51 protein-coding genes, 1 other RNA gene and 3 pseudogenes (2 of these 55 only partly in view) are annotated in these 57,671 nt (G+C 23.5%); 43 read left to right on the top strand and 12 right to left on the bottom strand.

Annotation, left to right across the window (positions count from 1 at the left end; all coding sequences use genetic code 11):
* From Q2306_RS02065 to Q2306_RS02080, 4 genes and pseudogenes are all read right to left on the bottom strand, one after another.
* Window positions 1-8: pseudogene (locus tag Q2306_RS02065) on the bottom strand (hypothetical protein); its annotated part reaches 103 nt to the left of the window's first position; the annotation flags it as partial.
* Window positions 5-592, bottom strand: coding sequence for a hypothetical protein (locus tag Q2306_RS02070; RefSeq protein ID WP_323847643.1), 588 nt, complete (start codon window positions 590-592; stop codon window positions 5-7). The gene Q2306_RS02070 and the pseudogene Q2306_RS02065, both read right to left, overlap by 4 nt.
* 607 nt (window positions 593-1,199) lie before the next feature.
* Window positions 1,200-1,358, bottom strand: a complete 159-nt coding sequence (locus tag Q2306_RS02075) for a hypothetical protein (protein WP_323847644.1) — start codon at window positions 1,356-1,358, stop codon at window positions 1,200-1,202.
* Window positions 1,359-1,729: 371 nt separating this feature from the next.
* Window positions 1,730-2,306: pseudogene (locus Q2306_RS02080) on the bottom strand (sigma factor).
* 474 nt (window positions 2,307-2,780) lie between these two features.
* Between Q2306_RS02080 and Q2306_RS02085 the strand changes: the two are divergent.
* Complete coding sequence (locus tag Q2306_RS02085; protein ID WP_323847645.1) at window positions 2,781-3,263, top strand: hypothetical protein; 483 nt, start codon at window positions 2,781-2,783, stop codon at window positions 3,261-3,263.
* Window positions 3,264-5,059: 1,796 nt separating this feature from the next.
* Here the strand turns inward: Q2306_RS02085 and Q2306_RS02090 are convergent.
* Genes Q2306_RS02090 through rplU form a run of 5 tightly spaced genes read right to left on the bottom strand, consistent with a single transcriptional unit; the run spans window position 5,060 to window position 7,934 of the window.
* Entirely contained in the window at window positions 5,060-5,674 is a 615-nt protein-coding gene (locus Q2306_RS02090) for a hypothetical protein (RefSeq protein WP_323847646.1), read from the bottom strand.
* A 4-nt stretch (window positions 5,675-5,678) separates the two neighbouring features.
* Complete coding sequence (gene obgE / locus Q2306_RS02095) at window positions 5,679-6,944, bottom strand: GTPase ObgE (RefSeq protein ID WP_323847647.1); 1,266 nt, start codon at window positions 6,942-6,944, stop codon at window positions 5,679-5,681.
* Window positions 6,945-6,970: 26 nt separating this feature from the next.
* Window positions 6,971-7,264 (bottom strand): 50S ribosomal protein L27, encoded by a 294-nt coding sequence (gene rpmA / locus Q2306_RS02100; protein WP_323847648.1) that lies wholly within the window; start codon window positions 7,262-7,264, stop codon window positions 6,971-6,973.
* 35 nt (window positions 7,265-7,299) lie between these two features.
* Window positions 7,300-7,611: a ribosomal-processing cysteine protease Prp gene (locus tag Q2306_RS02105; protein WP_323847649.1), complete on the bottom strand. Its 312-nt coding sequence runs from the start codon at window positions 7,609-7,611 to the stop codon at window positions 7,300-7,302.
* A gap of 5 nt (window positions 7,612-7,616) precedes the next feature.
* Entirely contained in the window at window positions 7,617-7,934 is a 318-nt protein-coding gene (gene rplU, locus Q2306_RS02110) for a 50S ribosomal protein L21 (protein WP_323847650.1), read from the bottom strand.
* Between the two features lie 2,678 nt (window positions 7,935-10,612).
* Here rplU and Q2306_RS02115 point away from each other — a divergent pair.
* A complete protein-coding gene (locus Q2306_RS02115) occupies window positions 10,613-10,777 on the top strand; it encodes a hypothetical protein (RefSeq protein ID WP_323847651.1) in 165 nt (54 codons plus the stop codon).
* A 505-nt stretch (window positions 10,778-11,282) separates the two neighbouring features.
* Here the strand turns inward: Q2306_RS02115 and Q2306_RS02120 are convergent.
* Window positions 11,283-12,164, bottom strand: coding sequence for a hypothetical protein (locus Q2306_RS02120; protein ID WP_323847652.1), 882 nt, complete (start codon window positions 12,162-12,164; stop codon window positions 11,283-11,285).
* Window positions 12,165-12,570: 406 nt separating this feature from the next.
* Here Q2306_RS02120 and Q2306_RS02125 point away from each other — a divergent pair, with 406 nt between their 5' ends.
* The 9 genes from Q2306_RS02125 (at window position 12,571) to Q2306_RS02165 (ending at window position 19,173) form a co-directional block, all read left to right on the top strand.
* Entirely contained in the window at window positions 12,571-13,362 is a 792-nt protein-coding gene (locus tag Q2306_RS02125) for a Bax inhibitor-1/YccA family protein (RefSeq protein ID WP_323847653.1), read from the top strand.
* 102 nt (window positions 13,363-13,464) lie between these two features.
* Window positions 13,465-13,719, top strand: a complete 255-nt coding sequence (gene rpsP / locus Q2306_RS02130; protein WP_323847654.1) for a 30S ribosomal protein S16 — start codon at window positions 13,465-13,467, stop codon at window positions 13,717-13,719.
* A 3-nt stretch (window positions 13,720-13,722) separates the two neighbouring features.
* Complete coding sequence (gene trmD / locus Q2306_RS02135) at window positions 13,723-14,454, top strand: tRNA (guanosine(37)-N1)-methyltransferase TrmD (protein WP_323847655.1); 732 nt, start codon at window positions 13,723-13,725, stop codon at window positions 14,452-14,454.
* A 24-nt stretch (window positions 14,455-14,478) separates the two neighbouring features.
* Window positions 14,479-14,832 (top strand): 50S ribosomal protein L19, encoded by a 354-nt coding sequence (rplS, locus tag Q2306_RS02140; protein WP_323847656.1) that lies wholly within the window; start codon window positions 14,479-14,481, stop codon window positions 14,830-14,832.
* A gap of 62 nt (window positions 14,833-14,894) precedes the next feature.
* The gene (gene tyrS, locus Q2306_RS02145) at window positions 14,895-16,151 is read left to right on the top strand and encodes a tyrosine--tRNA ligase (protein WP_323847657.1); all 1,257 of its coding nucleotides are present in this window, start codon (window positions 14,895-14,897) and stop codon (window positions 16,149-16,151) included.
* Between the two features lie 53 nt (window positions 16,152-16,204).
* Entirely contained in the window at window positions 16,205-16,639 is a 435-nt protein-coding gene (gene sufU / locus Q2306_RS02150; protein ID WP_323847658.1) for a Fe-S cluster assembly sulfur transfer protein SufU, read from the top strand.
* A gap of 52 nt (window positions 16,640-16,691) precedes the next feature.
* Window positions 16,692-17,396: an ATP-binding cassette domain-containing protein gene (locus Q2306_RS02155; RefSeq protein ID WP_323847659.1), complete on the top strand. Its 705-nt coding sequence runs from the start codon at window positions 16,692-16,694 to the stop codon at window positions 17,394-17,396.
* Window positions 17,397-17,445: 49 nt separating this feature from the next.
* Window positions 17,446-18,447 carry a MetQ/NlpA family ABC transporter substrate-binding protein gene (locus tag Q2306_RS02160; protein ID WP_323847660.1) on the top strand — a complete coding sequence of 334 codons (1,002 nt, stop codon included), beginning with the start codon at window positions 17,446-17,448 and terminating at the stop codon, window positions 18,445-18,447.
* A gap of 3 nt (window positions 18,448-18,450) precedes the next feature.
* Window positions 18,451-19,173, top strand: coding sequence for an ABC transporter permease subunit (locus Q2306_RS02165; RefSeq protein WP_323847661.1), 723 nt, complete (start codon window positions 18,451-18,453; stop codon window positions 19,171-19,173).
* Between the two features lie 821 nt (window positions 19,174-19,994).
* Here Q2306_RS02165 and Q2306_RS02170 read toward each other — a convergent pair.
* Window positions 19,995-21,290: a hypothetical protein gene (locus Q2306_RS02170; protein ID WP_323847662.1), complete on the bottom strand. Its 1,296-nt coding sequence runs from the start codon at window positions 21,288-21,290 to the stop codon at window positions 19,995-19,997.
* 557 nt (window positions 21,291-21,847) lie between these two features.
* On the opposite strand from Q2306_RS02170, the gene Q2306_RS02175 reads away from it, so the two are divergent.
* The 32 genes and pseudogenes from Q2306_RS02175 to Q2306_RS02330 all read left to right on the top strand — a co-directional run bounded on the left by Q2306_RS02175 (window position 21,848) and on the right by Q2306_RS02330 (window position 56,626).
* The gene (locus tag Q2306_RS02175) at window positions 21,848-22,441 is read left to right on the top strand and encodes a Wadjet anti-phage system protein JetA family protein (protein WP_323847663.1); all 594 of its coding nucleotides are present in this window, start codon (window positions 21,848-21,850) and stop codon (window positions 22,439-22,441) included.
* 897 nt (window positions 22,442-23,338) lie between these two features.
* Entirely contained in the window at window positions 23,339-24,169 is an 831-nt protein-coding gene (locus Q2306_RS02180; protein ID WP_323847952.1) for a Wadjet anti-phage system protein JetA family protein, read from the top strand.
* Window positions 24,170-24,403: 234 nt separating this feature from the next.
* Window positions 24,404-25,201, top strand: coding sequence for a hypothetical protein (locus Q2306_RS02185; RefSeq protein ID WP_323847664.1), 798 nt, complete (start codon window positions 24,404-24,406; stop codon window positions 25,199-25,201).
* A gap of 2,344 nt (window positions 25,202-27,545) precedes the next feature.
* Complete coding sequence (ruvA, locus tag Q2306_RS02190) at window positions 27,546-28,103, top strand: Holliday junction branch migration protein RuvA (protein ID WP_323847665.1); 558 nt, start codon at window positions 27,546-27,548, stop codon at window positions 28,101-28,103.
* Window positions 28,104-28,169: 66 nt separating this feature from the next.
* The gene (ruvB, locus tag Q2306_RS02195) at window positions 28,170-29,138 is read left to right on the top strand and encodes a Holliday junction branch migration DNA helicase RuvB (RefSeq protein ID WP_323847666.1); all 969 of its coding nucleotides are present in this window, start codon (window positions 28,170-28,172) and stop codon (window positions 29,136-29,138) included.
* Window positions 29,139-29,310: 172 nt separating this feature from the next.
* Window positions 29,311-29,681: a transfer-messenger RNA gene (gene ssrA / locus Q2306_RS02200) on the top strand.
* 192 nt (window positions 29,682-29,873) lie between these two features.
* Entirely contained in the window at window positions 29,874-30,632 is a 759-nt protein-coding gene (locus tag Q2306_RS02205; protein WP_323847667.1) for a hypothetical protein, read from the top strand.
* 222 nt (window positions 30,633-30,854) lie between these two features.
* Window positions 30,855-32,414 carry an ATP-binding cassette domain-containing protein gene (locus Q2306_RS02210; RefSeq protein ID WP_323847668.1) on the top strand — a complete coding sequence of 520 codons (1,560 nt, stop codon included), beginning with the start codon at window positions 30,855-30,857 and terminating at the stop codon, window positions 32,412-32,414.
* 419 nt (window positions 32,415-32,833) lie between these two features.
* Window positions 32,834-34,459: an excinuclease ABC subunit UvrC gene (gene uvrC / locus Q2306_RS02215; protein WP_323847669.1), complete on the top strand. Its 1,626-nt coding sequence runs from the start codon at window positions 32,834-32,836 to the stop codon at window positions 34,457-34,459.
* Window positions 34,460-34,595: 136 nt separating this feature from the next.
* Window positions 34,596-37,388: an excinuclease ABC subunit UvrA gene (uvrA, locus tag Q2306_RS02220; RefSeq protein ID WP_323847670.1), complete on the top strand. Its 2,793-nt coding sequence runs from the start codon at window positions 34,596-34,598 to the stop codon at window positions 37,386-37,388.
* A 21-nt stretch (window positions 37,389-37,409) separates the two neighbouring features.
* Window positions 37,410-39,383, top strand: coding sequence for an excinuclease ABC subunit UvrB (uvrB, locus tag Q2306_RS02225; protein WP_323847671.1), 1,974 nt, complete (start codon window positions 37,410-37,412; stop codon window positions 39,381-39,383).
* Window positions 39,384-39,497: 114 nt separating this feature from the next.
* Window positions 39,498-40,379: a DegV family protein gene (locus tag Q2306_RS02230; protein ID WP_323847672.1), complete on the top strand. Its 882-nt coding sequence runs from the start codon at window positions 39,498-39,500 to the stop codon at window positions 40,377-40,379.
* A 32-nt stretch (window positions 40,380-40,411) separates the two neighbouring features.
* Entirely contained in the window at window positions 40,412-41,290 is an 879-nt protein-coding gene (locus Q2306_RS02235; protein WP_323847673.1) for a CCA tRNA nucleotidyltransferase, read from the top strand.
* Window positions 41,291-41,336: 46 nt separating this feature from the next.
* Window positions 41,337-42,275 carry an HD domain-containing protein gene (locus Q2306_RS02240; RefSeq protein ID WP_323847674.1) on the top strand — a complete coding sequence of 313 codons (939 nt, stop codon included), beginning with the start codon at window positions 41,337-41,339 and terminating at the stop codon, window positions 42,273-42,275.
* A gap of 61 nt (window positions 42,276-42,336) precedes the next feature.
* On the top strand, window positions 42,337-42,672 hold the full coding sequence (trxA, locus tag Q2306_RS02245) for a thioredoxin (protein ID WP_323847953.1): 336 nt from the start codon (window positions 42,337-42,339) through the stop codon (window positions 42,670-42,672).
* A 15-nt stretch (window positions 42,673-42,687) separates the two neighbouring features.
* Window positions 42,688-42,903: pseudogene (locus Q2306_RS02250) on the top strand (pseudouridine synthase); the annotation flags it as partial.
* A 139-nt stretch (window positions 42,904-43,042) separates the two neighbouring features.
* The gene (locus tag Q2306_RS02255; RefSeq protein ID WP_323847675.1) at window positions 43,043-43,642 is read left to right on the top strand and encodes a sigma-70 family RNA polymerase sigma factor; all 600 of its coding nucleotides are present in this window, start codon (window positions 43,043-43,045) and stop codon (window positions 43,640-43,642) included.
* Window positions 43,643-43,916: 274 nt separating this feature from the next.
* A complete protein-coding gene (locus tag Q2306_RS02260) occupies window positions 43,917-44,255 on the top strand; it encodes a single-stranded DNA-binding protein (protein ID WP_323847676.1) in 339 nt (112 codons plus the stop codon).
* A gap of 279 nt (window positions 44,256-44,534) precedes the next feature.
* Window positions 44,535-44,825 carry an HU family DNA-binding protein gene (locus Q2306_RS02265; protein ID WP_323847677.1) on the top strand — a complete coding sequence of 97 codons (291 nt, stop codon included), beginning with the start codon at window positions 44,535-44,537 and terminating at the stop codon, window positions 44,823-44,825.
* A 35-nt stretch (window positions 44,826-44,860) separates the two neighbouring features.
* A complete protein-coding gene (locus Q2306_RS02270) occupies window positions 44,861-45,136 on the top strand; it encodes a hypothetical protein (RefSeq protein WP_323847678.1) in 276 nt (91 codons plus the stop codon).
* On the top strand, window positions 45,136-45,738 hold the full coding sequence (locus tag Q2306_RS02275; RefSeq protein WP_323847679.1) for a hypothetical protein: 603 nt from the start codon (window positions 45,136-45,138) through the stop codon (window positions 45,736-45,738). Before Q2306_RS02270 ends, Q2306_RS02275 begins: the two co-directional genes overlap by 1 nt.
* A gap of 59 nt (window positions 45,739-45,797) precedes the next feature.
* Window positions 45,798-47,102 carry an AAA family ATPase gene (locus Q2306_RS02280; RefSeq protein ID WP_323847680.1) on the top strand — a complete coding sequence of 435 codons (1,305 nt, stop codon included), beginning with the start codon at window positions 45,798-45,800 and terminating at the stop codon, window positions 47,100-47,102.
* 2 nt (window positions 47,103-47,104) lie between these two features.
* Complete coding sequence (locus tag Q2306_RS02285) at window positions 47,105-47,959, top strand: DNA double-strand break repair rad50 ATPase (RefSeq protein WP_323847681.1); 855 nt, start codon at window positions 47,105-47,107, stop codon at window positions 47,957-47,959.
* A 21-nt stretch (window positions 47,960-47,980) separates the two neighbouring features.
* Complete coding sequence (locus Q2306_RS02290) at window positions 47,981-48,385, top strand: SVM family protein (protein ID WP_323847682.1); 405 nt, start codon at window positions 47,981-47,983, stop codon at window positions 48,383-48,385.
* 190 nt (window positions 48,386-48,575) lie between these two features.
* Window positions 48,576-49,139 carry an SVM family protein gene (locus tag Q2306_RS02295; protein WP_323847683.1) on the top strand — a complete coding sequence of 188 codons (564 nt, stop codon included), beginning with the start codon at window positions 48,576-48,578 and terminating at the stop codon, window positions 49,137-49,139.
* A 170-nt stretch (window positions 49,140-49,309) separates the two neighbouring features.
* On the top strand, window positions 49,310-50,857 hold the full coding sequence (locus Q2306_RS02300; RefSeq protein ID WP_323847684.1) for a hypothetical protein: 1,548 nt from the start codon (window positions 49,310-49,312) through the stop codon (window positions 50,855-50,857).
* 492 nt (window positions 50,858-51,349) lie between these two features.
* Window positions 51,350-51,982, top strand: coding sequence for a YqaJ viral recombinase family protein (locus tag Q2306_RS02305; RefSeq protein ID WP_323847685.1), 633 nt, complete (start codon window positions 51,350-51,352; stop codon window positions 51,980-51,982).
* Between the two features lie 66 nt (window positions 51,983-52,048).
* Window positions 52,049-52,654 carry a dTMP kinase gene (tmk, locus tag Q2306_RS02310; protein WP_323847686.1) on the top strand — a complete coding sequence of 202 codons (606 nt, stop codon included), beginning with the start codon at window positions 52,049-52,051 and terminating at the stop codon, window positions 52,652-52,654.
* Window positions 52,655-52,849: 195 nt separating this feature from the next.
* Window positions 52,850-53,455: a hypothetical protein gene (locus Q2306_RS02315; RefSeq protein ID WP_323847687.1), complete on the top strand. Its 606-nt coding sequence runs from the start codon at window positions 52,850-52,852 to the stop codon at window positions 53,453-53,455.
* An 18-nt stretch (window positions 53,456-53,473) separates the two neighbouring features.
* The gene (locus tag Q2306_RS02320) at window positions 53,474-54,964 is read left to right on the top strand and encodes a DnaB-like helicase C-terminal domain-containing protein (protein WP_323847688.1); all 1,491 of its coding nucleotides are present in this window, start codon (window positions 53,474-53,476) and stop codon (window positions 54,962-54,964) included.
* 23 nt (window positions 54,965-54,987) lie between these two features.
* Window positions 54,988-56,313, top strand: coding sequence for a toprim domain-containing protein (locus Q2306_RS02325; RefSeq protein WP_323847689.1), 1,326 nt, complete (start codon window positions 54,988-54,990; stop codon window positions 56,311-56,313).
* 19 nt (window positions 56,314-56,332) lie between these two features.
* Window positions 56,333-56,626 carry a hypothetical protein gene (locus tag Q2306_RS02330; protein WP_323847690.1) on the top strand — a complete coding sequence of 98 codons (294 nt, stop codon included), beginning with the start codon at window positions 56,333-56,335 and terminating at the stop codon, window positions 56,624-56,626.
* Between the two features lie 435 nt (window positions 56,627-57,061).
* Here the strand turns inward: Q2306_RS02330 and Q2306_RS02335 are convergent, their stop codons facing one another.
* Window positions 57,062-57,671, bottom strand: the 3' portion of a protein-coding gene (locus Q2306_RS02335) for a DUF2963 domain-containing protein (protein WP_323847691.1). The gene runs 1,055 nt beyond the window's last position; 610 of the gene's 1,665 nt are visible here — the last part of the coding sequence; the start codon falls outside the window, past its right edge; the stop codon is at window positions 57,062-57,064.

Below are 57,671 nucleotides of genomic sequence, written 5' to 3' on the forward strand. Positions count from 1 at the left end.
ATTTTTATTCCTCAGCGGAGGTGATTTCATAGAGGGAGTTGAGGTAAGATAGGACATTATTTTTATTTTGTTCTAAATCTTTATTTAAAGATTTTTCTAAATCTTTTTTATAGTTTTCAGAACCTGCTATTCCATATAACATATTTTCATACATTTTTTTGTCGACTTCTAAATTGGCTATTTCTCTCGAACTTAAATTTTGTGATTTCTTTTTATTTTCGATTTCTTCAATTTGTTTTTTTAATTGGTTGCTTTTTTCTTGTTTTTCTTTTATTTTAGGATTCCAATAATCTTTACTATGTATCATATTGTTAACTAATTTTTGTTTTATTTTATTGATTTCGGTTTTTTCTTCTTCAGAAAGATTTTCTACTGATAAAACTTCATTTTCGTTTTCGGATAAAACATAATGTTTAATTTTATCAAAGTTTTCTTTAGTTATTTTAATTTTAGGTTTGAGATTTCTTGTTTCTCGTTTAGTTTCTGAAGGTTGATTTGGTTCTTTGTTACTTAAAATAAATCCAATTGTAATACAAATTACAACAAAACCAATAACGAGAATAGCTTCTTTATAATTTTTAAAAAAGTTCATTATTTCATTTCCTTTTCGATAATAGTAGTAATTTATATTATTTTTTAAAGAAATTAATTACTACTATTATACAATTTTATTTGTTTGAATATTAAATAAAAAATTATATATTGATTAATTAGTGATAAGTTGAAAGAATTTATTATATCTTTTTTGTTTTAATCTTTCTTGGACTCTGGCATAATTTGGATCTTGCTGTTTTAGTTTTTCTTTTCTGGTTTTTATTTCTTCGTTTTTTGTTTCTAGTTTTTCTTCTAGTTCAATTTTATTTTTTGCTAAATTTACATTATCAGAAACTAAATTTCTTTTTTTAATTAATTCATTTATTATTTTTTCATATTCGTCAATTAGCGTTAGTTAGTTATTTTGTTTTTATAGATTTTATTAAATCGTCTAATTCTTCTAGTTTCTTTTCGTAGTCTTTATAGTCAACTTTGGCTTATTCTATTTCTTTTCCTATTCTTTTGGTAATTGTTTCATATATGTTTTTATCAATTAATTTTAGGTGTTCAGTCTTCGTTTTGGAATAATTGTTAAGCTTAAGTAGATTACACGATAAGTTTCATGAATAATTAAACCACCTTTAGCAATATTTCGAGCAATTTTTTTAATTATTCCACCAACCTGCTGCTCTTAACATATCAAGTCTTCCAAAGACATCCATATATAATTCGGCTTTTTGGCAAATAGCATCACGAAGATTACCAAAACTAAATTCATGTTTTTTGTCCCTAATCGGTTGCGGTGATTCTTGATACGTCAGCAACTTCTCTAATTGATTCTAAACCTTTTATTTTTGCTTCGATTAAAGTTTTTTTCTTTTATTTCATTGATATTGTTGTGGATTTCGGTTTTTATTTGTTCGACAGATTTAATTTGGTTGAAGATAGATTGTTTGTATTTATTTATTTTTTTATAATCTATTACTAAATTTTTTTATAATCTTCGGAACTAGATAACATATTTTCATACATTTTTTGTAGGCTTCTAAATATTCTGCTATTTGTCTTATAAATTCCATTATTTGTTTAACTATTTTCATTGTTTCTTCTTGTAATTCTGAGATTTCATCTTATAAACGTTTTTTATCATCTTCATTAGTTGTTGTTTTTAGTTCTTCTTTTTTGGTATTGATTTCTATATTATTATTTTTTTAATATTTTTTACTTGTTTCAAAATTAAATTTAAAATTTGAGCTATTTCGATATTAGAATAACTAGTAATATTTCCTAAAAGAATCCCAAAACTTAATCTGATGATATTGGATTCATTTTCACTTAATTTAGTTTTTAGTTTATTTAAAAAACATTAGTGATTAACTTATTTAATGTATATTTGATGAAGATTAAGGATTTGATAATGAAAATTATATGTTTTTATTCTTAAAAAGAATAATTGTTTGATTTATTGGTTTTTTGTAAAATAGAAGGAAAATTACTTTTTCAAATGAGTTCTTTGATTTCTGATTTAATAGTTGGTGTTCAATAGACGATGAAATCATAACCTAAATCCGTATAATTATTTAGGGCTTTGATTAGTCCTAAAATACATTCTTAATATAAATCTTGTTGTTTAAAATTGCTCGTGGGCAATATTTAAATCTATTAACTAATTTATTTAATAATAGTGATAAATTAATTTCGATTAATTGATTACGAATTTCTAAATTATTTTTATTTTTTAAAAAATATTTAAATAATTTTTTTATTTGCATTTGAATCCTCTCTAAAAAAGTTTTTAGAAAAGATATAAAAAATTATTTAGTCTTTGAAAAAAAGACTAACTTAATAGTCAGTATTAAAGAAATTTTAAAAAACAAAAAAGTGTCTAAAATTTTGAAAAACCTAACATAGCGAAAAGTTAATTAAATCCTACACTTTGGATATTCATATTAATAATTTTTATTTATGATTAATAATTATTATAGTTGTCTTTTCGATGACAAATTCAAATATCTCATCCTAAAACCCAATTCAACAAACCTTTGGACGAGTTAATACTTTAATAAAACAGCCATATTATATTATAGATTAAACTATCAAAACATTAAAAAGTAAAATATTTTTTATAGTTAATAATATTTTCTAATAATTCAAATAAAATTTATGTATATGTTTTTGTTTTTTTTATAAAAATATATACATAAATTAGAAAATATAATGTATAAAAAGAACGGACATTGTTGTAAATGAAAAATTATATAAATAAAATATATTTTTTGTTTATTATAATTTTATTTATTTGTTTATTTATAAATCCATGGTTTTATAATTTAGATAAAATAGAAAAAGAAGAAATAATTATTCAAGAATTCGATTGGGATTTAAATAATTGTTTTTGCGATGCTGTTATATTCAAAATTGCCAAAAAATTTTCTTATATTTTAGGAAGTTCTTGTCGAGATTTAGAAAAACAATTTTTACAAAATTATATTACTGTATATAAAAATGATAATATTGTGTATGACGAAAAAAATAAAAAACTTATAGTAAAAAATATTAATTTTTTGATGAATACCAAAATTTTTTTTGCTAGAAGTTATTTAAAAATTATTCCCGGTATTTATAAAATAAGAGATAATATATTTTTAGATTTAAATATTTATTTTAAATTCATCAAAAACAAAGATAAATATAAATTAAATAGTTTTGTTAAAATAAAATATTTTTAATGAGATATTTGAAATAAAAAAATAATAATATAGAAAATTATAAAAATAAATTAAATAAAAACCTTATATAAACAAATAAAAAAATTAATAAAAATTTTAATCGCCTAAAGACTAATGAAAAATTAGTCTTTTTTTTGATAAATATTGAAAAATATACAAATGTATTTATATTTTTTTAAAATTTATATTTTTTCTTTTATTGAAATTTTTTTTAAATATCTTTAACATTTAATTCGTTTATAAAAACAAACCAATTATGTAAAATTTATTAATATATACTAGCTTTTGTTGATTTATCAATTTTTGCATTTTCTAAAATATATCGGTTAAAATTTGTTAACACCTATTTTGGCTAAATAAATAAATTTATTCCACATAGCTTCTTTATATAAAAAAGAGCCTAATATAGCAATAATAACTGTTGCGATAATATAAATACACTCTTTCTTTTATTTTTTATACAATGTCTATATAATAAAAATTTTGTACAAATATTATAATAATATCGCAAAGTTAATATAAATAAACTATTTTCGAAAATAAAAAATAACGAAGACGTTTGAAAATAATTTATTATGAATTTGTTTTTAATTTTTATTTCGTGATATGTAATATTATAATTTAACTAATAAATATTTAATACGAATCTTAAAATGATTTATTTGAATTAAATCAAGCAAGTTAAATTCGATATTTAACATTTTTGTAATAATTTTTTTTAAATATTTTAGAAAATTTTATAATGTTTTGCTTTCGTTTTGTTATTAACTTTTTTATATTATAATTTTGTATATAATAAAGAAATATTTGTTTCAACCATAATTTAATAATTTTTTAAGCTTATTTCGATTTTTAAACATATTTATCTAATTATCGTGAAGAATAGATTAATTACGTTTTGGTTATTTACAATAAAACCTCCCACACACCACCGTAAAGGCAAGTTTACAAACATACGACAGTTTTAAATTTCTAGCTTTATTTTTATTCTCATTGCCCTTAGAGACTCTAAACAGTATGAAAAATTTATTTTTGTAACTGCTTGAACTTTGTCAAAAGCTTAAAATCTTTTTTAATTGATTCAATTATTAACAACTCCATGTTAACCGGACTTTCTTCATCCAAAATTAAAGCGCGAAATATAATTCCCTTTTCGCCCTATATCATGTTTTCCATGACTTTTTGGTTAGGCGATTATCTTAAATATTTCAATTGAAGTTTTGCTCCAACGACTACTATTGGTTCTGCTTTTTCCTTGAATCCATAAGGCTTTTTATCCCCTTATGTTTAAGTTTAAACCTTAATTTTTAGGAATATCCAAGTTACTCTAATTAAATACGTGAATCATTTTTTAGGAGTTACAAAGTTTAAAGCTTTAACCAACCGTTAATATTAAATAAATAAACATCGTTTAGCCAGATAGATTAAGAAGTTAGTATTAAAACCAGACAGAAATAAATCCCTATAACTAAATTAGACCCCGAACTTATCTAATTTATTCCTTCTTACGAATCGTTATAAGTTATTTTAGACTCGGTTTTAACATTGCTCCATTTTTTGCGTTTGGGCTCGTTTCAGAACTTATCCATTGAATTCGTTATTCTTTGCGGTAATCCCACTTGGCTAATAACTTCACCTCGCCCCGCTTTTATCTTCTGCTATAACTCCATATCCTTTCTTTAAAAGTGAGCCGGAGAGAATAAATTACACTATTATCAAGTGTTCCAATTCGTTAAGCTGGTGTTAATTAGGCTTTTTTAGAGCACTATCTTATTTAATAAAATATTCGTATTAATTTAAAATATTAACAAAACTTGTCGTTTAATACGAAGATATAAATAAGTATTCACTAAAGATATTATAAATAAAGAAAAAAATTTAATTAATAAATAAAATTTTATATATGTTATACGTGAATAGCTAAAAAGATTATTTTTTAAATCAAAAAAATTATTTTGAAAAAAATAAAATTTAATCCAAATAATAGAAATGATATAATAAAATACAAAATGAAAAATAAATATCAAATTTATAAAAAAATAAACTCTAAAAAAAGAATTATTTTTTTTATTTAAAAAAAAATTAGGTAAAATACCCCAAATAATGCCATAAAACAAACTTAAAATAGGATTGTATGGATAAGAAGAACTTCTAGACCAAAACGCTATTCCTTCTGATAAAGAAACAATTATAAAAGAAAAATATTTTTTAGAATATAAAGGGATGATAAGTAAAGGGATATAACATAAAAAATCGATAAAAAAAAATTTTTTAAATAAAGATGGGCAAATTTTATTTGAAAAATTTTTTATAAAAAAAGATACAACTGACAGCATAGATGCTAAAATAATTTGTTTTAAAACTGAATGATAATAAGTATAATTTTTTTTATTTTCATTATTATAAATCATTTTATTAACTTACTAATTCAAAAATATAATCACAAATTTTCACTTTATCTTTATCAGTCATACCTTGTTTTTTTAATTCTTCTTCTACGCCCATTTTTTTCAATGAATAAGAAAATTTTTTTAATGATTCATAATTATTTAAATCTGTTTTATGAAATAATTTCTCTATTTTATCGGATTTAATTATAAAACAACCTTTATGATCTTTATATACTTCGAATTTATCTTTATTTTCTAAAGTAAATAATTTATATTTTTTGGAATTATCATTGATTTGTTTTTCTTTGTAATCAATTAATAATTCTTTGATTTTATATTTTAAATAATCTAAATTTAAACGATGCCAAACTGAACAAGCTATAATAATTTGTTCTTGATTCAAATTCGCTCTAAATAAATCTAATTTTTTTTGTGAATCATCTAAATCTATTTTATTGAATACTATAATTTGTTTTTTTTCTAAAATTTTAGGATTATATTTATATAATTCTTCATTTAACTGACAATATCTTTCATAAATATCATCATTATCAGCACTACATACATGTATTAAAACTTTACATCTTTCAATATGTTTTAAAAAATCAATTCCCATGCCACGGCCTAAATGAGAACCTTGGATTAAACCGGGAATGTCAGCAGCCGTAAAACTAAAATTATCAACATTAACAACTCCTAAAAAGGGTTTTAAGGTAGTGAAAGCATAAGAAGCTGATTTTGATTTAACATTAGAAATAGTAGAAATTAAAGAAGATTTACCAACATTAGGAAAACCTATCAAACCCACATCTGCTAAAACTTTTAATTTAGTTTTGATAGTTAAACTTTCTCCTAATTCGCCTTTTTCAGCGAAAGAAGGAATTTTATTTTTAGAATTAGCCAAAGAATAATTACCTCTACCGCCTCTACCGCCTTTAGCAATAACTAATTCATGCCCATCTTCTAAAATTTCACCAATAAACTCTTCGTTTTTGTTATTATAAATTAATGTTCCTAAAGGCACTTGTATGATTAAATTTTGTGCTTTGGCTCCATTTTGATTTTTATTTTTTCCATTTTCTCCGTTTAAAGCAATTAATTTTTGTTGATACTGTAACTTAAATAAAGTATTCAAACCTGAATCGCCTATAAAAATAACAGAGCCACCCTTGCCACCATTACCTCCTGAAGGGCCTCCATAAGGTACATATTTTTCTCTTCTAAAAGAAACAATTCCGTTGCCACCGTTGCCAGCTTTAACGAAATTGATTGTTTCATCTATAAAATTCATTTATTGTTGTCCCATACAAAGTTTTTTTAATTAACTGTTTTATCAATAAAATACATAGAAACTTGTTTTTTATTTTTTCCTTTAATTTGATATTTAACTATGCCATTAATTAAAGCAAATAAAGTATGATCTCTACCCATTCCTACATTTTCTCCAGGAAATATTTTTGTTCCTCTTTGACGATAAATAATAGAACCCTTATAGGCATATTGACCATCAGATAATTTGCAACCTAATCTTTTAGAATGAGAATCACGACCATTACGAGTAGCACCCACACCTTTTTTAGTGGCAAACAATTGGATATTTAATTTCAACATAATATTACAAATTCATCTCCTTAAAAATTAATAAATCATTTTTTTATTTCTTGTAAATATTTGTGATAATTTTTATTTAAGTCTTTTAAAGTATATTCTAAATTTGACAATAACTTGTTTAAGATATCATCAAATTTTAATAATTTAAGTATAAAAAAACCTTCTTTTAAATCATAACTAATATTCGATTTTAATTGGCATATTTCAATAGCATTTAAAGTCATAATAATAGCTGTTGAAACGGAGGCACAAACAATATCTTTGTTTTTAATATCGTACAAAGAATGACCTGTGATGTTGACTTTTTCTATTTTGCCATCATCTTTAGTAAAAAAATATTTAATCATAACTTTTAAAAACTAATTTTAGTAATTAATAATTTAGTATATAATTGTCTGTGCCCTTGTTTTAAACGATATTTTTTTCTTTTTTTATATTTGAAAACGATAATTTTTTTATCTTTTCCTTGTTTAATCACTTTAGTTTCTATTTTAGCCCCATCTACGAACGGAGTTCCTAAAATGCTTTTTTTATTTCGAATATCTTCGATAGCTAAAACTTTATCGAAGGTATAACTTTGATCTACTTCAAGAGGCAACTTTTCAACAAAAATTTCTTGACCTTGAAATACTTTGAATTGTTTACTTCCGGATTTAAAAATAGCAAACATAAACAAATACCTATATCTCTCTAATTAAGTGTAAATAAAATAATCTATAGATTTTTTTTAAGATTTTAATCAACTTTTATATATTTGTATATTTTTCTTAAGTTATTAAATCTTTTCTTTATTTAAATAAAAACTACACTAATAATATCACAAAAACAATAAATTGTCAATATTTATAAACACGTATATTTTTAAGTATTATTTTTTTATTTTAAGATATATTTGTTTCTATATTCTAGACAAAACATCTTGAGCAAAAATATAATTAGATTTGCAAAACTTTAAAATAAAGCATTCATATCTAAATTATATTTTAGTCAAACCACAAACATCGCTAATTTGTTTAAATATGATCCTTTTAAAAAGAATTTTTTTTGCTTGTTTATTCCAAGCTTGTTTCCATAACTTTAAATCTTTTTTGTTACGTTTTAGATTAATGTCTTGTTTTTTCATCGATCAAAAAATTATGTTTTAATTTATTTATCAGTAAATTTTTGGCACTTTTATATAAAAAGTGTTTAAAAAATTTACACATTTCTTAATTATTATTCAATTCTTATAATTTTGTTTAAATCTTTTATAATTGTGTCAATATTAACGTCTTTATATGTTAATTTCTAAATTTTTTTATATCTCTTAATATTAAAAAATTTTAAATCTTCTTCTTATTGAAATAATTCTTTTAATAATTTTTAAAAAAATTATTTAAATCATTATCCAATTCATATTCCATTGAATAAAAATCATAAAAATTATCCTGATTTATAATATTTTATTTTGAAAATTTACAAATTCTTTGGTTATTTTGATTAAAATTTCGATCATTTGACATTATTTTGTTTACTTTTTTGGAGTATATTTTCAAAAATATATTGATTTTATTATTTCTTATCGAAAACATAATTTTTTCTATTTTTTATTAAAATCGTTTACATTTACCAATTTTTTTACATCTGTTAATTTTTATTTAATTTGGATGTTTTATAATTAGTTTGTAATAATTTTTGTAAATTATAATTAAAATTAATATCGATAAATCAAATGCGTTTTACTAATTTTTATTCTCATTAATCTTCTTAGATTCTAGAAAGTATGAGAAGTTTATTATTTAGGTTTATTACAAATTGGTCCCGATCTAAACCGTACGAACAAGTTTCCAAGTATACGGCTTGCCATAATTGTAGTGGTATGAGTCTTTTCTCGTGTTATCGTGAGTATTTGTGACTAATGAGAGATGTTTTGTCCCTATGTCTCTTTTTTTAAAAGATAAAAGGGGGGGCTCTCAGGATTTATAGGTAATCTTTAATGTTTATAATTTTGTGAACAGATTATGCTGTTTTAAATATATTGGCATTCATTAAGTCATTACATAAATCTCTACAATTACTTACCACTTTCGCCCTATGATAGGTTTTCCCTATCTTCTTGGTAGTTCGATTGTCTAAGGTGTTTCAACCTTGGTTTTACTTCTACGACTACTAAATGGTATCTTTATCCTTGATTCTATTTGACTTTTTACCTCGAATATTTAGGTTTGACCTTGAATTTTAGGATTCTTAAAGTTCCCTTTATAATATACCTTGACTATTTTAGGATGGATGAACTCTATATTAATAGAGATAATTGGATTTACTAATTGAATAGTTGCGTGATAATTATTAAAGACTAATACTATATCTTTAATATGCATCCAATCTGAAGGATTTCATTAACTTGCCTTCCTTAGGTTATTAAATTACTATTTTATTTCCATTAGGACCGTCTCAGGTCTTTTCCATGATAGTCTTGAACTTGCGATAACTTCTTGACTAGTTACTTCGTCTCATTTCGCTTTTATGACTGCTGTAATCTCATATTCTTTCGTTTATGAAACCGTCGGAGTTTCCTCTTTTATATGTTCTATGGCATTATCGACCATGTAATTGGTTAAATTACTGTATTATACGGTATCTTTTCGCATATTAAATTGTTTAAATTATCATGGGTGCCAAAGAGGCCTTATTAACAACAATTTAACGAATTGTTATGTGTGATAATCACATACTTCATATTCTTGGTTTTCGGAACGAAAGAATCGAAAATTATAGCAGAGAATAAAAGCGAAATGAGACGAAGTAACTAGTCAAGAAGAGACCGCAAGAAGAACGGATTTTATGGATAAGCTCTGAAATGAGCCTAAATACAATAAGAAGGGTAATGTTTAAACCAAGTTGAAAGTAAATGAAACAACTTGCAAGATGGAACTAGGTGGTTAAAATGGTTGACTACGTAGATTATCAAGAGGACTAAGAAACCTCTCTCTGGTGTAAAAACCAACATCTTGACTCACCTAGCTAAACGGGATTTCCCTATCTCATAGACTAAACACCTAAAGTAAATGCCAAGGTTAGCATACCTAAAGAATCCATCGTAGTTAATAAGAGTAAATTGGATCTTCCTAAAAGTCAAGGTTAAACCTAAACCTGAGAGGTAAAAAGTCATGGGGGACTCAAGGAAAAAGTAGAATCATAGTAGTCGTTGGAGCAAAACTAACCCTGGAAAAGGTTAGATAATCGCCCAACCGAGGAAAAGGGTAATAACCTTTACAAGGCGAAAGAGGAAATAATAGTTTTGGGTAATGATGTCAGATAATAGGGCTATAAATCCTTAACTGGAGTAAAAAGGTGTATAATGTACACTTGAATTGGTGCCGAACCAAAGGAGATGGTTCACCTTGTAATTGTAAAAAAACAATAGCAAGCACGAATGCAATACAAACATTCTCTTGTAAAAAATCCTCTGGAACACAAGATGAGAGGAATAATTTACTTACATTAGCTGGATTTAATAGTCCCGGGAAGTAACTATACGTTACAACAAATAAATAAGGTCGCCTTCGAAAAACTGAAGTAAGAAACTATTATAACCGCGGAATGCTTGGAAACTTGCTCGTTCCGTGGTGTGAGGGGCCAGTTTGTAATAAGGTGTAAAATCCCGAAACGCATCTGATCTATCTCGATTTAAAACCCAAGACAATAACAATCCCCATTTTATATATCAAAATCAATTCAATTAATTTATTAAATAAAAAAAAATAAATAATATTATTTTTAATTTTTTTGCCTTAGAAATTAAAAAAATTTATCCTTTCAATCAAATTTTATTCTCAATTTTTATAACAAAACTTAAATAAAAATTTATTAAAAACTTCAAAGATTTAATTTCTTACAAAGAAATATTTAATTAAATTGTTATATCAAATGATTATTTTATAGAAATTTTTGTTAAATAAATTGGATATTAAGTAGAATGAAAGACAAAAATCAAAATTCAATTAAATATTCAAAGAAAATTATTTAAAAAATATTTTTATTTTAATTCTTCCTCAGTATAACCTATCTTTAACAGGTTTTCATTAGTTAATTTATAAGTATTTTCATTATCTTGCCAACTAACATTTTTTAAATCTTGAGCTGTAAATCTTTTTTTAATTCTTGTTAGTTTTTCTTGTTGTGTTTCTTGTTGAATAAATGTTATAATGTTAACTTGATTTTGAATGAATTCTTCTGCTTTGGCTTCATTAAATATATCGAATATCAATTGTTCTGTTGAAAACATATTTTGGTTATCTTTTGTTTTAATATTGCTTGCTTCTTTTATCGATATTTGAAATGAATTTATATATTTAGGGAAATCAGGTATTAAATATGCATTTTTAATTATTTCTTCTTTATTTACCTTTGCTTCAAGTAATTGTTGTACTGTTACCTTTGCTTCAAGTAATTGTTGTACTGTTACCTTTGCTTCAAGTAATTGTTGTACTGTTACCTTTGCTTCAAGTAATTGTTGTACTGTTACCTTTGCTTCAAGTAATTGTGAAATACTCACATTCAAAGTTTTTAAAATTTCTTCATTTAAATCTTTCATAATTATGTTTTTTATTAATTCTTGTTGTGTAAAACCCTTTTCAACTATTACTTCATTTGCTGGCATTTTATAATCTATTATTAGACGATAAGGATTAAATTCAGCTTTTTTTAATAATTGAATTAATAATTCTTGGTTTAAACGTTTTTTTAATTTTTTAAATTGTTTTTTAGTTGTTACTTTATTTTTTAAAATTTTTAATTCTTTGTCATTGTTCAAATTAAGTTTGTTTAATTCTTCTGAAATACCTTTTTCTTTATTACATAATTCTTCTAAAGAATAATTTTCAAGAATTATGTCTAATGAAAATATATTTTGATTCAATTTTTTTCAAAAAATTAGTTTCTTTTTTTCTACCGATAAACATATTTAATCTTTGAATTATAATAAATAATTACATTACTTTTGTCGTTAAATATCCTCGATATCTAGAGAATAAAAGTCCGAAATGCAAATCATTAACAAAATACAAATCAGTTTCTTTTCGATAAAGCTTGAACTAAAAAATTCTATTTAGAAGTATAATTAGAAGTATAATTTTTTCTAAAAAATATTACAATTCAAAAAATTTTCAACATAATATTTAAAATCAAAGAAAAATAATCAAAAATATTTTTTTCACTATATTAACAATATAAAAAATTAAAATTATTATATATAATATAATATAGTACAATTAATAAATATTTTATATTTTTGATTATTGTTTTTAAAGAAAGGATTTTTTGCAATGTTAAACGTAAAAACGAAAGTAAATAATAGTTTTGTACAAATTAAAGATAATTTTTTGAACACTTCTTCAGCAAAGATTATTTATCAAAATAAAGTAACACGTTTTGGGATTGTTGCTAAAACAATTTTATTATTATTAATCACCTCTTTATCGACAATATTGAGTTTTGTATTTTTGAAAACTCATCCAAAATTTTTAATATTAGCTCAGTTTCTTTCATTATTTTATTTTATTATTGTTGTTGTGTCTTTTAGAGCTGGTATTAATTCTGTTGAAAAAGCTAAGTTATCTTCTTTTATTTATTCAATTGTTATGGGTATGATGATTGGAACAACTTTATCTATTTTCGATGTTTATTATCATAATGTGTTCCCATTATCTTGTATAGCTTTGTTTGCTACTTTTTTAGTTTTCTTAGTTGTATCTTATTTATATTATAAAGGTTATGTAACAATCGATAAAGATTCAGCAATATTTAAAAAAATATTTTTAATTGCTTTTATATTGTTTTTAGCAGAAATATTTTCTTGTATTGTTTTTGCTATAATGCGTGTCGAAAATGTTATGACTTATAACATTATAGCTATCCCTATTAATTTGTTTTTTATATATTTTGGAGTGAGTATGTTAATTATACATTTTAATTATGTAGAAGATATTATTACAAAAAGTATGCCGAAAAAATATGAATGGCAGTTATCTTTAGCTTTTGTTTCTTTATTTATAAATATTTTTATGATGATATTAGATATTTTAATGAGATTATTAGGATCGAATAAAAGACAATAGAAATTTAATATAATTTTCAAATATTCATAAAAACAATAGAAATATAATATATTTAATATATAGTTTTTTTATTTTTTAAAAGAAAGTGAGTTATTAACAATAATGGCAACAAAAATACGTTTACAACGTTTTGGTAATCATAAAAGACCTTTTTATCGTGTAGTTACTGCAGAATCTCAGCGAAAAAGAGATGGTAAATTTTTAGAAATTTTGGGTACTTACGAACCCTTTCGTAATTTAGTTGATATAGATTTAATAAAAGTTGAAAAATGGTTGTCTGTAGGTTCGCAACCAACTAAAACTGTTGTAAATTTACTAAAAAAAGTAAAGCGTCAAAAAAAAGATAATTTAAAATAAAAAATGAAATTTGATATTATCACTATTTTCCCTGATTTTTTTTATGATTTATTAAATCATTCTATCATTAAAAGAGCTCAAGAAAAAAAAAAGTTCGATATTAATATTCATAATTTAAGGATGTATAGCCAAAATAAACATCATCAAATTGATGATACCCCATATGGCGGTGATAATGGGATGTTATTATCTTTTCCGCCTTTTTATCAATGTTTAAATAATATAGAAAAAAAAGAAAAAACAAAAATAATTTTATTATCGCCGCAAGGAAAATTATTTAATCAACAAAAAGCTATTCAATATTCACAAGAAGATGCTCATTTTATAATTTTATGTGGTAATTATGAAGGTATAGATGAAAGAATTTCAAAATATATTGATGAAGAAATATCTATAGGAGATTATATTTTAACTGGTGGTGAATTTGGCGCAATTATTTTAATGAATGTTATGATAAGACTTCTACCAGGAGTAATTAAAAAAGAATCTTGTCTTCAAGATTCGCATCAAAATATTTTATTAAAATATCCTCAATATACTAAGCCTAAAAATTATAAAAATCACAAAGTTCCTGAAATTCTTTTATCTGGCGATCATTCTAAAATTGCTCAATGGCGCAAAAAAGAAAGTTTGAGAAATACTTTTTTAAAAAGACCTGATTTATTAAAAAAAATAAATTTAGATATTGAAACACAAAAATTATTGACAGAAATCAAAAAAGAAGAAAATAATTAAAAAATAGTTTAAAGGATAAATAAAATGAATCTTAAAGGTCAACAATTAATTAATTCAATCAATGATAAAAATTTAAGAGATGTACCTAATTTTAGACCAGGTGATACTGTAAAAGTTTTTAATAAAATTGAAGAAGGAAACAAGAAAAGAATTCAAGTTTTTGAAGGTATAGTTATTAGTCGTAGAGGAAGTCATATTTCTGAAACTTTTACAGTAAGAAAAGTATATGCAGGAGTAGGCGTAGAACGTATTTTTCCAATTCATTCAAATTGTTATGAAAAAATAGAAATTGTGCGTCGCGGCATAGTACGTAGAGCTAAATTATATTATATTAGAAAATTATCTAACAAGGCTATTAAAATCAAAGAAAAAAAATAATTTAATTTTTTTATTTTAATTTTTGATTAAATAGAATAATAATACATCAAAAGGAGTTTTTTGTGTTTTTATTTCAAGAATTAAAATGGCGTAATTTATTTAAAAATTCTACTGACGAAAAAAAATTAGAAAAATTGTTAAATCAAGAACAAATTAATTTTTATTGGGGTTTTGATTTAACTGCTGATTCATTAACCATTGGTCATTTAGTTCAAATTATAACTATTTTATTATTACAAAAAAAAGGTCATAAACCTTTTATTTTAATCGGACGAGCTACTTCTTTAATAGGAGATCCGAAGGAAAAAACAGAAAGAAAATTATTATCTCTTGAAGAAATTGAAAATAATTTATTTAAAATAAAAAAACAATTAATTAAATTATTACCAGAAAATCAAATAACATTTGTAGATAATTATGATTGGATTTCTAAAATTGATCTTATGACTTTTTTAAGAGATTATGGCAAATGTTTTAATGTAAATTATATGATTTCTAAAGAAAAAATAGCTAAAAGATTAGATAAAGGAATCTCTTATACTGAATTTTCTTATATGATTTTGCAAGCTTTAGATTTTTATTTTTTATATAAAAAACATAATGTTGTATTACAATTAGGCGGTTCGGATCAATGGGGCAATATTACATCTGGATTAGAATTAATAAGAAAAAAGGAAACTGCTGAATCTCAACAAAAGCCTTTTGCTTTAAGTATCTCACTTTTGTTAGATGAAAAAGGTCTTAAAATTGGTAAAAGTGAAAAAAATGCGATTTGGTTAGACGAACAATTGACAAATCCTTATCAAATTTATCAATTTTTTTTTAATATTGATGATAACAATGTTATTAATTATTTGAAAATGTTAACTTTGCTAGAGGTTGAAAAAATTTTAGAATTAGAAGAACAAATGAAAGTTAATCCTGGTAATAGATTGGCTCAAAGAGAATTGGCTAAACAAGTTGTTTCTTTTATTCATGGAGAAAAAATTTTTCAAGAATGTTTTCAAGTGAATAATATTTTGTTTTTAAAAAAAATAAAAGAAATTAATGATAAAGAATTTCTTTTATTAAGAAAATATTTATTTTCAAAAGAAATTAAAGAGCCAATTAGTTTAATTGATGCTTTAGTTAAAACTAAATTAGCGGATTCTAAAAAAAAAGCTAAAACTTTAATAACTGCAGGGGCAATTAAAATTTTTCAAAAAACTATTAAAGCGATAGATTTTGTTGTTACTGCTGAAAAAGCTTTATGTAATAATAAATATATCTTATTAACTAAAAAAAATAAAATGAATTCCTTAATCGTTTTTACAAATTAAATTTTATATTCGTTTTATTGATAAAATATAAGGAAGGTTAGTATTTTAATTGGATGAATCAATTATATCGTGATTTAATAGTTAAACATTATCGAAACCCTTTTAATAAAGGTTTAATTAAAAATACTAAAAAAAATAATTATATTATATTTAAAAAAAAAAATATTTCTTGTAGTGATGAAATAACTCTGCAAGTTAGATTTGATAATTGGAATATTGTTGATATTAAATACGATGTTAAAGGATGTGCTATTTTAATCGCTTCTTCTTCTTTAATGTCTATTTTTTTAAAAAACTATAATTTAAAAGTAGCTATTACTAAAATAAACAATTTTTGTAATATGTTACAAAATAAAAAATTTAATCCTGATTTATTAGAAAAAGAATTACAAGTTTTAAAAGTAATTAGTCAATTTCCAGGCAGATTTGTATGTGCTAGCACCCCTTGGCAATTATTATTACAAATGATACAAAAAATAAAAAAATAAAATGTTTAGTTTTATTTTTTTAAAATTAAGAAAGGTTTATTATTATATCGTAATGATTTTAAAAATAATTAATCTTTATAAAACTTTTATAATAAATAAAAAACATTATCCTGTTTTAACCAAAATTAATGTAGAAATTCCTGAAGGTCAAATTTTAGGTTTAATAGGTGAAACTGGTTCAGGCAAAACTACTTTATTAAAAATAATGAACAACTTAGAACAACCTGATAAAAGAGAAGATACTCAAATTATAAAAAAATTTAATTATCTTGAAAGTAGTACTATTTGGCAAAATTTAAACCTTTTATCTAATTTAAATGTTTTCGATAATATCGCTTTACCTTTGAAAATTAGAAAATATCCAAAAGAACAGATTAAACATAAAGTTTTAGAAGTTATAAATTTCGTAGGATTATCGAATTTTATTTATTCTTATCCTAAACAACTTTCTGGAGGTCAAAAACAAAGAACAGCTATTGCTAGAGCTGTAGTTTACGAACCTAAAATTATTTTTTGTGATGAACCAACTTCTTCTTTAGACGAAAAAGTAAGTCAAAATATTCTTGAAATATTTCATCAAATAAATAAAATAAAAAAAACAACTATTATTATAATTTCTCATAATAGTTCGATTATAAAATCTTTATGTAATTCAGTTGTTATTTTGAACAAAAATAAAATAGAAAAGATTATTGATTTAAAACCTTCTTATAATTTTAAATCAATATCTTATCAAGATTTTTTTTTACAAAAATAAATATTTTTATCAAAATTATTCAAAATGTTAAAGATAATAAGAGGAAAATATGAATATACAAAGAAAAAAATTAATTTCAATTTTTTCTTTAATTGTTTTGTTATTAGTTTCGATAAGTGTTATTTTATATATTTGGAAAAAACCAAAAGACGACAAACAACTAGAAAAAATAAAAATGGCCACTGCTTTACCTAGTATAAACCAATTTTTTTTAGAAAAAATAGTACAACAACAATTAAAAGAAAAAAATCTCGAAGTAGAAATGATTAATCCTAATCATGATTATTCACAAACTAATCATTTACTTAATCAAGATCAAATTATAGCTAAATTCGACTCTCATTTGCCTTATACTAAAGATCTGAACAAAAACCAAAATAACAATGTTAAGGTAATTGTTGCTCATCCTTTTTATTGGGCTCATGTAGGATTATATAATATAACGTCAGATGACACAAATAAGATAAAAACATGGGATGAGTTCATTCAAAGACAAAACAAAAATAATAATCTAAAACCAATAAACATTTTATTATGTGAAGATGGCATCCAATCAAATATGATGTTACGTTTTTTAGAAAATTTACAAATTATAACAAGAAAAAATGAATTTAAAGACGATAAATTAAAGAATAAATATACTGATTTAAAAATCACATCTTTTGAAATCCCATCTAATATTAAATTAACAACACCGGAAGGAATCGACTATTCAAAATCAACTAATTATTTTAAAGAACATTCAAATAAATATGATTTACTTATTCAATATCCCGCAATTTTTAATTCTTTTTCAATACCAAAAGAACAAATAAAAACTATTAACACATTTAAAAAACCATCAAATGATAATATTGCAATAAGTTATACGATTTCATTGATAATAAAAGATAAGAATAAAGATGATGACAAAATCAAAAAATTAATACAAGTTTTGACAAACGAAAAAGTAATGGAATTATACAAAGAAAAATATAGTGACAATAATAATTTAATAGAACTAAATGAAATAGAATATGTAAAAAATAAAATTAATCTTGAATGCGAATAATTTATGATAAATTTTTTTTCTTCTTTTTATAAAGTTTTAACGTATCGTCATCATCAAGGTAATTATTTATTATTGGAAGGCTTAAAAGAAACAATAAGATTAAATGTTTCGTCTTGTTTATTTTCTTTTGTTTTTGGTTTTTTATTAGGGATATGTTTGTATTTATTAAAAATAAATAATAAAACAAAATCTTATTTTATTATAAATAGTTTTATAAATATTATTATTTCTACTCCATATATAATATTAATAATTTTAATAATTAATTATGTTACAGGTCCATATTTGAAATGTTATTACAGTTTTAAAGCAGCTTTTATTTGTCTAAGTTTTGTTTTAATTTTTATTTTTGCTCGCAATTGTGAACAAATATTTTTACAAATGAATCCTGAACTTTATCAAACAGCTTATACTTTGGGAGCTAATAAAAGACAATTTATTATATATTTTTTATTAACAGAATCTAGAGTTTTTTTAATTTTAAAATTAGTTTCTCTCTTTATTTCTGCATTAGCTTATTCTAGTGTTTTACATTTTGTAGGGCACTATGGATTAAGCGGGTTAATTTATAAATATGGTTGGGGAGACGGAGTTATTAATTTTAGAAAAGTAGGTTTTAATCAATTAGACTTCATTTTAACTTATAGTATAGTTATATTTTTATTAGTTCAAATGATTAATATAATTGCTAATTGGTTTGTGAATAAATTAGATAAAACAAGATAATAACCTTATATAATTTTGTATATAAGGTTATTTCTTTTCTTTAAAAGTAGAAATATCCTCCTGTCTTATAAATGAAATAATATAAGATTACACATTGATCATAAAAGTGAAATTAAACGAAGTAACCAGTTCAGAAGTTATCGAAAAGTTAAATTCTATTACAGAAAGAAAGGACCCGATATGGGTTTCTAATCTAACAGAAAGTTAATGAAATATTGCAGTTGTGAAGTTGCAAATATTATGATTTTTTTCTTGTCCATCATATACAATTATCTCAATGTATCTCGATGAGTTGTCTTAAATGACAACTCCAAATATATCTGCATTTACTTAAATCCTAAAAATCAAGATTAAAATCTAAAAAGTCCAAAAAAGTAAAAAGAGTAAAAAGAGTAAAAAGATCAGGCAGATTTTAATAATAAAGCATCTGTTCAGTAATAATCTCAACAACAACCTCAAATCTATATTGAAATAAATATAGAAAAATCTTGCCCATGTTTAAAAAGATAAGCCAAGTTATAAACCGAAGAATAATCTATGAATCATGAGTAGATTGAACTCATTATCTAGTACATATAGCTACATGTATGATATCAACTCAAATAATTACAATTGTAACAAGCTCGTATATTTAACTTGCTTGTGTACAGTTTAGAACAGGACGCGGACCCGATTTGTAATAAAGGTATGGTAATGCAAAAATATCCCCTTTTATTAAAACACAGATAATTCATCGGTATAGATATATAATTAATATATCGATAAATTAAATATTTATTTATCAATTTTGAACAATATTATTTATTTATTTTTTGATAATATTAATATGTTTCAGTGAATTTAATTTTATTTGTTCCCCAGACATATTGTATAAATTCTTTTTTGTTTCCATTTGCTGGATCATATTTTATAGCATAATCTAATGTGTCATCTTGTTGATGATATTTTATTTCTTCTATTTTTATATTTGTATTTGGATCAAATTTGTGGATATAATTAATTTTATTTGTTCCCCAGACATATTGTATAAATTCTTTTTTGTTTCCATTTGCTGGATCATATTTTATAGCATAATCTAATGTGTCATCTTGTTGATGATATTTTATTTCTTCTATTTTTATATTTGTATTTGGATCAAATTTGTGGATATAGTTAATTTTATTTGTTCCCCACACGTGTTGTATAAATTCTTTTTTGTTTCCATTTGCTGGATCATATTTTATAACATAATCTAATGTGTCATCTTGTTGATGATATTTTATTTCTTCTATTTTTATATTTGTATTTGGATCAAATTTGTGGATATAGTTAATTTTATTTGTTCCCCACACGTGTTGTATAAATTCTTTTTTGTTTCCATTTGCTGGATCATATTTTATAACATAATCTAATGTTTTATCTTGACAAAATTTAGTTTTTTCTATTAGTTTATCCGTTTGAATATTGAATTTTGCTTTGCTTACAAGTGTTTTCTCATCATCTTTATATAAATTTTGTTCTACTAATTTGCCTGTTGTTTGATCGTATTGTTCGATTACTTTATATAATTCTTCATTAATGCCATAAATTTTTTTTGGATTTGTTTTTTGACTTGTTATTTCATTATTTTTATTATTCAATTCTTGTTGTAATTGATTTATTTTTTTTTCTTTATTTTGAAATTGTTCTTTAAGTTTTGAATTTTCATTTTGAACTCTTATTAATTTGTTATCTTTATCTGTGATATCATTTTTTAAAGAATTTATATTTTTTTCTTTATCCGAAATATTAATGTTTAAAAAATCAATATTATTTTTTTGGTTATTTACTTTAGATTGAAGTTGTTTTATATTTTCTTCTGTTATTAAAATATTTTTTTGAAACAAATCAGAATTGTTCTCGCCATCATATATATCCGATTTTAATTTGTTTATATCTTTGTCTTTTATTAATATATTTGTTTTAAGAGAACGAATATTATTTTTATGAGTATTTATTTCTGTTTCAAGTTCTTTTATATAACTATCTTTTTTTAATAAATTATTTTGGGATAAAATGTATAAATAATAGATAATAGCAATTAAAATTATAGTTGAAATAATAATAAAATAAACTTTTATTTTTGTTTTATTTAACATAATATTCATTCTTTTTTCCTATCTTATTTCTATTTGAAAATAATTTTTAACTATATTAATATATTATTTTGTAAATAGCCGAATTATAAAGAAATGATTAAAATATATTTATTAAACAAATTTGAAATAAAAATTTTATCTATATTAGTTTGTTATTAAAAAAAATAGAAAATCTAAAATATATTTATATAATTGTTAAATATTAAATTAAGAAAAATGTTTATAATAGTGAAAACTAGATGTGTTTCATAATTATTTAAAATCTATTTGTATAATTGTTTTAACTCGATAAAATAAATAATTTAGATTTTCATAAACAAAAAAATACAAATTTTTAAATTATATATAACATTGAATTATAATTATATTATATTTAAATAAAAATGAATAACTATTATTCATTTTATATTTTTTTTTAATTTTTTTTAATTTTTTTTAATTTTTTTTAATTTTTTTTAATTTATAAAAATAATTTAGATATATTTTATTTAATTAATTAAATATTAAATATTATTTTTTTTTTAAAAATCAAAATTATTTAAGGATGCAAATATATAATGTCGTTTAATTTATTCAAAATTATCCCTTGTAATTTTTTTCAATTATTAGTTTCAATTAATAAAAGTATATATATTGATTGTCTTTTAATTTTAGAAAAGTTAGCCGATGAAGATGATGAATTTAATATTGATAAAAATATAGCTTTAAATGTTCTGGAGAAATATTTTATAGAAAAATCACAAATTTTATTCGAAGAAGAAACAGAGGAAAATAAAAAAGAATTAATCACTAATAATCGTCAAAAAGCATCTAGAGTTATCAGTTTATTAAACAAAAATGGTTGGTTAGCTGAGGAAAAAATTAGTTATAATATTGTTCATTTAAATTTTTTTGATTATAGTTTAGAAATAATTCATTGTTTTAAAAAAACTTTAAACAAAATTAAACCGGAATCAATCGGAAATATTTATAGTGTATATTCTCTATTAAAATCTTTTCTTGTCGAAAAAAATTATTCTACTTTTACAGAGGCTATGTTAAAAACACAAAGTCTTTTGATAAAATTAAAAATTTTAAAAGCTAATATTTTTCGATTTTATCATCAATTAATTAATATGGGCGAAAAGATACCGTATAATACAGTAATTTAACCAATTACATGGTCGATAATGCCATAGAACATATAAAAGAGGAAACTCCGACGGTTTCATAAACGAAAGAATATGAGATTACAGCAGTCATAAAAGCGAAATGAGACGAAGTAACTAGTCAAGAAGTTATCGCAAGTTCAAGACTATCATGGAAAAGACCTGAGACGGTCCTAATGGAAATAAAATAGTAATTTAATAACCTAAGGAAGGCAAGTTAATGAAATCCTTCAGATTGGATGCATATTAAAGATATAGTATTAGTCTTTAATAATTATCACGCAACTATTCAATTAGTAAATCCAATTATCTCTATTAATATAGAGTTCATCCATCCTAAAATAGTCAAGGTATATTATAAAGGGAACTTTAAGAATCCTAAAATTCAAGGTCAAACCTAAATATTCGAGGTAAAAAGTCAAATAGAATCAAGGATAAAGATACCATTTAGTAGTCGTAGAAGTAAAACCAAGGTTGAAACACCTTAGACAATCGAACTACCAAGAAGATAGGGAAAACCTATCATAGGGCGAAAGTGGTAAGTAATTGTAGAGATTTATGTAATGACTTAATGAATGCCAATATATTTAAAACAGCATAATCTGTTCACAAAATTATAAACATTAAAGATTACCTATAAATCCTGAGAGCCCCCCTTTTATCTTTTAAAAAAAGAGACATAGGGACAAAACATCTCTCATTAGTCACAAATACTCACGATAACACGAGAAAAGACTCATACCACTACAATTATGGCAAGCCGTATACTTGGAAACTTGTTCGTACGGTTTAGATCGGGACCAATTTGTAATAAACCTAAATAATAAACTTCTCATACTTTCTAGAATCTAAGAAGATTAATGAGAATAAAAATTAGTAAAACGCATTTGATTTATCGATATTAATTTTAATTATAATTTACAAAATGTTTTGGAACAGTTATTATTCGATTATAAAAAAAATTTTTTTGATTCATCTTATTATGTTTTAAAAACAACTGATAATTTTTTGAAATATTGTATTCAAATTAATTTTTTTGTCAAAGAAATAGAAGAAAATCCTATTTATATGAAAAAAATGATCACTCAATTAGCAAAAATAAATAAAAATTCTATAGAAACAAATGAAAATTTAATTAAAGAACAAATTAAAGAAATAAAAAATAATTTGAAGGCTACAGATAAATTAATAAAAATTATAGATCAAAAAAATGAACAATATTTGAGAATCGCTTGCGAAAGAATTTTATTTTTTGATAATCAAAATAAAAATATCGAAAATCTTTTAAATTATGCTATTAAATTAATTTTAGATGATAAAATTAATTTTGCTCTTTTTTATAATTTGTGGAATATCAAAAATTTAGACGAATTATCTTTTTATAAACCTAGAGTGCAAAAAAACGAAATAATAAATTCTGAATTAGAATTAATCCCTGAAGAAATAGAATTCAATTTAAAAGAGAAAAAGAAAACTTTTTTGGACAATAAATTTTTTTTAAATCGTAAAAATATTAATTCTTTTGTAAAAGAAATTTTAAATCAAAAAAATTTCTTAAAAGCTTCGGAATTAATTTTAAAAACAAATCACGATATATCTCGTCTTATTTTAATTTATATTTACGCTCAATCTTATTCTAAAGATAATAATATATATAAAATTAAAAAATTAAATCAAAAAGTTAATTGTTATAATATTTCTTTTTATGATTTTGTAATTTTTAAAATTTAATTTTTTGATAATAAATAAAATTTTAATTTTGATTTTTTTGTGTTATTTGAATATTATTCACAATTCAAATATTATAAAAATTAATTCAATTAAAACATATATTTAAATTTTATTATTTATTTTCTGAATAAAAAATTTTAATATATAATTATGATGGTTTCTAAAGAGAAACTATGTAATTTTTTATTATAGAATAAAATTTAATTTCAAAAATAAAAGAAGAAAGTAGTTTATATGTATTTTAAAAAAAATATAATTAATAAATTTTTTTTAAAATTGTTTATAATGGTTATTTTTTTTATTTATTTAAATTTCAATTTAAATAAAATATATGGTATTTGTGATAAAAAAAGTTGTTTAAATTGTTTTTGCATAACAGAAACTGATTCTGAAATAATTGAATCAGACAATATAAAAACAAAAAATATAGAAAATAATTCAGATCAAATAGACTCTTGGAAAAATAAACTTGTATTAAAATATATAAATAATAAAAGTTCTGATAAAAAAACAGAAGTTATATATAATTATGATTTAAAAGGAAGATTATACACTAAATACCACATATCTCGCAATCAAGATTATAGATATGGTTATAATTATAAAAATCAAATTATTTATAAACAAGATTTAAAAAATCCTAATTTTTACACTGTATATAAATATAATGATCAAAATAAAATTATTACCGCGCTAAATTGCAAAAACAGCGAAACTAAATATGAATATAATCAAAAAGGTCAATTAATTAAAAAAATTAAATTTTGTCGATGCGAAAACAATTTTGTTAAAAAAAATATTATAAAGTATAAATATAATGATAAGAATCAAAAAATTCAAAAAAGATCTTATTATCTTTTATTTCAAAGTAATAACTTTTTATCTAGTTTTAATGACAAAATAAAAAAAAGAGATTTTGTTTTATATAATTACGAATATAATAACGAAGGACAAAAAATAAAAAAAATAAATAATAAAAATGGTGATTTTTTTTCATATAAATATTATAGTTACGATGAAAATTTTTGTTAAAAAACATCTATACTTTATTTTATAAAACCAAATCATTATTTTATAAAAAAGTTGAACTTTTAATCAAAAAAGTTCAACTTTTTTATATTTAAAATAATAAAAAATATTCAATAAATTAAAACAAACAATTTTAATTTCTCAAAAATAATTTTGTTAGAAAAAATGGAAAAATTTCAATCGGTTCCATTTTCATGTAATGTTATAGTTATATAATAATTGTAAGTGGAAAAAGACCTTATAAAGGGTCTTTCGATTTATAATTTATTCTTCTTCTAGAATAATATTTAAATCTATTTTGTTTTTATTCCTTAAATTCAAATTTATTTTTTTGATTAATATTTGACAATACCCAGTTGTCTATTTCTTTAATTGATTCATTTTTTAAATAGGTTTGTTATTTTTATTTTTTTTCATAGCCCGTATACTTTATTAATAATAAATAATAATCATATAAAAATAATTAAACAAAAATAAACTATTTTAAATTGGTTTTTAAAATTAAATCTCCTTTTATTTTATTTTTATTACTCTTCTGAGATGATTTTATAAAATTCGTTAATTTAAGATAATTTGTGTTACGTCATCTTTATGATTTTGTTCTTTTTACATTTTTTACAATCTTCAGAATATCGAAATTAATTTGTGAAGGAATTATAAGTAACTTTTAAATTATGAATTTGGCTGTTAATTTTATCAATTTTAATTTGTTCTAATCTTTTAAAAATGATTGAGTAATAAAATATTGTCGTCAGATTATGATAAGATATAAGATAGAATTGTATCAAATTTTTATTAAATTATTTAAATTTTAGATTTTGGCAGTTTTATTTCATTTTTGTTTATTATTTATCGGTTTGATTCTTTATTTTTTCTAATAGGTTGTTAATAATTAGATAATAATTTTTGTTCTTGTTTAGTATATTTAATGCCAAAAAAGTTCATTATTTAATGTCTCTTTTAATAAAAATAGCAATTTATATTATTTTTTTAAAGAAATCGTCCTTACTATAGTATATAACTTTATTTTTTTAATATTAAAAAATTTTTTATTTCATTTTTGTTTGAGTTCTTTTTTGATAGAAGTGATTTTATTTTCAATAGATTCTAATTAGAGCTCAATTTTATTTTTTTTGTTATAAATCGTTGTTGTCTTTTATTTTGTTTTTTTCTTTTGATTAATTATTAAATAATTTTTTCGTATTCTTTAAATAATGGATGTTATTTTGTGCAATATTTATCACTAATTTACGCAAATTTTATATTTCTTTAGATAAATTATATTCTTTGCGATACAAGTATTATATTTTTCTATTTTCTTTTAATAATATTTATAATCTAGGTCTATTTTTCCCTAGATAATCATTTATATCTTTGATATAAATTTCTAAATCTTCTTTGATAATCATTAATAGTTTATTTTTTTCTTCTTAGGTTAATACGTTATAGATATACCATAAATGATATCCTTAGAGAAGAGTTAGAATTACTTCAAATCCGCTTTACAAATGGTAACTAAATTAAGATTGTCTGATTTAAGAGACCTCAAAGCAAAGATAATATTTATAATTATAATCAATCATTAGAAAAAGAAATTACAAAATAATAGATGAATACATGATGACATAATCAAGAAAAATTATTAAAAAAAATAAAACTTTATTAGATAAAATAACTAAAATTTATTATTAGAAAAACAAACAATTATAAAAAAGAGAGTGAAAAGCGAATTTAAATATTGTTGAATTCAATTTATTATAATAATTTTAAAAATATTTCTATAAAAAAATCATTTTACAAAATTAAACCTTAATTGTTTTATTAATAAATCAATTAAGGTTTAATTTTGTAATATATATCTAATTTTATATGAATCATAAAAATATTTTTTAAAAATATATAAAAGAAAAAATTATAATTTCTAAAAAATATTTTGAATAAATATCACAATTAAAAAGTTTAATAAGAATAAAAAAATTATCTTTTTTGAAAAATATTTTCAATAATAAATGAATATTAAAATCTTAATATTTTTATTTTTTAACCAATTATTTAAAATCAGAATTTGAATTTTATTTATTATGGTTGTAAATTTCATAATTTATAATTTATATGTTTTGACCAAAAATATTTTATAATATTAAGACGATAATAATTTTTTTATCATTTGTTAAATTTATAATATATATGTTTTTTAACTAAAAATAAAAATTTTTAAAGTGTTTGATAATATTAATATAATTAAGCATCTACCAAAAATTTTTATTAAATAAAATAAATTGTGTTAAATTCTATTTTTAATTTAAAGATATTATTATCCAAAAATATCTTAAAGGAGTGATTTTATATGTATTTCTATATCAAAGGTAAAATAACATCTATACAAAACGACAATATCGTTTTAGATAATAATGGTATTGGATATCATATTGGTTTTTCTAATCCTTATATTTTTAATATCAATCAAGAAGTAAAATTATTTACTTATTTTTATGTTAAAGAAAATATTCATTATTTATATGGTTTTTTAGAAGAAAAAATTTTATTTTTTTTTAAAAAATTAATTTCTATTCCAGGTATCGGCCCTAAGAGTGCCATCTTATTAACTAATCAAGTTTTATTTAAAGAAATTAAACAAGCAATAAACGAGGACAATGTGATATATTTATCAAAATTCCCAGGTATTGGAAAAAAAACAGCACAACAAATTATTTTTCATTTAAAAAATAATGAATCTTTAACTAATAAAACAATTTTTTTAAATCCAAAACAAAGGGATGTAAAAGAAGTGTTAAATAATTTGGGTTTTAAAAATAAAGAAATTGATGATATCATAAAAAAATTAGATTTCAATAAAGAAATAGAATCAATCATCAAAGACGCTTTATCATTAATGATGAAATAGTTTTTTTGTAAACAATTCATACCAATAAATAAAAAAATTTAAAAATATGAGATGATGAAAATATTTATGAAAAAAAAAGAAAATAAAAATCAATTAAGGCCGCAAATGTTGAAAGAATATATAGGTCAAGATAAAATCAAAAAAATTTTGTTTGTTTATTTAAAGGCAGCTCAAAAAAGAAAAGAATCAATAGATCATCTTTTATTTTATGGACCTCCTGGTTTAGGAAAAACCACTTTAGCACAAATAATTGCAAATGAATTAGGAGTTAATTTTCAAACAACAAGTGGTTCAAATATCGAAAAAATTGGAGATATAGCGATTTTTTTAAGTAATTTGCGAAAAGGTGATATTTTATTCATTGATGAAATACATAGTCTGCCTAAAAATGTTGAAGAAATTTTGTATTCAGCAATGGAAGATCATATTCTAGATGTTGTTATCGGAAAAAATGAAGAAAAAAGAACCATCCGAATTGATTTACCTCCTTTTTCTTTGATTGGAGCGACTACTAAATTTGGTAATATTTCTTTTCCGTTAAGAGATCGTTTTGGTTTAATTTTAAAATTAGAATATTATAATAAAAAAGAATTACAATCAATTATAAATAGAACAGCTTCTGTATATGGTAACGAAATAGAAGCAAAAGCTTTAGAAGAATTAGCTAAAAGAAGCAGAGGCACTCCCCGTATAGCTAATCGTTTATTTAGAAGAACAAGAGATTTTGCTGAAATTTATTCTAAAACAAAAATAACTTGCGAAATAGCTTTACATACTTTAGAAAAATTACAAATAGATGAAAACGGCTTAGATGAAACAGACTTTAATTATTTAAAAAATTTAGTTTATAAATTCAATTGCGGACCAGCAGGAATTAAAAATATTGCTGCAACAATTGGGGAAGAAATTTTTACTATTGAAGAAGTTTATGAACCTTATTTAATTAAGGAAGGTTATATTAAAAGAACTTCGCGCGGAAGAATAGCGACAGAATTAGCTATTAAACTTTTAAACAAAAATAAAGTCAATAAATAAGTAATATAATCCTTTTTTGAACAAAATTTGAACAATTTATATAATCAAAATAACAAAATTATTATATAATTATTAATATACAAGAAAAGAATTCAAAAAATCCAAAAATATTTTATATTTAAAATAATAAATTATATCATTCAAAGTTAATCAAAAAAATATATAATAAATCGGGGATGTTTATGGAATTCGCCAAAACTAAAGACTTTTTTATGCATATCTTGGTAAAGCAAGTAAAAACATTCGAGATTGAAAATAAATGGCAACAATAATAAAGCAGAAGAACAAGTTTCTTCTGAAAATCAATTAAAGTATTTAAATTTTTCACCATTAAACATTTTTGCTGGACAAACATTAGCTGTTTAATTTAAATTTTCTTTATTTTTAAAAAAATTTTGAATCATTTTAAAAATTATATTTATTTATAAACTTAAACGAATATAAATAAATTTTTTTATTGTTTGTGAGAACAAAAAAATAAGTATGTAGAAGTAAAAAACGAATTAGTTTTGTACAGGGGTTCGAATCCCCTCATCTCCACCAACACAAATATCAAATTAACTTAAAATTAATTTTTTTAAATAAATTTGATATTTGTGTTGATTATTTGAATTTGTTGTTTTTTGTAAAATATTAAAATGACCAATTTAAATTGTGAAACTTTATTATATTTGTTTTGAAGTTAAAATAATATTATTAAAATATATTATGTTATTTAAAAGGAGTATTTGAAATATGTTGCAAAAAAAATCTTTTTTATTTATTCTTTTCATTATTGTTTTAATTATGATTTTTGTTTATAACAAAATGAATGCTTTTGAAGGGACGATGCAAGATAAAATAGAAGGAAAAGTAGATGATGTTTCAAACAATCTTGTTAATAAAATAAATAATTTGTCAAGTATGTTTCAACAATTCTTAACTTCGTTACAAGAAGATAAAGACAAGTTCAGAGATAAATTTTCACAACAAGTTGAAACAAAAATAAATGACATATCATCATTGTTAGAAAAAAACATTGAAGATTTACATCAACAAATTAAAAAAGATAAAGACAAGTTCAGAGATAAATTTTCACAACAAGTTGAAACAAAAATAAATGACATATCATCATTGTTAGAAAAAAACATTGAAGATTTACATCAACAAATTAAAAAAGATAAAGACAAATTTTCAACACAAATTGAAGGTAAAATAGAGGTTGTGACACAAAAATATATTATCAAAGGAATAGATGAAATAAAACAACAAGTTATGAATAGTTGTGACATATCCAATATTGTCAAAAAATTGTGGAGTTTTTTGAGGCAACAAACAATATCAGAAGAAAAAACACAAGACAAATCAGAAGAAAAAACACAAGACAAATCAGAAGAAAAAACACAAGACAAATCAGAAGAAAAAACACAAGACAAATCAGAAGAAAAAACACAAGACAAATCAGAAGAAAGTTTTATTAATAAATTAATTAATACAATTTGGTTCAAATTCTGAAATAATCTAAAATAATAAAACAAATTAAATTTCAAAACAAAAGATAATAATAATTAAATTTTTTCTTTACAATTTACATAAATAATGGCAAAATAAATACTCTTTTTAATATAATATATAATTACTAATATAATAAAGTGTTTTTTTTTTTTTTTAATTATTCAATATAAATTAGAAATTTTAATAAATATCAACATTATTTACAAGGAGAATGTTAAGAGAATGTTAAATTTAGTTAATGTAAGCAAAAATTATATTTCAAAAAAAAAATTTATTTTTAAAGTTTTAAAAAATATATCTTTAGATTTACCTGATAAAGGTTTGATATTTCTTTTAGGAAAATCAGGTTCAGGAAAAACTACTTTGTTAAATTTATTAGGCTGTATAGATAATTTAGATGAAGGTGATATTTTAATTCATAATAATTCTATTCTTAATTTTAAAAATGTTGATTACGATAACTATCGTAATGGTAATGTAGGTTTTGTATTTCAAGATTATAATTTAATCTCAGATTTAACAGTCGCTCAAAATATAGCTTTGTCTTTACAATTACAAGGAAAAAAAGCAACACCTATTTTAATTAGTGAAGCATTGAAAAATGTTGATTTAGAAGGTCACGAAAATAGATTTATTAATGAATTATCAGGAGGGCAAAAACAAAAAGTAGCTATTGCCCGTGCTTTTATTAAAAATACAAGTATTATTTTATGTGACGAACCTACAGGTAATTTAGATTCAGAAACCGCTAAAAACATTTTAAATTTTTTAAAAAAAATGTCAGATAATAAATTAATTTTAATTGTTACTCATGATACAGAAAATGCTTTTATATATGGCGATAGAATAATAGAATTAAAAGATGGACAAATTTTATCTGATTTATCTAAAAATAATAAATTAAAAAATACAAAATCACAAAATAAATTAGATTCTTTAAAAGGTCAAACTATTACAGAAGAATTATTAAAACAGATTACAGAAAATAACCAAAACAATTATAAAAAAATATTTATTCCAACACCGAAACAACCAAAAACGACGGAAATAAAACCATTAACTAAAATTTTCAGTCATTTACCATCATCATTAACTTTTAAAATGGGTATTAGTTTTTTTAAAACAAAAAAAGTTTATTTCTTCTTAACTATTTTATTTTCAACTTTGTTATATAATATGTTTGATTTTTGCTTCGAATCATACTTATGGATTTTTTGTATATTCAAAGAATTGATGAAAAATATATCATTAATAGAACAAAAATTAGTAGATACAACATTAGTAAAAAATTCAGAGATATCATTATTTATTATGCTTATATTTATTTTAAGCGTATCTTTCTTTTTAATAGGTGGTTTTATCAAAAATACTATTAAATTTAAAAAAAAAGATATAGGTATTTTAAGAGCTTTAGGTGCTAGAAAAATAGATATTTTTAAAATTTTTTTTACCGAAGGTTTTATGATTTCTTACATAATAAGTGTATGTTTAGGTATAATATTTATGTTACCTTTTCAATGGATTCATTGGGCTTATTTTTTTAAAAATATTTCTATTAAAAATATCGATGTCTTACGTATTGCAACATCATTTAATATTAATGTACCACCTACAGAAAACAACATAGAACAAGCAATAAAAAATTTTAATTTCTGGTCTCAAATTTGGATTTTAATTCCGTTGTTTTTTGTAATTAATTTAATAGTTACTTTTTTATCTATTTTTTTTCCTATTAATAAATTTGCAAAAAAGAAAGTAATAGAAGTTATATTAGATAAATAAAAAATATAACAAAACATCGAATAAATATTTATTCATGCAACTAATTTGTTTTAAAAAAAATTTATAAATTTTTTTTAAAACAAAAAAGTCAATTTATTTATTTTAGAAATAAATTGACTTTTTTGTTTTTTATAAAGCAATTAAAATTAAATCAATAATCTTTAATTAAATAAATAAATATTTTATTTGCTAGAAAAGTAATTATAAATTATTAAGATTTTATTTCTTAAACAATAAATCTTTTTAATCATTAAATATAATATATTTTATTTAATTAATATAACAACAAAATAAATTTTAAAACTTTTTTTGATATATTAATTAAAGTATAATATTAATATGTTATGTTTTTTGTTTTTGTAAAAGATTTTTCTATCGAATTTGCCAAACAAAGATATATTAATTAAAGGCGTAAAATTGTGTTATCAGAAAAACTAAAAACACTTCCTATCCAACCAGGATGTTATTTATTCCAAGACAAGAACAAAAATATAATTTATATAGGGAAAGCTAAAAATTTAAAAAATAGAGTAAAAAGTTATTTTACAGGTTCACATAATCACAAAACAAATCTTTTAATATCAGAAGCTACAGATTTAAATTACATTTTAACAAATAACGAATTAGAAGCTTTAATATTAGAATCAAATTTAATTAAAAAACATACTCCTAAATATAATTTTAAATTAATGGATGACAAAAGTTATCCTTACATCGAAATAACAAACGAAAAGCATCCTAGAATAATATTATCTAAATATAAAATAGTTCCTAAAAATAAAATATTATTTGGGCCTTATCCTAGTTATGAAACTATTAAAGAAACAATAAATATATTATATCAAGTTTATCCTTTAAGGCGATGTCATCCTCTTAATAAAAAAGCTTGTATTTATTATCAAATGAAACAATGTTTAGGGCCTTGTTATAACCGTGAAGTTGATTATCAAAAAAACATCGAAGCTATAACTAAATTTCTTAAAGGTAATAATCAAGAAATTATTAAAAAAATAAAAAAATCAATGGAAACGGCGAGCCAAGCATTAGAATTTGAAAAAGCCATGAAATATAAAAAAATTCTATTTCATTTACAAAGAATAATAGAAAAACAATTTATAAATAATTTAAAAGAAAATAAAAATTGCGATATTATTGCAACTTATTACAATGAAAACGAAATTTCTTTATACATTTTAAGATTAAATCAAGGTAATATTTTTGATCATCATCAAACAGTTTTTTCATATGTAGGTTCAATTGAAAATAATATTATAACTTATTTAAATTTATATTATCAAAATCAAATTATTCCTAAAGAAATTATTATAGGATCTGATTTAACTAAGGGTAAAAAGAATATTAAAAATTTATTAAATACTAAAATAACTATTCCTTTAAAAAACAATAAATTTCGTTTGTATGAATTGACTTTAAAAAATGCTAAAGAAAATCTTGTCAAATATAATTTAATACATAAATCTAAATTCGAAACTATGCAAGAATATATCAATATCTTATCCGATTTTTTTGAAAAACCTATCAATCATATTGAAGTTTTTGATAATTCTCATTTATTTCAACAATCTTTTGTATCAACTATGATTGTGTTTAAAAATTTTCAATTTGACAAAAAATGTTATCGTAAATTTCATATAGAAAAAGAATTCCAAGATGAATATCGTTCTTTTGAATACGTATTAAATAAACGTTATAAAAAACTTTTAGACATCAAAGCCCCTTTACCTGATTTAATTTTAATAGATGGTGGAAAAGGACAATTTAATATTTGTTCTAGAGTTACAAAAAAACTAAATTTAAATATTTTAACAGGAGCATTAAAGAAAAACGATAAACATCAATTAGAAGCTTTAATTACAAAAAAGGGAACTTTTTATTTCAAACCTGATGATAAAATATTTCGTTTTTTATTACAATTAAGCAAAGAAGTGCATCGTTTTACTTTATCATTCCATAAAGAAACCCAAAATAAAGAAACAAAAAAATTTCTATCTCGTTTATCCGAAATAGGGATAAAAAAATATTAAAAAATTTTAAAAATATAAAAGAAATAAAAAAACTTCTTATGAATAATTTAAAAAATTAAATGTTTCTTATAATATTTTGACTAAAATAAAAAACAAATATAAAAATTAAAACTTTTCAGAAAGTACTATAAATTAAATGAATAACAATCAAATAATAAAAATTAGAGGAGCTAGAGTTAATAACTTAAAAAATATCAACTTAGAAATCCCTAAATCAAAACTTATAGTGGTAACTGGTATTTCGGGTTCAGGTAAATCTTCTTTAGTTTTTGACACTTTATATCAAGAGGGAAAAAGAAAATATATAGAATCACTGGATTCTTATTCTAGACATTTTTTAGGTAATTTTGAAAAACCTGATGTTGATAAGATTGAAGGTTTATGTCCTGCTATTAGCATTCCTAAAAAAATAATATCTAATAATCCTCGTGTTACTGTAGGAACTATGACTGAAATTTATGATTATTTAAGATTACTTTACAAAAATATCTCTGTTCCGCATCACCCTGTTACAAATCAAATAATACAAAATCAAACTTTAGAAGAAATTACTAATAAAATTTTAAAATTAAAACCCAATATAAAAATTTTTATTTTAGCTCCCGTTTTCAAAAAACAAAAAGATCAAAATCCCAATATTTTACAAACATTGATCAAAGAAGGTTTTAATCGTTTTATTATTAATAACCAAATATTATCTTTAGACAATGAAGTTTCTTTATTAAAAGAAAATCAATATCATGATATTTATACAATAATAGATCGTTTTGAACTAAATGATAATAATCAAGAAAGATTATATAATTCTTTAGAATTAGCTTTTTCTTTAATTCCTGAAAAAGTATGTATTTTTCAAGAAGAAAAAATTTTCGAATTTAATCGCAATCTTTCTAAAGACAATAAAGATATTTTTATTCCTAAAAAAGAAATGCGTTTGTTTTCTTTCAATAATGCTCTTGGTTTTTGTGAAAATTGCCAAGGATTAGGAACCAAAAAAAAAATAGATTTAGATTTAATTATTTGTTATCATAAATCGATCAATAATGGTGGTATTATTCCTTATTTTAAATATAAACAATTATATAATCAAATTCATGATTTAAAAACTTTTTGTCAACATCATAATATCGATATGGATATTCCTTTACAACAATTAAGTCCTGAAACACTCCATATTCTTCTTTATGGCCAAACAGGAAATAAATTAAAAACAGTTCTGTTAAAACCTACTAATATGGGAGTCATACAAATTTTGGAACATTATTATAACGAAGAAAATGATAAAAATAATATCAATTATTTTATTGATATTTTCATGTCCCAACAAAAATGTGATTCATGTTCAGGAGCTCGTTTGAACAAAAGAGCTTTAATGTTTAAAATTAAAAATCATAATATTTATCAATTAACTGAATTATCTATAGAAGATTTATTAAATTTTTGTCAAAACTTGGAATTAAAAAATGAAGAAAAAAAAATTTCAGATTCTATTTTAGAAGAAATAACAAATAAACTTGTTTTTTTAAAAAATATAGGATTAGGTTATTTAACTTTAGCTCGTTATGGTAAAACTTTATCTGGCGGTGAAACTCAAAGAATAAGATTAACTAACCAAATTAACGCTAAATTATCAGGTATTTTATACACATTAGATGAACCATCAATTGGTTTGCATCCTAAAGATAATGAAAATTTAATTAATTCTTTGAAAACAATTAGAGATCTAGACAATACCCTTCTAGTAATAGAAAATGATCCTGCTACAATTTTATCAGCTGATTATGTAATAGAAATAGGTCCTCTGGCAGGTGAAAAGGGCGGAGAATTGATATCTTGTGGTTCTCCTAAAGAAATAATGAAAAATAAAAATAGTTTAACAGGGCAGTATTTAACAAGAGATAAAGAGATTGATGTCCCACAAAAAAGAAATTCTATTAATCTTAAAAAAGTAATTCATATCAAAAATGCTTCCGAAAATAATTTAAAAAATATTAATATCGATTTACCTTTAGAAATATTCATAGTCATAACAGGAGTTTCTGGATCAGGTAAATCAACTTTATTAAATCAAATTGTAAAATCAAATTGTAAAACGAAAAATGTTTTAGAAAAGAATATAAGTTTAAATAAATACAATAATATTAACAAAATTATTAAAATTACAACTAATCCTATAGGAAAAAAAACTAAAAGCAACATAACCACATATACCAAAATTTTAGATCGTATTCAAAATTTATTCGCTTCAACTATTGAAGCTAAAATAAAAGGTTATACTGAAAATAATTTCTCTTTAAATAACCCAAAAGGACGTTGTCAATATTGCTCTGGAGAAGGTATTAAAAAAATTGATATGTATTTTTTACCTAATGTTTTAATCAAATGTCAAAAATGTAATGGACAAAAATTTAACAAAGAAATTTTAAAAATAAAATATAAAAATAAAAACATATCCGAAATATTAAATATGACAGTTCAAGAAGCTTTTGTTTTTTTTGATAATCTTTCTTTTATTAAAAAACATTTTCAAATATTAAAAGAAATAGGATTAGATTATATACGTTTAGGTCAAAGTTTTGCTACTATGTCGGATGGAGAATTACAAAGAATCAAATTATCTATCGAATTAATGAAACAAAATGCTCCAAATACAATTTATATATTAGACGAACCTACTATAAGTCTACATAGCGAAGATGTTAAAAAATTAATTCAAATAATTCACCGTATAGTTCAACAAAAATCAACTGTTATTATGATCGAACATAATTTAGATATAATTAAAAATGCTGATTATGTTATTGATTTAGGACCTCAAGGAGGTCAAAAAGGTGGTTATATTATTGCCAAAGGAACGCCAGAAGAAATAAGTCAAAATCCTAAAAGTTATACAGGAAAATATTTAAAAAAAATTTTAAATCTAAAATAAAATAATAAGGTTGAAATTATTATGTCATTCAAAATAAAAACTTTATATAAACCCAGTGGAGATCAACCTAAAGCTATCAAAGAATTATTAACTAATTTTCAACAAAATATTAAAGAACAAATTATTTTAGGCGCCACCGGAACAGGCAAAACTTTTACAATAGCTAATATAATTCAAAAATTAAATCAAAATACCTTAATTATTGCTCATAATAAAACATTAGCAGGGCAATTATATAACGAAATAAAAGAAATGTTTCCTGAAAACAAAGTAGAATATTTCATTTCTTATTATGATTATTATCAACCAGAAGCTTATGTAGTATCTAATGATACTTATATCGAAAAAACTTCTAAAATTAACGCTGAAATAGATCAATTACGTAATAGAACTATTAATTCTTTAATTTATGGCCAAAATATTATTGTTATCTCTTCTGTGTCTTGTATTTATGGTGTTGGAGATATAAATGATTATAAACATTGTATTCTTTGTTTAGAAAAAAATAAAAAATACTTTTTAAAAGAAATTTCAAAACAATTAATAGAAATGCAATTTAAAAGAAATGATTCAGATTTGGGTAGAGGCACTTTTAGAATTAGAGGAGACACTTTAGAAATTATTTTATCTTCAGAAAACCAAAAAGGTATTCGACTTATATTTGATGATAACATGATAGAACAAATACAAATTTTTAATATTTTAACAGGTCGTATCATCGATGATTTAAATGATATTATCGTTTATCCTGCCGCCCTTTATATGGCTAATAAAACAAAATTAAAAGAATCTATTAAAAGAATTGAAACAGAATTAATAGAACGTATTAAATATTTTAAAGAACAAAATAAATTAATCGAAATGCAAAATATAGAAAGAAGAATAACAAATGATATCGAAATGTTAAAAGAAATAGGTTATTGCAATGGTATCGAAAATTATTCTCGTCATTTATCTCTCAAAAACGAAAAAGAACCACCTACAACTTTAATTGATTATTTTGGTAACAATTTTTTAACTATTATCGATGAATCTCATGTTACTGTTCCTCAGATTAAAGGAATGTATGCAGGAGATTTTTCTCGCAAACAAAATTTAATAAATTATGGTTTTCGTTTACCTAGTGCCTTAGATAATAGACCATTAGTCTTTTCAGAATTTGAACAAAAATTAGATAAAGTAATTTATTTATCAGCAACTCCAGGGGATTATGAACTAAATAAAAATATTCCTGTTATAGAACAAATTATTAGACCTACTTTTATTTTAGATCCCAAAATAGAAATAAGACCTACTAAAAATCAAATTGAAGATTTATATTTCGAAATCAAAAAAAGAATAGCAAAAAATGAAAGAATTTTAGTAACAACTATAACAATAAATATGAGTGAAGAATTATCAAATTATCTCAAAAAAATAGGCATTAAAGTAGCTTATTTACACAGCAAGATTAAATCTTTAGAAAGAATGATTATTTTAAAAAAACTCAGACAAGGGATTTATGATTGTTTAATAGGAGTTAATTTATTAAGAGAAGGTTTAGACTTGCCAGAAGTATCTTTAATAGCTATTCTTGACGCTGATAAACCTGGGTTTTTAAGAAGTGAAAAAAGTTTAATTCAAACTATTGGGAGAGCAGCCAGAAATATTCAAGGACAAGTTATTATGTATGGAGACGAAATGACAAGTGCTATGGAAATAGCTATCAAAGAAACTCAACGTCGACGTCAAATACAAGAAAATTATAATTTAGTTCATAATCTTACACCAACTATGATTAATAAAAACGCATTACAAACAACAGATATTAATAAAGAAAAACATGAAAATATAGAATCTTTTTTATCTTCTAATCAAAATTATAAATCCGATTATAGTTTAAAGCAACTTCAAAAATTAATGAAAAGAGCTGCTAAAAAATTAGATTTTGAAAAAGCTGCTTTTTATAGAAATTTAATTATAAAACAAGAAAATAAAAAAGATGACAAAATATAAAAAATATTTAATTATTCAAATAAATTAAAAAAAATTTGATATAGTTATCATGAAAAATAAATATTTATAAAAAAATTTTTTTTAAATAAAATTCTTAATATTAAAGGTTTTCGAATGAATAAAATAAATAAAACAAACCAAAATATCAAAGTGATTTCAACATCTACTAGTTGTTTAGATTATTATCCTGATAAAAATATAAGTATTGATTTAATTAGAATCAAAATTTATATAAATAATAAAGAATACATTGATGGTAAAAATATAAAAGTTGATGAATTTTACAATATGATGAATGAAAATAATAATTTAAATATTAAAACATCACAACCTTCTCTCGGAGAATTACTTGATTATTTTGAAAATTTAGCTAAACAAGGTTATAAAAAAGTTTTTGTTACAACTATTTCTAAAAAATTAAGTGGAAGTTATAATGTTATTTGTCAAGCAAAAAAACAATTGCATGATAAAATCGAAATTATCCCTTATAACACAAATACTGTTTGTTTTTCGGAAGGTTATTTCGCTTTAGAAGCAAAACGCCTTTTAGAACAAGGTTGTGCTTTAACAGAAGTTATTGAACATTTAAATTTCTTAAAAAAAAATAATACTATTTTTTTTGTGGTTAATTCTTTAAAACAATTAATTAATAACGGCAGATTAACAAAAACAAAAGGTTTTTTTGGGAGATTATTAAGAATTCATCCTATCTTACAAGTAAATGAAAACGGAGAAATTGTTTTAATTGGTAAAAAATTCACTATTGATAGATCTTTTGCTTATATAGTAGATAAAATAAAACAATATACAGAAAACAAAAAATTTGTAATTCATATTTTAAGTACTGGTAATCCTCGTTTGAAAACAAAATTTAAAACATGTTTAGAAAAAGAACTTAATTTAAATAACATTTTAGACATTCCTGCAACACCTACTATTGGGGCTCATGTAGGAAATAATGTTTTAGGGGTCGGAATTATTATTTTAAAATCTTGATTAAAAATTGATTAAAAAAAGGTATTTTGGAAATGAAATTAAATAATCCAGAAATAATGAAAATCCAAAAAGCAAAAAAAATATTAAAAGAAATAAAAAAAAGGGGGTTTGAAGCTTTTATTGTAGGTGGAGCTGTAAGAGATATAATTTTAAATACGTCTATAAATGATATCGACATAATTACTAATGGTCGTTATGAAGAAATTAAAAATTTTTTAATTTGTAAAAAAAAAAATATTAAATATGGCGTTTTTCAAATTATTTTTGAAAAAGAAAAATTTGAAATAACTACTTATAGAAAAGAAGGTCCTTATTTAGATTATAGAAACCCTAATTTCGTTCAATTTATTACAGATGTTAAGGAAGATTTAAAAAGACGTGATTTCACTATTAATAGTTTTTTAATGGATGAAAATGGTAAAATCATTGATTATATAAATGCTTACCATGATTTACATCAAAAACAAATTAAAACTATTGGTAACCCTGAAACAAAATTAAAAGAAGACGCTTTAAGAATAATGCGCCTTTTTACTCTTCAAGCTAAAACTAATTTTGATATAGAAAAAGAAACTAAAAAAAGTGTAATCAATAATATTTCTTTAATCCATAAAATAAAATCTCAAGATATTCTGAAAGAAATAAAAAAAATAACAAAACAAAAATTTTACCAAAAAGCTTTTTTATCTTTAAAACAAACTAATGCTATTTCTTTTTTAAAAGAATTTAAAAACAGCATTCTTTTTACAATAGAAGCAAATTGGACAAAAATAACTCCTGAATTATTTATAGAATTATCATTGATTTTAGATCCTAAAATAATAAAATCTTTTCAATTTAATAAAAAAGAAAAAACAAAATTTCAAAAAATATTATCTTTATATGAACATCTTATCAAAAAAGATAATTAATTCATCAATTAACGTTATTATATTCTTATAAAAAAGGTAACATAATATGAATCAAAACTTATTTTTAAAAAATAAAAAAATAAAAGATAAAATTTCTTTTACGGGTAAAATAACTAGTATTAACAAAGGGGAAAATTTTTGTAACATTGATCTTACATTAATAGATAATTTCAACGTAAATATTAAAATAGATTCTTCTTTTGAGATACCTCAAAGAGAAAAAATTTATGTTTTCGAAACAGAATATCAACAAACTAACAATAATAAAAACATTTTAATATGCCTTAAATATTCTCTAATCGAAAATGTTTTAAATTTAGAACAAATTTATAATTATTATAACCATTTTTTTAAATGTTCAAATATTCCTTTTAATATCATGGATCAAAAAATTACTAATTTTTTATCTGATATTCAAAATCCTATTTTAAAAAAAATAACAAAAAATCTATATTCTAAAAATAAAACAAAGTTTTTAATTTCTCCAGCTGCGTGTAAAATGCATCATGCTTATTATGGAGGTTTAAGTCATCATACTCTTACTATGTTGCAGATATCAAAGCATTATCTTGAATTATATCCTTTCTTAAACAAATGTTTGTTACAATGTGGAATTATTCTGCATGACATGGCTAAAATAACAGAATTTGATTTTATAACTAAAAATTATAATAAACAAGGAACTTTATTAGGGCATTTAATTTTAGGAGTTAACAATATTCACGAAGAAGCTTGTTTATTAGGTATACAAGACAAAGAAGAAATTTTACTTTTAAAACATTTGTTAATTTCGCATCATGGTTTCTTAAAATATGGAGCTTTCAAAGAACCTCAAATAAGCGAAGCCCTTTTATTATGGTATTTAGATGATTTGGATGCTAAATTAAATACTTTAAACGAAGCATTAAACAAAACTCCAAAAGGGAAATTTACTGACAATTTAGCTATAATAAAAGGTCAGCCTTTTTATAAACCAGATTTATAATTTTAAATATTTTGCCATAATTTATTATTTTTAATAAAAATATAAAAATATGTAAGACAAAATACAAAACCAAAAGAAAGGTTTCGCCGATAACATGTCTAATAATAATAAAAATATAGATTTCAAAAATTTAATTAACGAAAGAAAAAAAGTTTTAATTGATTTTTATGCTTCTTGGTGCGGCCCTTGTCAAAAATTAATACCTATTTTAAATATTTTTGCTCAAGAAAACCCTGATATAGAAATAATAAAAATTGATGTTGACTTGCATCGTGAATATATCAAAGAATATAACATTAAAAGTTTTCCTACTCTAATATTATTCCAAAACGGAGAAGAAACCAAAAGAAAAATAGGTTATTGTTCAAAAGAAGAATTAAAATCTTTTGTTGAATAAAAAAATAAAAATTTGATCAACGGTTTCTTTTTAATTAATAAAACAAAAAATATATCTTCACAGAAAGCTGTTTTTTTAATAAAAACAAAATTAAATCTTCATAAAGTAGGGCATACAGGTATTTTAGATCCTTTAGCAGAAGGTCTTTTAATTATTTTAATAAATAAAGCTACAAAATTAGCTTTTTTATTCGAACACTTAGATAAAACATATAAAGGAAGTGCTGTATTTGAGGTGTTCCAAAACTTTAGACAACTTTTTACTTTTTAAAAATTCTTTAAGACTAATGACTTAATCATTAGTCTTTTTCTTTTCAAAGACTAAAATAATTTTCATATCTTTTCTAAAAACGTTTTTAGAAAGGAATCAAATGACAAGACAAGAATTATTTAAAGCATTTTTAAAAAATAAAAAGAATTTAGAAATTCGTAATCAATTAATCGAACTTCATTTATCTTTAGTAAATAAGATAGCAAACAGTTTTAAATATTATCCGCGTTTATTAACTAGAGAGGATTTATATCAAGAAGGAATCTTAGGATTAATCAAAGCTTTAAATAATTACCAAGATTTAGGATATGACTTTATCGCTTATGCCACTCCAACTATCAAATCAGAAATAAATGAAATAATAAGAAAAAGTCACTCCCCTCCGATCCCACAAAAAACTCATAAAGCCAATAACACTTCTTTTCAAGAAGAAAAACACGTTTGGCATTATCAAATTCCTAATCCTCATCAATTGTGGTTGAAACAAATAAACCATGAATTACTGCTTAAAAAACTAAAAACCAAATTAAGTCAAAACGAATTTAATGTAATTATATTAAGTTTTGGCATTCCTTTAGGAAATATTAATGAAGATTATCAACCTAGTTATTCTAATCAAGCAATAGCTCAAAAACTTAATTTATCTTTAAACCAAATAAAAACTCTTAAAAATAAAGCGATCCATAAATTGAAAAAATAAATTATATGAAACTAGAAATGATTTTATATTTTTTAATATTTTTCTTGCATTGTTGGTTTTTATTATCTTTGCCTCATATTATTAATCACTAATTATTAAATTGCCCCCCTTTTTTGATCTCAATAAGTCTTTAAACTATTGAAAAAAATAAGTTTTGGCATTAACGAAATATAAAATTCCAAGCAAAAATGAAATTAGTTTTAAAATTCGTCAAAACTAAAACTTAATCAATTATTAATATTAAAAAAAATATAAATCCAAGGAGATAAATTTTATGTTAAACAAAGTCCAATTAATTGGTCGTATCACTCATGACCTCGAAAAACAATACATTAATAGTAACAACGAACAAATTCCAAAAATTGATTTTAATTTAGCAATTAACAACAAGGATAAAGTTCAATTCATTCCTTGTCTAGTATTTAGAACCCAAGCGGAAAATATGCATAAATACCTTCATAAAGGTTCTAAAATTTATCTAGAAGGAGCATTATCTATTCAAAAATACACCAATAACGAAGGTCAAAATAAAACAACAACAAAAGTAATCATTAACAATGTCATTTTTTTAGACAATAAATCCACAAATCAAGCTGATAATTTACCATTTTAAAACAACATATTATTATATCCTCCTTATCAAGGAGATAAAAGAATAGAACCTCTGGGGAGGTTCTATTTCTATAATAACGGTATCTTTTTGCACCGTTATTTTTATTTTAAAATAAAAAAACATATTGTATTAAATATCTTAATTTTTTTAAATAAACCAACAAAGGAGAAAATCATATGAGCGACGCCATGACCGAAATCTACCGCGGTACTTACTTCAAAGACCGCAGTAAATTAAAACCAAAAAAGAAAACAACCAAAAACAAAAAGGAGAAAAAAAATGACTAAAAAAGAATTAATTAAAAAACTCGCCGAAGTTAACCAAACTTCTATCACTCAAACCGAAGCATTTTATAAAAACTTAGAAAACACTTTAATAGAATCAATTACTTCTAATGAAGAAGTAATCTTATCACTTTCAATCGGTAGGTTTATCTTAAAAACTCGAAAAGCCCACATGGGACGAAACCCCCAAACAGGTAAAAAAATCAAAATCCCAGCCAAAACAGTCGTGACTTTCAAATTATCTCAAACCATCAAAGATAAAGTTAAAGATTTAAAACTGGAATAATAAAAATAACTAATTAAAAAAGGAGAAATTAAAATATGAAAAAAATAATTAAGAAAAAAACTAAATCAAACACTAATAAAAAAAATGCAAATAAAGAAAATTTAACAAAAATAGAGCCAATGAAAGAAGAAACAATTTATATTCCGAAAAAAAATAAGTCCCATTGGTTAAAAACACTTGCTTATTTAACAATTATTTGTCATTTTATCTTATATATTAATGTTTTATATTACGACAATAAAATTCCTTGGTTCACAACAGGCATTAACAACTGTCTTGAATTAATCAAATCTATAGGAGGCCAAAAATAATGAAAACCCAAAATAAAAATAAAATATTAATTATTATCACATCTATCATTGTTATCTTTTTCACTACTTGGTCTATTTACGCTTTAACTAATTTTTTCACTAAACAAAGAAAAGAAAAAATTCACTTAATGACAGATATTCCTCTATTCAACGTAGAAAGAGTAGGTGGCAATAATGAAGATAAAACCCTTTTACCAATCCCTATTCCAAACTTAAACCAACAAAAATATAATCACTTAATAACTATCGACCATGAAGCAACTCTTAACTCTAACGGAATGGAGATTGCCATCCCTTTATACTTGAAAATAACACCTAAATATGATACTCATCAAACTTTTACTCATCCAGAAGCATATTTTAATCTTGGTTTAAAAGTTAACAACCATGATTATGATGACACTAAACGTCCACAAATGATATTAAACGAAAACGATTTAGGAATGCTTAACATCCAAATAAATCTGGAACAAAAAGAAATGATTAACACTAAAAATCCTCAATTAGAATTAATTGTTGATTATGAGTTAGTAGATTCTCAAGGTAAAGCCTATGGTGGCGGCATTCAAACTATTGAAAACAAAATCTCTCAATTAGCATAATAAAAAAATTAAAAGACTAAGAAATTTCCTTAGTCTTTTTTCTTTAAAAAGGAAATAATATGATTATTAAAACTAAATCAAATAAAACTTTTAATTTCACTAAATTAATAATATGCATCATAATATCATTTATTTTATGTTTAGGAACTTATTTTTGGATTCATCATCAAACTTTAATAGAAGCTGAAATACAACTTATAACCCATCATAAAAGATTAGAAACACAAAAGAAAATCATCCAAGAAACCAAAGACCAACTACAACAAACAAAAACTGAAATTCAAAACCAAATTACTAATCAAAATAATGAATTACAAAACGAACTAAAAACTCATAAAACTAATATTTATCAAATCAAAGAACAACAAATAACCCAAACAAATAAACTTAACGAAATCGAAAACAAACTAACTCCCGAACTAGAAGCAATAAACACTATCGCGCAACAACAAAAAACAACTGAAGAACCATTATTTAATCCTTCTAACAACCAAAAATTCCCTAATTTCAACCAATTAATTGGTTTTAAAGAAGAATTAAAAGCAGTCGAAGGATTTATTGATTATCTTAACAATAAAGACAACTACAATAATATTGGTGAGGTTGATTCCCCTTTAGGCATCTTAATGTATGGGATCCCAGGAACGGGGAAAACAATCTTAGCGAGAGCCTTAGCCAAAGAAACTAATCTCCCTTTCTTTGAAGTGTCAAGTTCTATCTTTTCGCAAAAATTCAAAGGTATCGCCCCTCAACTGGTAAAAGATTTATTTATGACAGCACGTGAAGAAGCAGCTAAAAATAAAGGCGCTATTATTTTCTTAGATGAATGTGAAACAATCTTTGCTGATTTAAGCGTCTTAGAAGTTGGTTTAGAAATTGCCAATGTCGTTAACCAATTTAAAACGGAAATGACATCATTTGAAAATAATCCTGATAAACCAATCTTTATTATTGGCGCCACTAATCACATCAATAACATAGATGAAGCTATCAAATCTAGATTTACTTACAATATCGAAGTGAAACCAGGCAACAAAGAAGAAAGAAAACAATTTTTAGAATTCTTAATTAACAAAAGAAAAAACCCTTACAGTGAAGAAGCTAAACAATACTTATACGAAGTGATTAATGAAGCTTTAGAAAGATTACCAGTTAATCATCAATTTAAAAAAGCCAACCGTACTTTAGAAAATCTTTTAAAAACAACAGTCACTATCTTCGCTAAAAACCGTGGTAAAGGCGAAACAAGAAGAAACGAAATTAATCAAGAAGATTTAAAACAAGCTTATAAAATGATTATTTTCCCAAATGATACCATTTTAAACACTATCGAACAACAAAACAAAGAGAAAGGAGGTGTATAATTATGTTATCGCCTTTAGACCTAATTAAAACTTATCTAACCTTTAAGTCTTATTTCGCTTGGTTTTTGATGGTTTCAACTATCTTTGGTATTTTCCTTTACTTCAAAAACAAACTTTTCAATAATCAACCAACCCCGCGCACAACAAACTGGAAAGGCTATTTAACTTACTTTTTAATTTTCATGGGTCTTTTAGGTTTTATTTATTTATGTTTCTTTCATAAACCTAAAGAACCATCCAATAAATATGTAGACCAATTGGTCAACGAAATTGACAAAGCCATTGATAAATATGATGAAGTCATTAATAATTACCAAGGATTAAAAGACAATTGGGAACAAGAATTAACCAAAGTAGAAGCCGAATTAAAAACACTCTATGAAACCCAAGAAGCAACCCAAGAACAAAAAGAAAAAATCAAAGAACTAATAAACCAAACAGAAACAAAGATTAACGATATTAAAACTCAAAAACAAGCAACCGAAAATAACATCAATATCTTAAAAGAACAATTAAAACAAAAAGAAGAAGCATTAGCTAACAAAGAAAAAGAAACAAAACTAACGGAAAAACAAATCGAAGAAGCTACTGATTTAACCGAAAAACAAAAATTACGCACCAAATTAGATATCCTTTATGATGAAAAAATCGCCTTAGTTCAACAAATAAATGAAATCAAAACTCAAATAAAATTATTAGAAAACGAAATTGAAGGGTTAAACAATATGTTATCAGATGCCACAAAACTAAGAGATTCATTACAACGTGACTATGATAATGATATTTCAAGAAATATATATGGAGATCCTTTAGAAAATATTAACTCCCTCTACGAAATAACCCCATCCGAGGGATAAAAAGAAAAGGAGATTTAATTAATGATTAAATTAAAAAAACATTTTAAACCAATTTATCTTTGTTTAATTGCTTTTCTAGGAATATTATTTATTTTTGTAAATAATTCATTAATGGCTGCACCTAATGAAGAATTCGTAAGAGATATGAGAATTGTTAATTGCAATATATCAAGTTTGGAACTTCTTAAAAAAAATCCTTCATTTCAAAAATATTTTGATTTTAAACAAGAAAAACCATGCTATAATGCAAATTTAGCAGAAGCTAGCGTTATGTGGCAAATTAAAAATCCTCCTACTAATTTATTAGGAGTTTATTTTGATGGCTTTGCAACAAGATCTGACGAAGATAACCAGTATACTTTAGAAGAACTAAAACAAATGGGTAACGGTTCGAAAAATATGTATATTTTTTGGAAAAATAATTAATAATAAATTTTTATATATATATTTATTTAAAACAATTAAAACTTTCAATTACGAAGTAAATAAAAATTAATTATGAATAGTACTATAATATTTATATCTGAATTTATATTAGGAAGTTGTTTTACTTTATTTGTTTTTTATATTTTAAAAAAATTCTTTTTTAAATAAAAAATAAAAGGAGATTTAATTAATGAATAAATTAAAAAACCAATTTAAAACAATTTATCTTTGTTTAATTACTTTTATAGGTTTGTTATTTATTTTTAACAATCATCAAATTATGGCGATGAATAATAATCCATCATCATCAAACCCAAATAACGAAAACATCAATAATATAGAAGATTTTCAAAATTTAATGTTATTGCAAAGAAATTCAGTTAATCAAATTATAAATGCTTTTTTTAATCGCGCTTCAGAGTTAGAAATATCAAATCTTTTAAACAATCATAAACAAATACACGAACAAATAGTAAATTATCAACAAAGATTATTAAACACACAACAACAAATGATAAGAAATTTAGATTTAAATGTAACAAGAATTCAACTTGAAAGAGAAAGTTTATTATTAGAAAATTCAATGATGACAGCAATAAATAATACTCCACTTTATGCTTCTGAATCGCAAATAAATATATTAAGAGATATCCAATCAAGAATAGATCAAAATCAAAACCAAATCAATATTATAATACAACAAATACAAAACAACCAAAATCAATCCAATAATCAAAACAATCCAAGACGTTAAAATAATTAAAATTATCTATAAAAAACCAAAGACCCTTCCATGGGTCTTTTTCTTTTACCCAAACCACAACTCTCTCAATTGGTAAGGCCATAAACTCAATATCAAGGAGGAAAATTAAACATGAATCAAACAAAATCCCTAAAAAAGTTCTTTTATTAACTATTTCTTTTTTGTTAATCTTTATATTACCTCATAACCCAATCTACGCCCATAACTATTTTGACCAAAAAACCAAATCCAAAATAAAATTAATAGACTATGAAACCCTCCAACAAGAATGGTTAAACACCCAACCCAAATTAAAAAGATATGACATCAACATCCTAGAAAAAGACGACATCCCTAACATTTTAAAATATTATGATGTCACTTGCACAAGCGCCTTTCCCACCCCTTCTTACAACGCCTTCAAACAAAACAACCTCTATTGGTACCTCAAAAACCCTCCTCAAGGCCTTTTAGGTGTCTACTTTAAATCTCGTCCAAATCCTTTTAAAAGTTCATATCCAGCTACAGATTACCAATACTCCCTCGAAGGCCTCCTCAAATATGAAATCGCCATTGAAGAAGCCTTTATCTTTTGGGATGTCAAACAAAAACCTAACGAAGATAACCCTAATATACAATTAATAGTCTCTAATATCTTCGTCGGTCAAAACAAAGAAGAAATAATTAATCAATATTTAATCAACAACAACAACATCAAAGAACCCAAACTCATCAAATTAGGTTGTTACAACACCACCCCTAACGCTGGTTTGGTTGTTCCTTTACCCCAAGAAAATCTAAATGATGTTAAAATTGACGCCATTTATTTCGATGATGGTATTCGGATTATGAGTGAATCACCAGAAAAACAACATTTAAAGCGTTTAATAAAAACTTTTCAAAAAATTCAACAACGGAGAAAACAACTATTAAAAGAAATTGAAGTTGATAATTTGAAACAACTCATAAACGAACAAATCAAAAAATACGAAGAAAGAATAAACACCTACAAGCAAGAACTCAACCAACTCCCAGGAACCATTGAAGATCTCTTAAAACTTTCCAACGGCGCCAAAAACATCTATCTTTTTGTTTTCAACACTCAAAAAAGAGCAATCCACATTAATCTCCCAGACTCCGTTAACCCCTACGAAGCCATCCGCGATTGGAAAAGAGATAACAATTTATTTGAATACGTTGGCGAATATAAAGAAGAGAAAAAAGAAGAATATACACGTTATGAAGATTATCTAAGAGGTGGTAAACTTGTTCCAGCAACTAATGAAACATTTATTTTTTCTAAAATAACAAACTTTTTCGAAACCGAAGACAAAATATATCACATTACCTGTCAAGACCGCTATCAAAAAAAGGCTTTTTTGGAAGCCTATCAAGAATACGACCGAAAACTACAAGTGTGGAAAAACCAATGTTATTTCAAACCAGGTAAATATAGTGCTTTTAAAGTTAGAGAAATATTAGGAAGAAATAATACAACTATTTATTCTAATGGCGATGGATATGTAAAACTTTACGGAAGATTAATCAATGGTGAAATTTGCCGCTCTTATATTTATTATGAATATAAAAAAGGTTGGTTGTTTGATGATTGGTATTTCAATGATATTCTTGTTGGTGTATCAGATGATGGTTTCTTGATGAGTGTTTATTTTGGAGATTATTTCGATACAACAAAACCTCCAACCCCACCGCCTTTTCCAAGATCTTAAAAGAACCTTTCAAGGTTCTTTTTTCATTTAAACGAAACAAACAAGAAAGGAACTAATTAAATATGTTCATCAAAAAAATCCCCTCATTTTTAATAAATAATATCATCTATATGATTTTCCTTATCCCGATTTATTTAATTTATTTTTGCATCAAATTCTATCTCTTTACTTATCAATTAAGCATCCAAAGATTAAAAAAAGGAATAGTAGTTCGGTTCTATCAATATCTAACCACTACTAAACAATCATCATGTGGAACCTAATTAATCCTTGGTTAACAAAATTAAATAATGGTCTTAATAAGATCAGTGCCCATTACATAACTTATCAAAACCAATGGCTTAATTTAGTTTTATTAACAATTCTTTTATTATTTTTACCTCATCTCTTATGTTTAATTGATTTTCTTTTTAAAACTTTATATTATATTATTAAATTTATTTATTATTTCTTTAAATATCTCATCTCATTTTTTAAGAAAGGAAAATAAAGATGGAAATTAAAAACTTAGCTCAACGCACTCGATTATGGTACCAACATAGAAAACAATTCATCAACGCTTCTGAAATCGGCAGCATCACTGGTAACGACAAATTCCGTTCTTTAGAACAATTAGTTCATGATAAAATCTTTGGCACTACTTTCACAAGCAACAAATACACCGAACATGGTAACAAAATGGAACCTATCGCCAGAACTTTTTTTGAAAAAACCACTCAATTAAATTATCCTGATACTATCTTTACTGATGACCAAGTCCAAATGTTTTCCGCTTCTTTAGATGGTTATAATGCTAAAACCAACACCCTCTTAGAAATCAAATGCCCTTATAGAGATGAAAACAACAACATCTCCACATCTTGGAACGGCTTTTTAGCAAACCAAGAAGCCCCCTTAAACTACTGGGCCCAAGTCCAATGTCAACTTTATTGTTCTCAAGCTCAATTTGCCTATTTTCTAGTTTTTTTCAATGATAATGATTATCATGTAGTTCGTATTTACCAAGACAATAATTTCATTAATAAAATGATTCAAGATGGTAAAAAATATTTAACATTGCTACAAAACACTAAACAAGAATTACAACAAACAACTTATTTAAAACAATTAACTAGATTTAAATAATCATTAGACCTTCAATTGTAAGGTCTTTTTTTTATACCAAAAATTAGTACTAAAGGAGAATAAAATATGAAATTAATCGTTTTTGAAGGCCTAGACGGTAGCGGGAAAACAACTTTAATTGAAAGAATTAGAAGAGAATTAGAAAAACAAAACCAAGAAGTAATCACTTTACAAGGGTTAGGCAGTGCCTCTATCGGTCAAAAAGTTCGTGATATCTTTTTAACCAATGCCCAATTAAAACCATTAACTCGCTATTTATTGAGTTTTGTTAATATGTTGCAAATCCAAGCAGAAATGATTAAACCATATTTAAACACTAACAAGATTATTTTAATCGATCGTTGGTTAGGCTCTAATTTCGCCTATCAAGCTTATCCGCATCACATTGATAAAAACTATCAAATGTTTAATCAATTAAGTAAAAATTTCCTTAAACCCAACCTAACTGTTTATTTACAAGTAGAACCTCAATTAGGTTTAGCACGAAAACAAAACCAAAAAGACCATAAATTAGATATCATCGAAACTCATCCTTTATCATACTTTCACCAAGTAAGTCAAGGATATCAAAAATTCCTCCAAAGAAAAAACCTCGGTTATAAATTAATCTTAAAATCAACAAAAGATAATACAATATTAACCCATCAAAAACAAATCATGAAACAAATATGAGCATTATCAAATGGCGATCATCATTAAAAAAACATGCCAAAACGACAACACTTATATCTATTTTTCCAATGGCAAAATCAAAACCATTAGAAAAAATGGCGCCATTACTTGGAAAACCAAAAGAATTTTTAAAAATACCAAAACCAACAAAAAACCTTAATTTAAGGTTTTTTTTATTTAGAAAGGAAATATCCAATGTTAACGAACCAAGATTTTATAAATATTCAACAATTTAATACTAATACTCAAACTGTGGAAATCTTAAAATGTCTTTTTAACAAAATGACCTTAAAATTTTCCATCAATGAATATATGATAATTAATCACCAAAAATTAAACCATTATTTCAACCAAAATAATATCAATTCACAAAGCCAAAAAGTAATCCGCGGTAAAATCAATGAATGCCTCATTTTATTATATTTTCAAAACCAAGGCATCACGCATTTATATCCTCAAGCCTCTTTATTTTTTATTCCCGACAATAAATTTGATTTAGTTTTATTCACGCAAAAGAAAAGAATCATGGCTTTTAATTTCAAAACTTGCCTCCGTGACCGTTATAAACAAGCCATGATCGAAGGGCAACAACTCAAAAAACTCGACACGCGCTTTGAATATTATTTATTAACCAATAACGAACCCGAAATTCAAAGACTCAACCATAAAATCAAGCAAGGCAAAGTCCAAGGCATTAACCAAGTAATTAACTTATTTGCCTCTTCCGCTAACCATTTCTTCCAAAACTTACTGACTAATGAATTTATCCCTTTTGCTAATATCAACATTATTAAAAAATAAAAAAGGAGTTAATGGCTAATGTTAACCAACGAACAAAAAGCCTTACAACAATTAATAAATTATATCGAACAAGGTCAATGGGAAAAGTTAAATCTTTACTGCCAAATAATCAACCCTAAAACTTTACTTGACTCCCACAATAAAAAAATATTTACTGCTTTAAAATATTTATTTTTAGAAAAACAAACCACTCATCCGTGGAATAACCCCACTACAAAACCAACCATTATCAAAGAGTTATTAACATATTTACAAACTAATTTCCCACAAGATAACTTTACTTTAAGTTCTTTAAATTATTTAAATGACGATTTAAAGAACCAAAATAATACTCATCTTTTAGAAAACCTAAAACATACCTACACCCAAGAAAAACTATTTCAACAATTAATTAAAATCATCAGTCCCACATATGAAAACCAAGATCCTTATACTAAAAATTTATATTACCAAGAAATTTTTGATAAATTAAGAAACTTTATCTCTTCCATCCCTCACCAAAACGATAAAACCCTCTTTCATTTAAACCAAATGGTTGTCCTACATCCTGAGTTTTTTGACACCGACAACCAAGCCAAACAAAAAATAAGGGAAGAATATTACCGTTTATCTGAAACTTTTCGCGGTTTAAATCAAGCAACTAAAGGATTCAAAAAAGGCCAAATCATCACTATTGGCGGGTATACTGGCCTTGGTAAAACTTCTTTTGTTTATAATCTTTTATTAGATTTATCAAAAACTAAGTTTCATGAAAACCAACATTATCCTCATATGCTTGTTTTTTCTTTAGAAATGACAATGGAGGAAAACCTAAATCGCCTCTTGGCCCATCAAAGCAAAATCCCCCTAGATGTCATTACAACTAAAGACTTTGAAACAATAACCACGCAAACTTACACAGAGAGGATGGAAAAAGCTAAAGAATTATTTACTAATATCAATTTATCTTTTAGTTATAACAAAGAGAAGACGATAAGCTATATTATTGACTTATTATATCGTCTTCATTTAGAAGAAAAAGTTGAAATTGTGGTCTTAGATCACCTTCAAATAACAAAAGCTACTAACTACTTAGAAAATGACCGTTTAGCTATCGACGAAATTATGACGAAACTGAAAGAAATCGCCATAGAATTAAATATCGTTATTATCATATTATCACAATTTTCCAGAGATACTTATAATAACTATAAAAGTAAATCACCAGAAATAACCGCTTTAAAAGGAAGTGGTGGCATTGAAACCAACTCCGATATTGTCTTAATAATGGCTGAATTCCAACCTAAACTATCCAAAGACAAAGAAAAGCCCATAAATATATATAATTCGGTCTTAAATCAACTATATTTAGAAGCTAATAACAATGAAAATCAAAAAATAATCGAATTATGTATCAAAAAAAATAGAAGTGGCACCAAAAAAACCTTAATTTATCACTTTGAAATGGCTACCCAAACTTTCCAAGAAATAGGTTACGTTTTGCCTTATCAAATGGAAACTTATTATTAAACAAAAAATTAGGAGTAAAATAAATGAATTATCAAGAAAAAATAAAAAACATTCAAATTAATTTCCCTATGTCGGTTTTATTAAAAAAATTAAATATCATCCCATCCAACTTCAACACTAAATACCGTTTTCCTTGTCCCATCCACCAAGGTCAAAATCCTACTTGTTGTCATTTAACTTTAGATAACAAAATTCATTGTTGGAAATGTTGTAAAGATTTTGATATTATTGATGTTTATAGGGAAATAAGAGGCATTAAAACTTTTAACGAAGCCATTCAAAGAATATTAAACTTTATGAAAACCCAAGAATTTAAAACATTAATCGAGCAACAAAAAGCAACTCCTAATTCACTAACCAACCCCTTCAAATATCAATATCACCCCAAAAAAATCGCCAACCCCATCAATGAAAAAGAAATTAATATTAAAAAAACACAATTATTTAAAGAAATATCACCTTTATTCAATAAAATCAGAGATTATTATCATTATTTATTAATTTCTAACCGCAACAACGAATCTCACCTAGGCTTAACATATTTAACTCAAAAACGCCAATTAACTCTCGCAACCGTTAAAGAATTTAAACTAGGTTATGCTCCATTATCTGATAAAACTTTATCTTTCCGTTTAGTCAATTATTGTCAAAAGCAAAATATTGATACCACAAAATTAATTGAATATGGTTTTATCAAAGAAAAAAGCAATCAACAAAATAAAAAATATTATCACGATACTTTTCATGGTTCCATCATTATTCCCATTGAAAACGGTTATCATAAAACCTTTCATTTTTATCAAAATAACTTTCGCGAAGTTTCTTATTTTCAACCTAAATACCAATCAATTAATAATTTCAGCCAAACGCCTACTTTTCATTTCAGTTATCGTTTTTGGGAAGCTTTACCATACATCAAACAAACCAAAATCAGTATTATACACGAAGGTTTTTTTGATGTCATTAGTTGTTGGCAAAAAAACATTAAAAACGTAGTTGGGTTAATTTGTGTCACCCAATTACTTTCCCAAGCACAAATAGCCATTCTCAAAAAAGAAAATATCAAAGTCATTATCGCCTTAGATAATGACCAAACAGGTCAAAAACGTAGCGAATCATTAGGATTACAACTAAAAGAAGCCGATATTAAATACGAAATTAGACGCATTTTACCGCCATATGATAAAACTTGTAAAGATGTTGATGATTTATTGCGTCAATTTGGAAAAGAAGCCTATCAAAAATGTTTTTTAGATCCATATATATCATATGAAGAGGTCCAAAAGAAAATTATCGTTGATTTAGCTGTTCATTTATTCGGTCAAGACAAAGTAGAAATTATTAATTGAAGAAAAGGAGTTTTGAATTATGACAAACAATAAAATTTTAGACATTTATCATTCTAAAAATATTAAAAAGAGGAATTTTATTTTAAAAATAGTAGATTTATCTGATTTAAAGAGTTCTTTTGAATCTTCGTTGTTATTATTCCAAGAAGTTTATTGTAACACAAAAGATAGTAAATTTGTTTATGATGAATTTCTTAAATATAAACAACAATTTTTTCTTTTACAAGAAAAAATATTTAAATTAGGTTCCAAGAAATTTAATTTAAATAATAATGAAATAGAACAATTAATTAATTACATAGACACTTTTTAATCTAATCAAAATGCTTTGTTGGTTTGAAAAGATATTGAATTATCAACTTATTTTTTAGTCTTAAAAAACAATTTTAGAGACAAAAGTTGTCTAAAAAAGGAAACAGCGCACTTTTTTCAAGCTTTTCTATATGATTCTTTGTTCTTGTAAGATCATTTGTCAGGTAGTAATTTCCCCTCAACTAGCTTCTTTTCTCTGCTGTAACCTTCTATTCTTTCGTTTAGGGGGCCGAGAAAATAACTTGTACGCTATTATCCAACACCCCAGTTTATTAGGATGGAGTTAATTAGACCTTTTTTTTGGTGCCAGGATGGTGTTAATTAGGAGTCTTTTTCACCCATCGTGTTTTGAAAGATGTTAAAATTTTTTAACCTATTTATCAATTTTTAAATCAAAATTTTTTATTTATTCGATTATTTTGCAATCTTCTTCAAACTATGTTCCTTTGATTTCTTTACCTGTTTGAGGGTCGTAATTGATGATGCAATTGATGGTTTTGCCATCAGTTTTGTATTGGGTTTGTTTTATTCGTGTTCCTATTTGAGGTTCGTAATCTATGATGTAGCTAATGGTTTTGCCGTCGGAAGCGAAATAAGTTTTTTGAATTTCTTTACCTGTTTGGGGGTTGTAATTGATGATGCAATTGATGGTTTTGCTGTCGGGGATGTAGATAATTTTTTTGTTTTCTTTACTTGTTTGGGGGTCGAATTCGGAGATATACCAAACGGTTTTGCCGTCGGAGCGATATTCGGTTCTTTTGATTTGTTTTCCTGTTTGGGAGTCGAATTCAGAGATATATTTGATAGTTTGGTTATCGTCTTTTGTATTGTAATAAATACTTTTGATAACTTGATTGGTTTCGTTTTTAACTGATTTTTGTTGAAGTCGATTTGTTTTGGAGTCTAGTACATATTCCACATTTTCTTGTACTGGTAAATCTTTTGGATCTTGACTAATATTTAATTTAAAAGCTTCTTTTAAATCATCAATATTGATTTGATCTCTTATTTGTTGGTTAATTTTGTTACGATTTCTTGCAAAGATA

This window comes from Phytoplasma sp. (genome assembly GCF_035187685.1).
Lineage (GTDB): Bacteria > Bacillota_I > Bacilli_A > Acholeplasmatales > Acholeplasmataceae > Phytoplasma.

Excerpts from the sequence above, each read along its gene's own strand:
- Q2306_RS02070 (WP_323847643.1), bottom strand. The coding sequence starts at position 592 with ATGAACTTTTTTAAAAATTATAAAGAAGCTATTCTCGTTATTGGTTTT.
- Q2306_RS02315 (WP_323847687.1), top strand. The coding sequence starts at position 52,850 with ATGTTAACGAACCAAGATTTTATAAATATTCAACAATTTAATACTAAT.
- Q2306_RS02295 (WP_323847683.1), top strand. The coding sequence starts at position 48,576 with ATGAATAAATTAAAAAACCAATTTAAAACAATTTATCTTTGTTTAATT.
- ruvA (WP_323847665.1), top strand. The coding sequence starts at position 27,546 with ATGTATTTCTATATCAAAGGTAAAATAACATCTATACAAAACGACAAT.
- Q2306_RS02230 (WP_323847672.1), top strand. The coding sequence starts at position 39,498 with ATGAATAAAATAAATAAAACAAACCAAAATATCAAAGTGATTTCAACA.
- rplU (WP_323847650.1), bottom strand. The coding sequence starts at position 7,934 with ATGTTTGCTATTTTTAAATCCGGAAGTAAACAATTCAAAGTATTTCAA.
- Q2306_RS02325 (WP_323847689.1), top strand. The coding sequence starts at position 54,988 with ATGAATTATCAAGAAAAAATAAAAAACATTCAAATTAATTTCCCTATG.
- Q2306_RS02090 (WP_323847646.1), bottom strand. The coding sequence starts at position 5,674 with ATGATTTATAATAATGAAAATAAAAAAAATTATACTTATTATCATTCA.
- Q2306_RS02185 (WP_323847664.1), top strand. The coding sequence starts at position 24,404 with ATGTATTTTAAAAAAAATATAATTAATAAATTTTTTTTAAAATTGTTT.
- Q2306_RS02320 (WP_323847688.1), top strand. The coding sequence starts at position 53,474 with ATGTTAACCAACGAACAAAAAGCCTTACAACAATTAATAAATTATATC.
- Q2306_RS02170 (WP_323847662.1), bottom strand. The coding sequence starts at position 21,290 with ATGTTAAATAAAACAAAAATAAAAGTTTATTTTATTATTATTTCAACT.
- Q2306_RS02160 (WP_323847660.1), top strand. The coding sequence starts at position 17,446 with ATGAATATACAAAGAAAAAAATTAATTTCAATTTTTTCTTTAATTGTT.
- trmD (WP_323847655.1), top strand. The coding sequence starts at position 13,723 with ATGAAATTTGATATTATCACTATTTTCCCTGATTTTTTTTATGATTTA.
- Q2306_RS02085 (WP_323847645.1), top strand. The coding sequence starts at position 2,781 with ATGAAAAATTATATAAATAAAATATATTTTTTGTTTATTATAATTTTA.
- Q2306_RS02305 (WP_323847685.1), top strand. The coding sequence starts at position 51,350 with ATGGAAATTAAAAACTTAGCTCAACGCACTCGATTATGGTACCAACAT.
- Q2306_RS02155 (WP_323847659.1), top strand. The coding sequence starts at position 16,692 with ATGATTTTAAAAATAATTAATCTTTATAAAACTTTTATAATAAATAAA.
- ruvB (WP_323847666.1), top strand. The coding sequence starts at position 28,170 with ATGAAAAAAAAAGAAAATAAAAATCAATTAAGGCCGCAAATGTTGAAA.
- Q2306_RS02270 (WP_323847678.1), top strand. The coding sequence starts at position 44,861 with ATGAAAAAAATAATTAAGAAAAAAACTAAATCAAACACTAATAAAAAA.
- uvrB (WP_323847671.1), top strand. The coding sequence starts at position 37,410 with ATGTCATTCAAAATAAAAACTTTATATAAACCCAGTGGAGATCAACCT.
- tmk (WP_323847686.1), top strand. The coding sequence starts at position 52,049 with ATGAAATTAATCGTTTTTGAAGGCCTAGACGGTAGCGGGAAAACAACT.
- sufU (WP_323847658.1), top strand. The coding sequence starts at position 16,205 with ATGAATCAATTATATCGTGATTTAATAGTTAAACATTATCGAAACCCT.
- rpsP (WP_323847654.1), top strand. The coding sequence starts at position 13,465 with ATGGCAACAAAAATACGTTTACAACGTTTTGGTAATCATAAAAGACCT.
- Q2306_RS02330 (WP_323847690.1), top strand. The coding sequence starts at position 56,333 with ATGACAAACAATAAAATTTTAGACATTTATCATTCTAAAAATATTAAA.
- Q2306_RS02205 (WP_323847667.1), top strand. The coding sequence starts at position 29,874 with ATGTTGCAAAAAAAATCTTTTTTATTTATTCTTTTCATTATTGTTTTA.
- Q2306_RS02290 (WP_323847682.1), top strand. The coding sequence starts at position 47,981 with ATGATTAAATTAAAAAAACATTTTAAACCAATTTATCTTTGTTTAATT.
- Q2306_RS02260 (WP_323847676.1), top strand. The coding sequence starts at position 43,917 with ATGTTAAACAAAGTCCAATTAATTGGTCGTATCACTCATGACCTCGAA.
- Q2306_RS02255 (WP_323847675.1), top strand. The coding sequence starts at position 43,043 with ATGACAAGACAAGAATTATTTAAAGCATTTTTAAAAAATAAAAAGAAT.
- Q2306_RS02235 (WP_323847673.1), top strand. The coding sequence starts at position 40,412 with ATGAAATTAAATAATCCAGAAATAATGAAAATCCAAAAAGCAAAAAAA.
- Q2306_RS02125 (WP_323847653.1), top strand. The coding sequence starts at position 12,571 with ATGTTAAACGTAAAAACGAAAGTAAATAATAGTTTTGTACAAATTAAA.
- obgE (WP_323847647.1), bottom strand. The coding sequence starts at position 6,944 with ATGAATTTTATAGATGAAACAATCAATTTCGTTAAAGCTGGCAACGGT.
- Q2306_RS02280 (WP_323847680.1), top strand. The coding sequence starts at position 45,798 with ATGATTATTAAAACTAAATCAAATAAAACTTTTAATTTCACTAAATTA.
- Q2306_RS02210 (WP_323847668.1), top strand. The coding sequence starts at position 30,855 with ATGTTAAATTTAGTTAATGTAAGCAAAAATTATATTTCAAAAAAAAAA.
- rpmA (WP_323847648.1), bottom strand. The coding sequence starts at position 7,264 with ATGTTGAAATTAAATATCCAATTGTTTGCCACTAAAAAAGGTGTGGGT.
- Q2306_RS02285 (WP_323847681.1), top strand. The coding sequence starts at position 47,105 with ATGTTATCGCCTTTAGACCTAATTAAAACTTATCTAACCTTTAAGTCT.
- Q2306_RS02175 (WP_323847663.1), top strand. The coding sequence starts at position 21,848 with ATGTCGTTTAATTTATTCAAAATTATCCCTTGTAATTTTTTTCAATTA.
- Q2306_RS02165 (WP_323847661.1), top strand. The coding sequence starts at position 18,451 with ATGATAAATTTTTTTTCTTCTTTTTATAAAGTTTTAACGTATCGTCAT.
- uvrA (WP_323847670.1), top strand. The coding sequence starts at position 34,596 with ATGAATAACAATCAAATAATAAAAATTAGAGGAGCTAGAGTTAATAAC.
- rplS (WP_323847656.1), top strand. The coding sequence starts at position 14,479 with ATGAATCTTAAAGGTCAACAATTAATTAATTCAATCAATGATAAAAAT.
- Q2306_RS02105 (WP_323847649.1), bottom strand. The coding sequence starts at position 7,611 with ATGATTAAATATTTTTTTACTAAAGATGATGGCAAAATAGAAAAAGTC.
- Q2306_RS02265 (WP_323847677.1), top strand. The coding sequence starts at position 44,535 with ATGACTAAAAAAGAATTAATTAAAAAACTCGCCGAAGTTAACCAAACT.
- Q2306_RS02275 (WP_323847679.1), top strand. The coding sequence starts at position 45,136 with ATGAAAACCCAAAATAAAAATAAAATATTAATTATTATCACATCTATC.
- Q2306_RS02240 (WP_323847674.1), top strand. The coding sequence starts at position 41,337 with ATGAATCAAAACTTATTTTTAAAAAATAAAAAAATAAAAGATAAAATT.